General features: G+C 73.2%; 56 protein-coding genes (2 of these 56 running past the window's edge). 23 read left to right on the top strand and 33 right to left on the bottom strand.

The genetic code is table 11. The features are described from left to right. The 3 genes from AC0VX6_RS01810 to AC0VX6_RS01820 form a co-directional block, all read left to right on the top strand. A protein-coding gene (locus AC0VX6_RS01810; protein ID WP_475467267.1) for a glycosyl hydrolase family 95 catalytic domain-containing protein crosses the window boundary here: on the top strand, positions 1-384 show its end. 2,100 nt of this gene lie to the left of the window's left edge; the window shows 384 of its 2,484 coding nt (coding positions 2,101-2,484); the start codon falls outside the window, past its left edge; the stop codon is at positions 382-384. 92 nt (positions 385-476) lie between these two features. Then, on the top strand, positions 477-3,197 hold the full coding sequence (locus tag AC0VX6_RS01815) for a cellulose binding domain-containing protein (RefSeq protein WP_475467268.1): 2,721 nt from the start codon (positions 477-479) through the stop codon (positions 3,195-3,197). Positions 3,198-3,317: 120 nt separating this feature from the next. Then, positions 3,318-3,473, top strand: coding sequence for a hypothetical protein (locus tag AC0VX6_RS01820; RefSeq protein WP_274975933.1), 156 nt, complete (start codon positions 3,318-3,320; stop codon positions 3,471-3,473). Positions 3,474-3,558: 85 nt separating this feature from the next. Here the strand turns inward: AC0VX6_RS01820 and AC0VX6_RS01825 are convergent, their stop codons facing one another. The 3 genes from AC0VX6_RS01825 to AC0VX6_RS01835 are packed head-to-tail and all read right to left on the bottom strand — an operon-like array spanning position 3,559 to position 7,161. Continuing rightward, a complete protein-coding gene (locus tag AC0VX6_RS01825) occupies positions 3,559-4,473 on the bottom strand; it encodes a carbohydrate ABC transporter permease (protein ID WP_274975934.1) in 915 nt (304 codons plus the stop codon). Then, on the bottom strand, positions 4,470-5,510 hold the full coding sequence (locus tag AC0VX6_RS01830) for an ABC transporter permease (RefSeq protein ID WP_274975935.1): 1,041 nt from the start codon (positions 5,508-5,510) through the stop codon (positions 4,470-4,472). The genes AC0VX6_RS01825 and AC0VX6_RS01830 overlap by 4 nt, the downstream gene beginning before the upstream one ends. Continuing rightward, on the bottom strand, positions 5,503-7,161 hold the full coding sequence (locus AC0VX6_RS01835) for an extracellular solute-binding protein (RefSeq protein ID WP_475467269.1): 1,659 nt from the start codon (positions 7,159-7,161) through the stop codon (positions 5,503-5,505). Before AC0VX6_RS01835 ends, AC0VX6_RS01830 begins: the two co-directional genes overlap by 8 nt. A gap of 201 nt (positions 7,162-7,362) precedes the next feature. On the opposite strand from AC0VX6_RS01835, the gene AC0VX6_RS01840 reads away from it, so the two are divergent. Beyond that, positions 7,363-10,497 (top strand): glycoside hydrolase family 3 C-terminal domain-containing protein, encoded by a 3,135-nt coding sequence (locus AC0VX6_RS01840; RefSeq protein WP_475467270.1) that lies wholly within the window; start codon positions 7,363-7,365, stop codon positions 10,495-10,497. A 141-nt stretch (positions 10,498-10,638) separates the two neighbouring features. On the opposite strand, the gene AC0VX6_RS01845 is transcribed toward AC0VX6_RS01840, so the two are convergent. From AC0VX6_RS01845 to AC0VX6_RS01855, 3 genes are all read right to left on the bottom strand, one after another. Beyond that, a complete protein-coding gene (locus AC0VX6_RS01845; RefSeq protein WP_475467271.1) occupies positions 10,639-11,694 on the bottom strand; it encodes a serine hydrolase domain-containing protein in 1,056 nt (351 codons plus the stop codon). Then, positions 11,691-12,218 carry a PadR family transcriptional regulator gene (locus AC0VX6_RS01850; protein WP_274975939.1) on the bottom strand — a complete coding sequence of 176 codons (528 nt, stop codon included), beginning with the start codon at positions 12,216-12,218 and terminating at the stop codon, positions 11,691-11,693. Before AC0VX6_RS01850 ends, AC0VX6_RS01845 begins: the two co-directional genes overlap by 4 nt. Positions 12,219-12,504: 286 nt before the next feature. Next, positions 12,505-13,857: an ROK family transcriptional regulator gene (locus AC0VX6_RS01855; protein ID WP_274975940.1), complete on the bottom strand. Its 1,353-nt coding sequence runs from the start codon at positions 13,855-13,857 to the stop codon at positions 12,505-12,507. A gap of 293 nt (positions 13,858-14,150) precedes the next feature. Between AC0VX6_RS01855 and AC0VX6_RS01860 the strand changes: the two genes are divergently transcribed. Together AC0VX6_RS01860 and AC0VX6_RS01865 are read left to right on the top strand one after the other, a co-directional pair. After that, positions 14,151-14,738 (top strand): GNAT family N-acetyltransferase, encoded by a 588-nt coding sequence (locus tag AC0VX6_RS01860; protein WP_274975941.1) that lies wholly within the window; start codon positions 14,151-14,153, stop codon positions 14,736-14,738. A gap of 78 nt (positions 14,739-14,816) precedes the next feature. Beyond that, on the top strand, positions 14,817-15,287 hold the full coding sequence (locus AC0VX6_RS01865) for an NUDIX hydrolase (RefSeq protein ID WP_274975942.1): 471 nt from the start codon (positions 14,817-14,819) through the stop codon (positions 15,285-15,287). Positions 15,288-15,793: 506 nt separating this feature from the next. Here the strand turns inward: AC0VX6_RS01865 and AC0VX6_RS01870 are convergent. The 5 genes from AC0VX6_RS01870 to idi all read right to left on the bottom strand — a co-directional run bounded on the left by AC0VX6_RS01870 (position 15,794) and on the right by idi (position 18,895). After that, positions 15,794-15,907, bottom strand: coding sequence for a VapC50 family PIN domain-containing toxin (locus AC0VX6_RS01870; protein ID WP_475467272.1), 114 nt, complete (start codon positions 15,905-15,907; stop codon positions 15,794-15,796). A 1-nt stretch (position 15,908) separates the two neighbouring features. Beyond that, on the bottom strand, positions 15,909-16,358 hold the full coding sequence (locus AC0VX6_RS01875) for a helix-turn-helix domain-containing protein (protein WP_274975943.1): 450 nt from the start codon (positions 16,356-16,358) through the stop codon (positions 15,909-15,911). 319 nt (positions 16,359-16,677) lie between these two features. Next, entirely contained in the window at positions 16,678-17,259 is a 582-nt protein-coding gene (locus AC0VX6_RS01880) for a DUF3800 domain-containing protein (RefSeq protein ID WP_274975944.1), read from the bottom strand. A gap of 117 nt (positions 17,260-17,376) precedes the next feature. Further along, positions 17,377-18,129, bottom strand: coding sequence for an HAD family hydrolase (locus AC0VX6_RS01885; RefSeq protein WP_274975945.1), 753 nt, complete (start codon positions 18,127-18,129; stop codon positions 17,377-17,379). Between the two features lie 193 nt (positions 18,130-18,322). After that, positions 18,323-18,895, bottom strand: a complete 573-nt coding sequence (idi, locus tag AC0VX6_RS01890; RefSeq protein WP_274975946.1) for an isopentenyl-diphosphate Delta-isomerase — start codon at positions 18,893-18,895, stop codon at positions 18,323-18,325. Between the two features lie 282 nt (positions 18,896-19,177). Here idi and AC0VX6_RS01895 point away from each other — a divergent pair, with 282 nt between their 5' ends. Continuing rightward, the gene (locus tag AC0VX6_RS01895) at positions 19,178-20,665 is read left to right on the top strand and encodes an SDR family NAD(P)-dependent oxidoreductase (protein WP_475469240.1); all 1,488 of its coding nucleotides are present in this window, start codon (positions 19,178-19,180) and stop codon (positions 20,663-20,665) included. Positions 20,666-20,739: 74 nt separating this feature from the next. Here AC0VX6_RS01895 and AC0VX6_RS01900 read toward each other — a convergent pair whose 3' ends face one another. The 3 genes from AC0VX6_RS01900 to AC0VX6_RS01910 all read right to left on the bottom strand — a co-directional run bounded on the left by AC0VX6_RS01900 (position 20,740) and on the right by AC0VX6_RS01910 (position 23,032). Then, on the bottom strand, positions 20,740-20,877 hold the full coding sequence (locus tag AC0VX6_RS01900) for a type II toxin-antitoxin system TacA family antitoxin (protein ID WP_274975947.1): 138 nt from the start codon (positions 20,875-20,877) through the stop codon (positions 20,740-20,742). 132 nt (positions 20,878-21,009) lie between these two features. Continuing rightward, positions 21,010-21,672 (bottom strand): response regulator, encoded by a 663-nt coding sequence (locus AC0VX6_RS01905; RefSeq protein WP_302475396.1) that lies wholly within the window; start codon positions 21,670-21,672, stop codon positions 21,010-21,012. Positions 21,673-21,775: 103 nt separating this feature from the next. Next, positions 21,776-23,032 (bottom strand): sensor histidine kinase, encoded by a 1,257-nt coding sequence (locus AC0VX6_RS01910; RefSeq protein ID WP_274975948.1) that lies wholly within the window; start codon positions 23,030-23,032, stop codon positions 21,776-21,778. A 151-nt stretch (positions 23,033-23,183) separates the two neighbouring features. Here AC0VX6_RS01910 and AC0VX6_RS01915 point away from each other — a divergent pair, with 151 nt between their 5' ends. After that, positions 23,184-24,548: a DUF418 domain-containing protein gene (locus AC0VX6_RS01915; RefSeq protein ID WP_475467273.1), complete on the top strand. Its 1,365-nt coding sequence runs from the start codon at positions 23,184-23,186 to the stop codon at positions 24,546-24,548. 153 nt (positions 24,549-24,701) lie between these two features. Here AC0VX6_RS01915 and AC0VX6_RS01920 read toward each other — a convergent pair whose 3' ends face one another. Both AC0VX6_RS01920 and AC0VX6_RS01925 read right to left on the bottom strand, forming a co-directional pair. After that, positions 24,702-24,986: a MoaD/ThiS family protein gene (locus AC0VX6_RS01920; RefSeq protein ID WP_475467274.1), complete on the bottom strand. Its 285-nt coding sequence runs from the start codon at positions 24,984-24,986 to the stop codon at positions 24,702-24,704. Position 24,987: 1 nt separating this feature from the next. Beyond that, complete coding sequence (locus AC0VX6_RS01925) at positions 24,988-26,091, bottom strand: WD40/YVTN/BNR-like repeat-containing protein (protein ID WP_475467275.1); 1,104 nt, start codon at positions 26,089-26,091, stop codon at positions 24,988-24,990. 446 nt (positions 26,092-26,537) lie between these two features. Between AC0VX6_RS01925 and AC0VX6_RS01930 the strand changes: the two genes are divergently transcribed. After that, entirely contained in the window at positions 26,538-27,143 is a 606-nt protein-coding gene (locus AC0VX6_RS01930; RefSeq protein ID WP_274975951.1) for a TetR/AcrR family transcriptional regulator, read from the top strand. 109 nt (positions 27,144-27,252) lie between these two features. On the opposite strand, the gene AC0VX6_RS01935 is transcribed toward AC0VX6_RS01930, so the two are convergent. Further along, positions 27,253-27,645, bottom strand: coding sequence for a nuclear transport factor 2 family protein (locus AC0VX6_RS01935; protein ID WP_274975952.1), 393 nt, complete (start codon positions 27,643-27,645; stop codon positions 27,253-27,255). A 727-nt stretch (positions 27,646-28,372) separates the two neighbouring features. Next, entirely contained in the window at positions 28,373-28,861 is a 489-nt protein-coding gene (locus AC0VX6_RS01940; protein WP_094800571.1) for a GreA/GreB family elongation factor, read from the bottom strand. A 199-nt stretch (positions 28,862-29,060) separates the two neighbouring features. Here AC0VX6_RS01940 and AC0VX6_RS01945 point away from each other — a divergent pair, with 199 nt between their 5' ends. From AC0VX6_RS01945 to AC0VX6_RS01965, 5 genes are all read left to right on the top strand, one after another. Continuing rightward, positions 29,061-30,629: a PucR family transcriptional regulator gene (locus AC0VX6_RS01945; RefSeq protein WP_274975953.1), complete on the top strand. Its 1,569-nt coding sequence runs from the start codon at positions 29,061-29,063 to the stop codon at positions 30,627-30,629. Positions 30,630-30,805: 176 nt separating this feature from the next. Further along, the gene (locus AC0VX6_RS01950) at positions 30,806-31,135 is read left to right on the top strand and encodes a hypothetical protein (RefSeq protein ID WP_274975954.1); all 330 of its coding nucleotides are present in this window, start codon (positions 30,806-30,808) and stop codon (positions 31,133-31,135) included. Between the two features lie 169 nt (positions 31,136-31,304). After that, on the top strand, positions 31,305-32,642 hold the full coding sequence (locus tag AC0VX6_RS01955) for a GAF domain-containing protein (RefSeq protein ID WP_274975955.1): 1,338 nt from the start codon (positions 31,305-31,307) through the stop codon (positions 32,640-32,642). A 110-nt stretch (positions 32,643-32,752) separates the two neighbouring features. After that, a complete protein-coding gene (gene exaC / locus AC0VX6_RS01960; protein ID WP_274975956.1) occupies positions 32,753-34,276 on the top strand; it encodes an acetaldehyde dehydrogenase ExaC in 1,524 nt (507 codons plus the stop codon). Next, positions 34,276-34,665 (top strand): DUF779 domain-containing protein, encoded by a 390-nt coding sequence (locus AC0VX6_RS01965; RefSeq protein ID WP_212641770.1) that lies wholly within the window; start codon positions 34,276-34,278, stop codon positions 34,663-34,665. Before exaC ends, AC0VX6_RS01965 begins: the two co-directional genes overlap by 1 nt. A 69-nt stretch (positions 34,666-34,734) precedes the next feature. Here AC0VX6_RS01965 and AC0VX6_RS01970 read toward each other — a convergent pair whose 3' ends face one another. From AC0VX6_RS01970 to AC0VX6_RS01980, 3 genes are all read right to left on the bottom strand, one after another. Then, on the bottom strand, positions 34,735-35,088 hold the full coding sequence (locus AC0VX6_RS01970) for a MerR family transcriptional regulator (RefSeq protein WP_212641769.1): 354 nt from the start codon (positions 35,086-35,088) through the stop codon (positions 34,735-34,737). Between the two features lie 706 nt (positions 35,089-35,794). Beyond that, positions 35,795-36,118, bottom strand: a complete 324-nt coding sequence (locus AC0VX6_RS01975) for a hypothetical protein (protein ID WP_212641768.1) — start codon at positions 36,116-36,118, stop codon at positions 35,795-35,797. A gap of 77 nt (positions 36,119-36,195) precedes the next feature. After that, entirely contained in the window at positions 36,196-36,624 is a 429-nt protein-coding gene (locus AC0VX6_RS01980; RefSeq protein WP_274975958.1) for an Hsp20/alpha crystallin family protein, read from the bottom strand. 145 nt (positions 36,625-36,769) lie between these two features. On the opposite strand from AC0VX6_RS01980, the gene AC0VX6_RS01985 reads away from it, so the two are divergent. Next, on the top strand, positions 36,770-37,054 hold the full coding sequence (locus AC0VX6_RS01985) for a MerR family transcriptional regulator (RefSeq protein ID WP_212641767.1): 285 nt from the start codon (positions 36,770-36,772) through the stop codon (positions 37,052-37,054). Positions 37,055-37,159: 105 nt separating this feature from the next. On the opposite strand, the gene mnhG is transcribed toward AC0VX6_RS01985, so the two are convergent. Genes mnhG through AC0VX6_RS02015 form a run of 6 tightly spaced genes read right to left on the bottom strand, consistent with a single transcriptional unit; the run spans position 37,160 to position 43,982 of the window. Continuing rightward, the gene (gene mnhG, locus AC0VX6_RS01990) at positions 37,160-37,564 is read right to left on the bottom strand and encodes a monovalent cation/H(+) antiporter subunit G (protein ID WP_475467276.1); all 405 of its coding nucleotides are present in this window, start codon (positions 37,562-37,564) and stop codon (positions 37,160-37,162) included. Further along, complete coding sequence (locus tag AC0VX6_RS01995; RefSeq protein WP_274975961.1) at positions 37,561-37,926, bottom strand: monovalent cation/H+ antiporter complex subunit F; 366 nt, start codon at positions 37,924-37,926, stop codon at positions 37,561-37,563. The genes mnhG and AC0VX6_RS01995 overlap by 4 nt, the downstream gene beginning before the upstream one ends. Then, positions 37,923-38,540 (bottom strand): Na+/H+ antiporter subunit E, encoded by a 618-nt coding sequence (locus AC0VX6_RS02000; RefSeq protein WP_475467277.1) that lies wholly within the window; start codon positions 38,538-38,540, stop codon positions 37,923-37,925. Before AC0VX6_RS02000 ends, AC0VX6_RS01995 begins: the two co-directional genes overlap by 4 nt. Then, positions 38,537-40,195 (bottom strand): Na+/H+ antiporter subunit D, encoded by a 1,659-nt coding sequence (locus AC0VX6_RS02005; protein WP_274978024.1) that lies wholly within the window; start codon positions 40,193-40,195, stop codon positions 38,537-38,539. The genes AC0VX6_RS02000 and AC0VX6_RS02005 overlap by 4 nt, the downstream gene beginning before the upstream one ends. Positions 40,196-40,197: 2 nt before the next feature. Continuing rightward, positions 40,198-41,028, bottom strand: a complete 831-nt coding sequence (locus AC0VX6_RS02010) for a Na(+)/H(+) antiporter subunit C (protein ID WP_013155883.1) — start codon at positions 41,026-41,028, stop codon at positions 40,198-40,200. Continuing rightward, positions 41,025-43,982 (bottom strand): Na+/H+ antiporter subunit A, encoded by a 2,958-nt coding sequence (locus AC0VX6_RS02015; RefSeq protein WP_475469243.1) that lies wholly within the window; start codon positions 43,980-43,982, stop codon positions 41,025-41,027. The genes AC0VX6_RS02010 and AC0VX6_RS02015 overlap by 4 nt, the downstream gene beginning before the upstream one ends. A 239-nt stretch (positions 43,983-44,221) precedes the next feature. Between AC0VX6_RS02015 and AC0VX6_RS02020 the strand changes: the two genes are divergently transcribed. The 3 genes from AC0VX6_RS02020 (at position 44,222) to AC0VX6_RS02030 (ending at position 46,140) form a co-directional block, all read left to right on the top strand. Continuing rightward, positions 44,222-44,698 carry a MarR family winged helix-turn-helix transcriptional regulator gene (locus tag AC0VX6_RS02020; protein ID WP_274975963.1) on the top strand — a complete coding sequence of 159 codons (477 nt, stop codon included), beginning with the start codon at positions 44,222-44,224 and terminating at the stop codon, positions 44,696-44,698. 162 nt (positions 44,699-44,860) lie between these two features. Further along, positions 44,861-45,520 carry a ClpP family protease gene (locus AC0VX6_RS02025; RefSeq protein WP_274975964.1) on the top strand — a complete coding sequence of 220 codons (660 nt, stop codon included), beginning with the start codon at positions 44,861-44,863 and terminating at the stop codon, positions 45,518-45,520. Then, positions 45,517-46,140, top strand: coding sequence for an ATP-dependent Clp protease proteolytic subunit (locus AC0VX6_RS02030; protein ID WP_212641761.1), 624 nt, complete (start codon positions 45,517-45,519; stop codon positions 46,138-46,140). The genes AC0VX6_RS02025 and AC0VX6_RS02030 overlap by 4 nt, the downstream gene beginning before the upstream one ends. A 345-nt stretch (positions 46,141-46,485) precedes the next feature. Here the strand turns inward: AC0VX6_RS02030 and AC0VX6_RS02035 are convergent, their stop codons facing one another. After that, positions 46,486-46,869, bottom strand: coding sequence for a helix-turn-helix domain-containing protein (locus AC0VX6_RS02035; protein WP_274975965.1), 384 nt, complete (start codon positions 46,867-46,869; stop codon positions 46,486-46,488). Positions 46,870-47,198: 329 nt separating this feature from the next. Between AC0VX6_RS02035 and AC0VX6_RS02040 the strand changes: the two genes are divergently transcribed. Beyond that, positions 47,199-47,444 carry a hypothetical protein gene (locus AC0VX6_RS02040; protein WP_274975966.1) on the top strand — a complete coding sequence of 82 codons (246 nt, stop codon included), beginning with the start codon at positions 47,199-47,201 and terminating at the stop codon, positions 47,442-47,444. 120 nt (positions 47,445-47,564) lie between these two features. Then, a complete protein-coding gene (locus AC0VX6_RS02045) occupies positions 47,565-47,834 on the top strand; it encodes a GlsB/YeaQ/YmgE family stress response membrane protein (RefSeq protein WP_274975967.1) in 270 nt (89 codons plus the stop codon). A gap of 81 nt (positions 47,835-47,915) precedes the next feature. Here AC0VX6_RS02045 and AC0VX6_RS02050 read toward each other — a convergent pair whose 3' ends face one another. The 5 genes from AC0VX6_RS02050 to AC0VX6_RS02070 form a co-directional block, all read right to left on the bottom strand. Then, a complete protein-coding gene (locus AC0VX6_RS02050) occupies positions 47,916-48,830 on the bottom strand; it encodes a Gfo/Idh/MocA family protein (RefSeq protein WP_475467278.1) in 915 nt (304 codons plus the stop codon). Between the two features lie 103 nt (positions 48,831-48,933). Next, positions 48,934-50,073: a galactokinase gene (galK, locus tag AC0VX6_RS02055; RefSeq protein WP_475467279.1), complete on the bottom strand. Its 1,140-nt coding sequence runs from the start codon at positions 50,071-50,073 to the stop codon at positions 48,934-48,936. 31 nt (positions 50,074-50,104) lie between these two features. After that, positions 50,105-51,067, bottom strand: coding sequence for a UDP-glucose 4-epimerase GalE (galE, locus tag AC0VX6_RS02060; RefSeq protein ID WP_274975970.1), 963 nt, complete (start codon positions 51,065-51,067; stop codon positions 50,105-50,107). Continuing rightward, the gene (gene galT, locus AC0VX6_RS02065; RefSeq protein WP_475467280.1) at positions 51,064-52,146 is read right to left on the bottom strand and encodes a galactose-1-phosphate uridylyltransferase; all 1,083 of its coding nucleotides are present in this window, start codon (positions 52,144-52,146) and stop codon (positions 51,064-51,066) included. Before galT ends, galE begins: the two co-directional genes overlap by 4 nt. Next, positions 52,143-52,940, bottom strand: coding sequence for a DeoR/GlpR family DNA-binding transcription regulator (locus AC0VX6_RS02070; RefSeq protein WP_212641754.1), 798 nt, complete (start codon positions 52,938-52,940; stop codon positions 52,143-52,145). The genes galT and AC0VX6_RS02070 overlap by 4 nt, the downstream gene beginning before the upstream one ends. 210 nt (positions 52,941-53,150) lie before the next feature. On the opposite strand from AC0VX6_RS02070, the gene AC0VX6_RS02075 reads away from it, so the two are divergent. The 3 genes from AC0VX6_RS02075 to AC0VX6_RS02085 all read left to right on the top strand — a co-directional run. Then, positions 53,151-54,494, top strand: coding sequence for an ABC transporter substrate-binding protein (locus AC0VX6_RS02075; protein WP_475467281.1), 1,344 nt, complete (start codon positions 53,151-53,153; stop codon positions 54,492-54,494). Positions 54,495-54,604: 110 nt separating this feature from the next. Continuing rightward, positions 54,605-54,751 carry a hypothetical protein gene (locus AC0VX6_RS02080; protein WP_274975973.1) on the top strand — a complete coding sequence of 49 codons (147 nt, stop codon included), beginning with the start codon at positions 54,605-54,607 and terminating at the stop codon, positions 54,749-54,751. Positions 54,752-54,829: 78 nt separating this feature from the next. Then, positions 54,830-55,551, top strand: the 5' portion of a protein-coding gene (locus AC0VX6_RS02085) for an RNA-guided endonuclease InsQ/TnpB family protein (protein WP_475467282.1). 586 nt of this gene lie beyond the right edge of the window; 722 of the gene's 1,308 nt are visible here — the first part of the coding sequence; the start codon lies at positions 54,830-54,832; its stop codon lies beyond the right edge, outside the window.

The following is a 55,551-nucleotide window of genomic DNA, read 5'->3' on the forward strand; positions in this document are numbered from 1 at the left end:
CCCACGCACAACCGGGGCAGCCTGTTCAACGTGGACATCGGCGGCGGGTTCCCGGCCGTGGCGGCGGCGATGCTGGCCCGGTCCGCGGAGGGGCGCCTGGACCTGCTGCCCGCCCTGCCCCGGGAGTGGGCCTCGGGCCGCGTGGAGGGGCTGCGGGCCCGGGGCGGGGTCGTCGTGGAACTCCTGGAGTGGTCCGGCGGCCGGGCCCGCGCGCGGCTGCGGGCGGTCGAGCCCCGCCGGACGGTGGTCGCGCTGCCCGGCGGGGAGCGGCACGGGGTGGACCTGGTACCGGACCGGACGGTGTCCCTGCAATTCGCGGTGGTTGCCGAGAAGGAGTCGAATCGCTTCGAAAATTCCCGCGCAACACCCCTTGCCGGGGGTTAGTCGGCTATCCAGACTAATGGGGAATTCGCGCCTGCCCCGGGACCGGATTTCCGGGGAGGGCTCACCCCCCGATTCCCCCAAGGAGCCCGCACATGCCTCCCGAACAGCACCGGCCCCCCAGACGCGGGCGGGGCTTACCGGCGCTCGCCGTCGCGGCGGCCACCGCACTGGCCGCCTCCACCGTCGTCGCCACCACCGCGGCCGGGACCGCCCCCGCCGAACCGGCCGCGGCGCAGGCCGCCTACGAGTGGGACAACGTCGAGATCGTCGGGGGCGGCTTCGTCCCCGGCATCGTCTTCAGCGAGACCGAACCGGGCCTGGCCTACGCGCGCACCGACATCGGCGGCGCCTACCGCTGGAACCCCGACACCGAACGCTGGATCCCCCTGCTCGATTGGGTCGGCTGGGACGAGTGGGGCTACACGGGCGTCGTCAGCATCGCCACCGACCCCGTCGACCCCGACCGCGTGTACGCGGCCGTGGGCACCTACACCAACGACTGGGACCCCAACAACGGGGCCATCCTCAGCTCCGACGACCGCGGCGAGACCTGGGACGTCGCCGAACTGCCCTTCAAGCTCGGCGGCAACATGCCCGGTCGCGGCCTCGGCGAGCGCCTGGCCGTGGACCCCAACGACAACAGCGTCGTCTACTTCGGCGCGAGCGGCGGCAACGGCCTGTGGCGCAGCACCGACCACGGTGCCACCTGGGCCGAGGTCGAGGCCTTCCCCAACCCCGGCGACTACGTCCAGGACCCGGCCGACGAGTCCGGCATGATGTCCGACATCACCGGCGTGACCTGGGTGGACTTCGACCCCCGAACCGGGTCCGGGGGCTCGGTCACCCAGGACGTCTACGTCGGCGTCGCCGACCTCGACGACCCGGTCTACCGCAGTCAGGACGGCGGGCAGACCTGGGAGCCGGTCCCCGGCGCGCCCACGGGGCACCTGCCCGCGCACTCGGTCGTGGACCACGAGGGCGGCCAGCTCTACATGGCCACCACCAGCACCCCCGGCCCCTACGACGGCGACTCCGGCGACGTGTGGCGCATGGACCTGGCGACGGGGGAGTGGACCGACATCAGCCCCGTCCCCTCCGGCTCCGAGGACAACTACTTCGGCTACGGCGGCCTGACCATCGACCGGCAGGACCCGGACACGCTGATGGTCGCCACCCAGATCTCCTGGTGGCCCGACATCCAGATCTACCGCAGCACCGACCGCGGCCGGACCTGGACCCAGGCGTGGGACTGGGGCGCCTACCCCGAGCGCACCATGCGCTACGAGATGGACATCTCCGGAGCGCCCTGGCTGGACTTCGGCGGCACCGGGACGCCCCCGGAGACCCAGCCCAAACTCGGCTGGATGACGCAGGCGATGGCGATCGACCCGTTCGACTCCGACCGCTTCATGTACGGCACGGGCGCCACGGTCTACGGCAGCGACAACCTCACCAACTGGGACGCGGGCACCACCTTCGACATCGGGGTCAGGGCGCACGGCATCGAGGAGACGGCCGTCAACGACCTGATCAGCCCGCCCGAGGGGGCGCCGCTGCACTCGGCCCTGCTCGACATCGGCGGCTTCACCCACCACGACTTGGAGACCGTCCCCGACCAGATGTACCAGCAGCCCTACTGGGGCCACGGGACCAGCCTGGACTTCGCCGAACTCCAGCCCGCGACCATCGCGCGGGTCGGCGGCAGCGACGCCGAGGCCGCCATCGGCCTGTCCACCGACGGCGGCGAGAGCTGGTGGGCCGGACAGGAACCCGGCGGCGTGACCGGCGGCGGAACGGTCGCGGTGAACGCGGACGGCTCGTCCCTCGTGTGGAGCCCCGACGGCACCGGCGTCCACGCCTCCACCACCCTGGGCTCGTCGTGGACCGCCTCCACCGGTGTTCCGGCGGGCGCGAGGGTGGAGGCCGACAGGGTGGACCCGGACGTGTTCTACGCCGTCTCCGGCGGCACGTTCTACACCAGCACCGACGGCGGGGCCACCTTCACGGCGGGCTTCGAGGGGCTCCCGGCCGAGGGGAACATCCGCTTCGGCGCGGTGCCCGGCCACACCGGTGACGTGTGGGTCGCCGGAGGCACGGGGGACCACTACGGCATGTGGCGGACCACGGACGCCGGGGCCTCCTTCGAGCAGGTCGAGGCCGTGGACGAGGGCGACGCGGTCGGTTTCGGCGCGCCCGCGCCGGGCTCGGACTACCCGGCGGTGTACACCAGCTCCAGGATCGACGGCGTGCGCGGGATCTTCCGCTCCGACGACGCGGGCCGGAGCTGGGTGCGGATCAACGACGATCAGCACCAGTGGGCCTGGACGGGGGCGACCGTCACCGGCGACCCCGACGTCTACGGCCGGGTCTACGTCGGCACCAACGGCCGGGGGATCGTCTACGGCGACCTGGCGGGCGGGGGCGGCGACCCCGACCCCGAGCCCTCGCCGGACCCCGAACCCACCCCGGAGCCGTCCCCGGACCCCGAGCCCGAACCCGGGGACTGCGATGTCGAGTACACATTGATCAACACCTGGCCCGGCGGTTTCCAGGCCGGGGTGACGGTCACCAACACCGGCGACGAGGCCCTGGAGGGCTGGGAGGTCGGCTGGGAGTTCACGGCCGGTGAGGAGGTCACGAGCCTCTGGAACGGCGCGCACACGCAGGACGGCGCCTCCGTGCGGGTCACCGACGCCGGGTGGAACGCCCGGATCGCCCCGGGGAGTTCGGTGACGGTCGGCTTCAACGGGATCGTCGACGGCGAGCCCGCGCAGCCGACCGGGCTCACCCTCGACGGGGAGGCCTGCGGCTGACGCCCTGACACGGCGGGGCCGGGAACCGCGGGGGCGGTTCCCGGCCCCGCCGTGCCACGCCTTCGGGGCATTGAGCCGTTCCTGCCCAGGAGCAGACCCGCATCCGCTACACAGGGCCGTATGAACGAGCCGGTGACCGCCACCCTGTCCGAAGTGGAGCAGGCAGCGGAGGACGCGTGGCCCAGCCGTCTCGCGGCCGAAGCTGAGGAGGAGGGCCGGGAGGGGTCCGTCTCCCTGGAGGAGATGGAACGGGAGCTGACCCGGCAGGAGGGGTGAACCGGCCGGAACCCGGACACACCCGCGCCCCCGGGGTTCCAGGAGGAGGGAGAACCCCGGGGGCGCGGGCGGACCTGGGGCGGCGCTACCCCTTGACGGCGCCGATGATGACGCCCTTGGTGAAGTGCTTCTGGACCAGCGGGTAGACGAACGTGACCGGCACCAGGGCCACCACCACGATGGCCATCTGGATGGCCAGGTTGGGCGCCGAGGCGGTCCCTCCCTGCATCGCGTCGCCGATCACCGAACTCGAACTGAGCTGCTGGCCCTGCTGCACGTACTGGCGCAGCACGAGCTGGAGCGGCCACTTGGCGTTGTCGTTGATGTAGAGGATGGCGTTGAAGAAGGCGTTCCAGTAGCCCACCGCGTAGAACAGGCCGACGACCGCGGTGACCCCCTTGGACATGGGCAGGACCAGCCGGGTCATGATGGTCCACTCGCTCGCCCCGTCCACCCGGGCGCTGTCGCCGATCTCCTGGGGCAGGTTCATGAAGAACGCCCGCATCACCACCAGGTTGAACGCGTTCACCGCCGTCGGCAGGATCAGCGACCAGTAGCTGTCGATCAGGCCGACGTTGCTCACCAGCAGGTACAGCGGGATCATCCCGGGCGCGAACAGGAAGGTCAGCAGCACCGCGAACAGCAGCGGCCGGTGCCACAGCGACCCGGGCTGGGACAGCCCGTAGGCGGCCAGGACGGTCGCCACCAGGCTGACCAGCGTTCCCACGGCCGTGACGCCCAGGCTGACCAGCACGGCCCGGGTCACCACACCGCCGCTGAACAGGTCGGCGTAGGCCTGGAAGGAGATCCCCTGCGGGACCAGCACCAGGCCGCCCGCGCTGTTCACCGCCGAGGCGGGGGACAGGCTGGTCAGGATCACGACGTAGAGGGGGAAGACGATGACGACCGCGATGGCGGCCAGGGTGGTGTTCTTCGCGGCGCGCGCGGGGAGGCTGGGGCGCTCCGCCCACACGGGGCGGTCCTTGAACAGTGTGCTCATGCTCGTCGGTAGATTCCGTTTTCGCCCATCTTGTGGGCCAGCTTGTTGGCCAGAACGATGAGGACCAGTCCGACCACGCCCTTGACCAGGCCCGCGACCGCTCCCGCGCTGAAGTTCCCCGTCACCAGGGTCTGGTGGTAGATGAAGGTGTCCAGCACCTCCGACACGCCCGAACCGAACGCGTCGCGCTGGAGGTAGAACTGCTCGAAGCCGACGTTGAGGATGTCGCCGATCTTGAGGATGAGCAGCAGGACGATCACCGGGCGCAGGCCCGGCAGGGTGATGTGCCACATCCGCCGCCAGCGCCCGGCGCCGTCCACGGCCGCGGACTCGTAGAGGTTCTGGTTCACGGCCGCCAGCGCCGCCAGGAAGATGATCGTGCCCCACCCGGCGTCCTTCCAGACCATCTGGGAGGTGACCACGAACAGGAACGCGTCCGGGTCGGTCATGACCTCCAGCGGGGCGTACCCGTTCTGCCGCAGGATCTGCGAGAACAGCCCCGCGCCGCCCAGGATCTGCTGGAACAGGGTGACGACCAGGACCCACGAGAAGAAGTGCGGCATGTACACGATGCTCTGGAGCACCATCCGCAGCCTGGGGCTGAGCACGCTGTCCAGCAGGATGGCCAGGGCGATCGGGATGGGGAAGAAGAACACCAGCTGGACGGCGGCGATGACCAGCGTGTTGCCCGCCGCGGACCAGAAGCGGGGGTCGGTGAACAGCCGCTCGAAGTGCGCCAGCCCCACCCACGGGCTGCCCCACACCCCGTCCCAGGGGTTGTAGTCCTGGAAGGCGATGATGTTGCCGAGGGTCGGCGTGTAGTGGAACACCGCCAGCAGACCGATCGCCGGGACCGTCATCAGCAGGAGCTGCCAGTCGCGGCGCAGCCTCGCCCCGAACGGGACCCGCCTGCGCACCGGGGGCGCGGACCCGCCCCTGAGGTCCGGGACGGCCGGGGGCCGACCCCGGCCCCCGCGCCCTCGGGACGCGGCGGCCGGGGAGGGCGGTTCGCCCTTGGTCACGGTCCGCTCAGTCACGGCCGTGCTCCTGGAGGACCCCCATGTAGAACTCGCGGCCCTCGTCGCCGCCGTCGCGGCGCCAGTCCGCGACGGCCTGGTCCAGGGCGCTGAGGTCCTCGCGGCCCCGGATGATGTCGTTGACCCTGTCGGTCAGCGGGGTCTCGGCCCCGGAGAAGCGCTCCGGGCGTTGGATGCGGATGCCCGCGAACGGGTCGTCCTCGGTGAACTGGGCGGCGTGGTTGTACCAGTCGCACTTCCACGGCACGAAGTCCGGGTACTGGCTCTCGGTGATCGCCTGGGGGCGACCGCTGATGAAGTAGTAGCCGTCGTTGACCTCGCCGTTGCCGGTGTCGGTGAGCTGCGGGGCGCCGTCGTCGTTGAGCTCGTGGTGCACGCCCTCCTCGCCGTAGCGGTAGTCCATGTACTCCCGCGTCCCGAACGGCGCGGCGCAGTAGTTGACGATGCCCAGGATCTCCTCGACCTGCTCCGGTTCCATGCCCTTGCGCAGGAACACGGACTGGGCCGAGGGGTCGCTGCGGTGCATCACCGGGTCGGCGCCGCCGTTGCCGAAGACCGGCATCAGGTCCAGGCGGAAGTCGGGGTTGTCGCCGAGCATCTGCATGTAGGCCTCGTGCCAGGCGCCGATGCCGTCCTGGTTGAAGAGGATCTGCCCGGAGTTGAGGAGCTCCTTGGAGTTGTCACCCTGGGCGACGATGTCGGGGTGGACGAGCCCCGCGTCGAAGAGCCTGCGCATGTACTCGATGCTGGCCCTCCACTCCTCGGTCTCGAACATGTGGGTGAGCTCGCCGCCCGCGTAGCGCCACTGCTTGGGCGCGCCGAAGACCTGGCGCATGGTGAGGTTGAAGTCGCCGAAGGCCCAGCGGTTGTTGTCCGGGTCGTTGACCTCCTCGCCGATCGCGAACAGGTCGTCGGGGCTGGTCGGGGCCTCCAGGCCGTACTCCTCCAGGAGGTCGCGCCGGTACAGGACCCAGTTGCCGAAGGGCTCGGCGGGCCAGGGCACCCCGTGCAGCTGCTGGTTGAAGACGTTCCAGCGCCAGGCGTCGCTGTCCAGGTTGGCCAGCAGGGGGTAGGCCTGCGCCGCGTCGCCGGCCAGGTGCGGCGTCAGGTCCTCGAACAGTTCGCCGACGGCCCGGTTGAAGTGCGGGATCAGGTTGATGACCCAGTCGGGGATCATCGTGATGTCGGCGACGTCGCGTCCGGCGATCACCGCGTTCATCTTGTCGATGACCGAGTTGCCGTCCTGGAAGTTGAACTCCACCGTGGCGCCCAGGTGCCCGTTGACGTACTCGAAGAAGGAGTTGTCGCCCAGGCCGGGCGGGATCGGCCCCCACAGCGGGGTCATCGCGGTGTACTGCCCGCCCCGGCCGGGGGCCTCGGTCACGGCCTGGACGAACTCCGTCGGGTAGGCGGTGAACCCGTCCGGCGCGCCGTGCTGTCCCGGGATGTCGGGGGTGACCCCCTGGAACGGGATGTGCGTGGGGATCAGGTCGTCCAGCGAGCTGGCGGAGGAGGCGGACCCTCCGCCGCTGGACGACTCCGAGCCGCAGCCGGTGAGCGTTCCGGCGGTGAGCGCCGCGGCGGTGGAGGCGCCCACCAGGCCGAGGAAGCGGCGTCGGCTGGGGGGCAGGCGCAGGGGGGTGGTGCGCATAGCGTCGTTCCTTCGGTTGAGCAGGCCGGGGGAGCCCAAGGGGGGTAGGAAACGAAGGGCCATTTTGCTATGAATTAGTTGGCCGTTTAGACAAACAAATTACTCCACTGTGATGTGGCACACAAGGTCTTCAGGTATCGAAGTCGAAGCGGTTCGATTTCGAAGGACAATACCCTCGCGCACGAGAGGCGAACACCCCCCATGACCCTCCAGCCGCACCTGCCGCCGTACCGGGACCCCGCCCTGCCCGCGGAACGGCGCGTGGACGACCTGCTCGCCCGCCTCACCCCGGAGGAGCGGATCGGCCTGCTCCACCAGCACCAGGCCCCCGTGGAGCGCCTGGGTGTCGGCCCCTTCCGGACCGGGACCGAGGCGCTGCACGGACTGGCCTGGCTCGGACCGGCCACCGTCTACCCGCAGGCCGTCGGCCTGGCCAGCACCTGGGACCCCGGCCTGCTCCGCCTCGTCGGCCGGGCCGTCGGCGACGAGGTGCTCGCCCGCAGGGGTGCGGGCGCGTCACCCAACGTCTGGGCGCCCGTGGTCAACCCGCTGCGCGACCCCCGCTGGGGCCGCAACGAGGAGGGCTACTCCGAGGACGCGTGGCTGACCGGGCTCCTGGCCGCCGCCTACGCCCGGGGGCTGGCCGGTGACGGCGACACGCTGCGCCTCGCGCCCACCCTCAAGCACTTCCTCGCCTACAACAACGAGGAGGGCCGCTGCGAGACCTCCAGCGACCTGCCGCCCAGGGTCCTGCACGAGTACGAGCTCCAGGCCTTCCTGCCCGCGCTGGCCGAGGGGGCGGCCGTGTCCGTCATGCCCTCCTACAACCTGGTCAACGGGCGGCCCGCGCACCTGAGCCCGCTGATCGGCGACGTGCTGCGCCCGGCCGCGCCCGACCGCCTGCTGGTGGTCAGCGACGCCTACGCGCCCGCCAACCTCGTGGAGGCGCAGCACTTCCACCCCGACCTGCCCACGGCCTACGCGCACGCGATCCGGGCCGGTCTGGACAGCTTCACCCAGGACGACGACCGGGCCGGGGCCACCCTCGGGCACGTGCGCGAGGCGCTGCGCCGGGGGCTGCTCACCGGGGCCGACATCGACCGCGCCGCGCGCAACGTGCTCTCGGTCCGGATACGGCTGGGCGAGTTCGACCCCGTGATGGGCGGGGTTGACGGGCTCGCCGGGGTGGGCGGGGACCTGTTGGCCGGGGACGGTCCGGACGGTGAGGTATGGGACGTGGGCACGGAGGACACCGGGGTCGGTGACGCCGTGGGGAAGCGCGGGTACGGGGACACAGGAGAGGGCGGGGATGGTACCGGGGCTGCGGGGACTGCTGGTACCCCGGGGGAACCCGGGGGCGGGACCGCAGGTGGGGCCGGGGACAGCGTTGGGGCTGCCGGGGCCTTCGACACCCCCGAGCACCGGGCGCTGGCCAGGGAGGCGGCCACCCGCTCGATCGTGCTGCTCCGCGACGAGGGCGCGCTGCTCCCGCTGCGCGACGTGCGCCGGGTCGCCGTCGTCGGCCAGCTCGGAGACACCGTGCTGGAGGACTGGTACAGCGGGACGCTGCCCTACGCCGTCACCGCGCGCGCCGGGATCGCCGAACGGGTGGAGACGGTGTTCTGCGAGGGCGTGGACCGGATCCGGCTGGGGGCCGCAGGGGGCGCGACCGTCGCGGACCCCGGCGACGGGGGGCCGCTCCGGACGGTCCTCCCCGACGAGCACGGGGCGCTGCGCGGCGCTGACGGAAACCTGCGCAGGCGCGCGCCCGAGGCGGAGCGCGCGCGGACGGAGGGCGCGCGGACGGAGGGCGCCCCGGTCGGGGGCGCGGACTTCGACCTCCTGGACTGGGGCGGCGGCGCCTGCGCCCTGCGCTCGGTGCGCACCGGCAGGTACGTCGACGCGGGGGCCGACGGAGTCCTGGCCTGTACCGCGCCCGGCCCCGGCACCTGGGAGGTCACCCAGACCTTCCGCCTGGCGGAGGAGGACGGCCTCCTGCGGCTCACGCACGTCCACAGCGGTCGCGGCGTCACCGTGCGGGACGGCCTCCTCGTCCTGGCGGAGGACGGGGACCGGGCCGCCCCGTTCACCGTGGACGGGCTCGGCACGGGCGCCGAGGAGGCCGCGCGGACGGCCTCCGCCGCCGACGTCGCGGTCGTCGTCCTGGGCGACCACCCCATGGTCAACGGGCGCGAGACCGAGGACCGGACCGACCTGGACCTGCCCGCCGCCCAGGAGCGGGTGCTGCGCGCCGTGCGCGCGGCCAACCCCGCCACGGTCCTGGTGCTCAGCAGCGGCTGCCCGTTCGGGATCACCTGGGCCGACGAGCACGTCCCGGCCGTCCTGTGGTCGGCGCACGGCGGCCAGGAGTACGGCCACGGGCTCGCCGACGTGCTCTTCGGCGACGCCGAGCCCTCCGGGCGGCTTCCGCAGACCTGGTACCGCTCCGCCGACGACCTGCCGGGGATGCTCGACTACGACATCGTCGGCGCGCGCGGCACCTACCTGTACTTCGAGGGCGAGCCGCTCTACCCCTTCGGGCACGGACTCGGCTACACGTCGGTGGAGTACGCGGACCCGGTGGTCCGCGTGGACGGCGGCCGGGTCACCGTCACCGTCGTGGTCGCCAACACGGGCACGCGGCCCGCCGACGAGCTGGTGCAGGTCTACAGCCGCCAGCTGGCCTCGCGGGTGCGGACCCCGCTGCGCGCGCTGCGCGGGTTCGCCCGGGTGCGCGTGGAGCCGGGCCGCAGCGCGATGGCCGCGGTCTCCTTCGACGTGGACCGGCTCGCGCTGTGGGACACCACCCGCGACCGCTTCGTGGTGGAGGAAGCGCCGCGCCAGGTGCTGGTCGGGCGCTCGGCGACCGACATCCGCGCCATCGCGGCCCTGGACGTGCCGGGGGAGGCCGTCCCGCCCCGCGACGCGCGCACGCCGTGGTCGGCCGCGGGCTACGACGACGCCCGGGGCACGTCCCTGTGCCCGCTCACCCCCGAGCGGGGCGACGCGGTGCGCTCCCGGGAGGGCGGCGCGTGGGCGGCCTTCCACGGCGTGGACCTCGGGGACGGGGCCACCGGGTGCCGCCTCACGGTGAACGCCGAGCACGCCTGCACGGTCCGCATCCGCCTGGACGACCCCGAGGACGGGCCGACCGCCGCGGTGGCCGACGTCCCGGCGGGCAAGGACGGCTACGACTTCACCGAGGTCGGCGCGGCCTTCGGGGACGCGGATGGAGCCGGGGGTATCCGTGACCTGTACCTGGTCTTCGACCGGCCGGGCACGGCGGTGGCCGACCTGGTCCTGACCGGCGGTGCCCCGGAACCGGAGGCGGACTGAGCGGCAGCGGGCAGGACACGGGTCGACCGGCCCGTCCGGACACCCGACCGGCCCGTCCGGACACCCGGGCGGGCCGTCCCGGCCGCCCGGGTCCCCGTGGCGGCCGCCGTACGCTCCCGGACCGGCGGGGCCCGGAGGGGCTCACCGGAACTGGGCCACCAGCTGGACCAGGATGTTGTGCGGCAGGCTGCGGGGGAGCATCTGGTTGACGGTGCCGGAGACGTGGAGGCCGTGTTCCGGCACGTGGTAGAGCACGTTCCCGAAGGCCCCGGAGTGGCCGATCATCTCCGGGGCGGGTGTGAACGGCGTCATCCAGCGCGGGAGCCTGAACCGCATGACGCCGATCCCGTAGTCGATGGGGACCAGGCGCGAGAACACCGGGTTCCAGCGCGCGGTCATCTCCGCCAGGTACCGCGCGGGGAACAGCTCGCCCCCGACGAAGGCGCGCAGGAGCCGGAGCTGGTCGGCCGAGGTCGAGACCACCGCTCCGTCGGGCGGGAACGAGGCGATCGTTTTCGGCACGCGCAGCCGGGTGCGGCCGTGCAGGAGCGCGGCGACCTCGTCGTAGCGGTCCAGCGTGTGCGGGGTGAACAGCCAGGTGTCGCGCAGCCCGAGCGGTTCGAGGACCCGGGCGCGCAGGGCCCGGTCGTAGCCGCCGGACGTGGCCACCTCGACCACGCGCCCGAGCAGCTGGTAGTTGGTGTCGCAGTAGTGCGCCCTGCCCGGGGCCGAGGGGGCGAACCGGCTCGGCATGGCCCTGGCCATGTCGAGGAAGTCCTCGAAGGACCAGGCGGCGTCCTCGCGGAGCATGTCGCCCAGGAACGTGGTGCCGTCGGGGCGCTTCTGCTCGAAGTAGTCGGGGATCCCGGAGGTCTGCGTCAGCAGTTCGCGCACCGTGATCGCCGGGCCGTGGTCGCGGCCCCCGTACGTGTTCAGTCCGCGCATCGTGTCCGCGCCGAGCAGGTCCGCGACGGGTGTGTCGAGGGTCAGGGCCCCCTCGTCGCGCAGCTGCATGACCATCGTGACGGTGTACAGCTTGGTGATGCTGGCGACGAAGTACGGCCGCCCGGTGTCGCCGTGGCTCCAGGCGAACCCGGTGGAGGGCTGCTCCACGGCCAGGCTCATCAGCGACACCCCCGGCTCGGCGGCGTAGCGCGCCGCGATCCTGTCGAGCCGGGCCGGTATCCGCTCGCTCACGGGGTGTCCTCCAGCAGTCGTCCGGTGGCGTCGAGCCAGTCCAGCTCCGCCCTGGCCAGGGTGATGCCGTAGGAGAGCGTGGCCAGGCGGAGCGCCTGCCCGAGCCCGGCGGCCTGCGCCGGGACGGCGATCGCCTCCAGCGCGGCCAGCTCCCCGCCCACCTCCCGCCTGCGGGCGTCCAGCAGTTCCCGGACGTCCTCCGTGCGCATCCGGTCCGCGAAGAACAGCCGCGCCAGGAAGGGGTCCCGGGTCGGCGGGGTGCGCAGGGGGGAGGCGAGCCAGCGGTCCAGCTCGGCCAGCCCGGGGGCGGTCACGCTGTGCAGGTGCAGGTTGGGGCGCTCCTCCTGCACCACGGTGCGGCGGGAGGCCAGGCCCTCCTCCACCAGGCCGGTGAGCGTCCGGTAGATCTGCGACTGGTCCGCCGTCCAGAAGTGCCCGACGCTCTCGTCGATCACCTTCTTCAGGTCGTAGCCGCTCATCGGCTTGATGGACAGGAGCCCGAGGATGGCGTGGCGCAGGGACATGGGTAGAGGATAGCGCCGATATGTGTGTTGTCCACTATGGGAGAGTGCAAGTAGAGCGGGGCCCGGTGCGGGCTCCGGAGCCGGAACGCCGGAACGATGGTGAGTCCCCTGCTCAGGGCAGGTTGAACGCCGCCCAGCACGGCCCTCCGGCAGCGGTCCGGAAAGGTCGCCGGTGTGACGCGGGGGGCTCCGACCCGCCTCTGGGCGAGGTCGGGCGGTCGAGGTGCGCTACGGGTACGGGATCCCGTCGGACGGGCGGGCCCGGCGAACCCTCCCGGTCACGGCACTACGCGGTGTCCGCGGTGCTTCCGTCCGGCTGTGCCGTGTCCGCCGCCGGATGCTCGACGGGCTCCGAGGCGGGGTCCGAGGCGGATTTTTCGCCGGACTCCCGGGCCGGTGCGACGGGCTCGGGCAGGGGCAGCAGCCCGGCGTCGAGCGAGTGGATCATCGCGGTGGCCCCGCCCCTGGCCGCCGCGCTCAGCCCCAGCGACGACAGCTCCACCCGGCAGCCGCCCGCGTCCGGCGCGAACGCGCTCGCGGCCGCCTCCGCCCGGCAGTTCGGCAGCAGCCACGGGCCCAGGGGCACGAAGTAGCCGCCCAGCACCACCAGGCTCGGGTTGGTGACGTTGATCAGCACGGCCAGGCCCCGGCCCAGCCACGTGCCGGCCCGCTCCAGCGCGCCGACGGCGGCGGCGTCACCCGATTCGGCGCGTTCCACGGCCGTCCCCACCAGCTCGGCGACGTCGCTGCCCGACAACGGGTGGTCAGGGAACCGGTCGGGGACGGCCCCGCGCAGGATGGCCCCGATCCCCGCCAGCGCCTCCAGGCAGCCGCGGCGCCCGCACGCGCACTCGGGTCCGTCCGGGGACAGCGACAGGTGGCCCACCTCGCCCGCGAACCCGCTGGCGCCGCGCAGCAGCCCGCCCCCCGTCAGGATGCCCGCGCCGATCCCGACCTCGCCGGTCAGGTACGCGAGGTCGGCCGTCCCCGCGGACGACCCCACCCGGTACTCGGCCACCGCGCCCAGGTTCGCGTCGTTGTCCACCCGCACCGGGACGTCCCCCGCCCCGGCCTCGCGCAGCAGCTCCGTCAGCCGGTCGCGCAGCGGCACGTCGCGCCAGCCCAGGTTGGGCGCGTGCGTGACCGTTCCGGAGGGGGCGTCGATCAGAGCCGGGACCGCCACGCTCACCCCCACCACGGTGCGCCCGCGCAGCGCGGGGTCGGCCGCCGTCGCGCCGAGGGTGCGCGCGATGTGCCGCGCGCACGCCTCCGCCCCGGCCGACCGGGCGTCGAAGGGGACGTGGCGGCTGACCAGTTCGCGCTGGAGCAGGTCCACGGCGACCACCGAGAGGTAGTCCACGTTGACCTCCAGGCCGATCGCCGCGATCGAGGAGTCGTCCAGGTCCAGCAGCACCCCGGGGCGCCCCACCCGCTGCCGGGAGGAGCGCCCGGTCTCGCGGACCAGCCCGCGCGCCATGAGGTCGGCGACCAGGCTGGACACCGTGGTCTTGTTCAGCCCGGTGGCCGCGGCCACCGCCGCCCGCGAGCAGGGGGCCAGCTCGCGGACCGTGCGCAGCACGACGCCCAGGTTGGTCTCCCGGACCGTCTGGAAGCTCACCGTTCCCGAACCGACCGACACCTGGTCCCCCTCGTCCCGTCCGACACGGCACACCGTGCCCGGATCGTACAGGGAGCCGACGGCGTGGGCGGGGGCGCTGCCCCGGCAGGGCGTGGCTGCGGGGGCGGACGCGGCGGGGGAGACGGCTGTGACCGGGGGGGCGATCCTGGAACCGGGGGCGACGCCGGGAGCGGGAGTCCGGAGCCGGGACCGGAACCGGGAGGCCGGACCGGAACCGTGAAACTGGGGGCGCGGCCGGGGCCGGACCGGAAAAGCCCTTGCGCGCGGCCGAACCCTCTGGTGGGATCCCGGGCATGGTGCCTCCCGACGTCTTCCGCGACCAGCCCGTCCTCACCGGGGAGAGGGTCCGCCTCGAACCGCTCGACGCCGGGACCGGTGAGCACTTCGTCGAACCGCTGCTGCGCATGGACCCCGAGGTGCGCCGCCTCACCGGCACCCACCGGGAGTTCACCAGGGAGGAGCTGGTGCGCTGGGCCGCGACGCGGCCCGACCACCACGACCGCGCCGACTGGGTGGTCTTCGAGAGGGAGGGCGGCGCGCCCGTGGGCGAGTGCGCGCTGATCGACCTCGACCCGGACAACGCCAGCGTCGGCTACCGGATCGCGCTCAACGGCATGTCCGTCACCGGGAGGGGCTACGGCACCGAGGCCACGGACCTGGTGCTGGAGTACGCCTTCACCGTGGCCGGGCTGCACCGGGTCGCCCTGGAGGTGTTCGCGTTCAACACCCGCGCGCAGAGGTCCTACGCCCGGTCGGGGTTCGTCCGGGAGGGCGTCTGGCGCGGGTCCCTGCGCTGGGACGGCGAGTGGCACGACGCCGTGCTGATGTCGATCCTGGCCGAGGAGCACGCCGGGCTCCGCGCCGCCCGGAAGAAGGGCTGAGGCGGGTTCCGCGGGAGTCGCCCGCCGCTCAGCAGGGTGTGTACCCGCGCAACGCGTCCCGGGGCTACCCTCGGGCCCATGCCCGTTCCTGACTTCCTCATCGCGCTCCGCAGCCACGTCGGCCACGGCCTCCTGCCCCTCGTCGGGGTGACGGCGGTGGTGGTCAACGAGGAGGGTGAGGTCCTCCTGCACCGGCGCGCGGACGACGGCCGCTGGTCCACGCCCGGCGGCATCCTGGAACCGGAGGAGGAGCCCGCCCGGGCCGTGGTCCGCGAGGTGCGCGAGGAGACCGGCGTGGAGGTCGAGGTGGAGCGGCTCAGCAGCGTGGTCGCCCAGGAGCCCTTCACCTACCCCAACGGCGACCGCGTGCAGTTCCTCGACCTGGCCTTCCGCTGCCGCCCCGTGGGCGGGGCGCCCGACGCCAGCGGAGACGAGAGCCTGGACGTGCGCTGGTTCCCGACCAGGGCCCTGCCGGACATGCCCCAGCGCATCCTCGACCGGATCGGCTACGCCCACGAGGACCGCCCGGGGCCGTTCTACCTCACCTGAGCCCCGGCCCCCGGATCCCGGCCTGTACGGGCAACCCGGCCCCGGACCGAGCCAGGTGCCGCCACCGGGCTGGCCGTCAGCGGTCCGGCGGGCGCGGGGAGCGCCCCGGGAGCCTCCGGCGACCGTCGCACCGGCCGGACGGGCCGAGGTGAACTTCGCGGAAACACCGCCGCTGCGGGGCGCGAACCCGGAACCCCCGCCGATTCCCCGTCCCCGGCGCGAGCGCACACCCCCGCCGCCGCTGCCGCGCAGGTCGGACCGTCCCCGCTGCCCGGTGAGCCACCGCAGGCCCCGCCGCCGCTTCTGCCGGACGGTCGCGGGCTACGCCCTGGCCACCGCCGCCGGGGCCCTGGCCCACCACCTCACACAGTTACTGGTCTGACTCTCCAGGCCACTCACAGGCCGCTCCGACCATTCGGGAGGCCGCACCGGCGCGGGGGCCCGGTGCGGCCATGGTCCTCGGAGCCCCGTCGGTGACGGTTGTCGAGCAGGGCAGCCGTCGCCTATCACTCGGATTGCAGTTCCGCCACCGAGCTGTGAAGGCCGTTGCGCTGAAGGCTGGCGAGCACGTCAGTAACCGTTCCCGGCGGTCTGCGCCAGGAGTCGGCGATGAAGGGCATCTCAGTCCAGGCCCAGTTCCCGGGTCATCGCGGACAGTTCGTCGGCGGCCTCACGGCGGCGCTGATCGTCTCTGCCGATGTACTCCAGCAGGGAGTCCGCACGAACCCGGCGGTGGGTACCGACCTTGCGGTAGGCGATCTCTCCGGCCTGGAGAAGGCCGATCAGATGCGGGCGCGAGACGTTGAGCATGTCCGCGGCCTGCTGGGTCGTCAGTTCGGCGTGGTCCGGAACGATCGAGACCCCGCGTCCGGCCGCCATGTGCGCGAGCACGCTGGCCAGCAGTTCGACGGCCGATCGCGGGAGTAGGAGTTCTTCCTGGCTGTTCTCGACGGTGACGGGGACGGGCGTCAGTGTTTCGTGGTGCTCGTCCAGGTAGCGGCGAATCCGGGGTAGGGCGCTTGCGGCCGCCTGGATCTGCTTGGTGTTCGGGTGCGAAGACAACACGGCCATGCTTCCTCCTCGCTTTGAAGCCAAGACCAGAACGTCAGTCCTATAACCGCATTATCCGAAACAAACGAAGCAAACGAAAGGAGGATGACTGTCAGGGCCAGCCGTTCCGGGGCGACCCCAGGGACCACACGCCGGACTCGCGCGGGAATGGCGCCGGTGAGAGCGGGCACCTGCGCGGTACGGGGCCAGGCGGCGTCCGTTGCGGAAGTATCAGTCAACGTATAAACTTGCCTCTGTCGGACTTCGCGGAGGTCCGGAAGTAGAGCCAGGCGACCTGGGGCAGACCGGGAACCTGGCTCGGCGCATGTCTGGGCCCTTTTCAGCAACCGGTGGCGACGTCGATCTCGTAGATACGTTCACCCAGGATGGACCGGTAGGTCTCGTCTCCCTCACGGCCGGCCCGGACCGCTCCTGCCAGGACATCGGCCACCCACAGCAGCGGCTCCTCAGCACCCTTGGTGTGCTCGATGGTGAACTGTGCGCCCTTGGGGAGGGCGTAGCGGGCTCCGATGATGGTGCGGATGTCGCGCTTGTTCAGAGCCGGGCTGCGGGCTTCCATGATCATGGTCTCCACGCCGTAGTCGTGGAGTTCGGGGACCAACTGCTCCAGGCAGCGGGCGCGGGCACGTTCCTGACGTCGGGGAGGAACCGGGGTGCCGACCGCGATGATGTGGACGCCCTCGATGGCGGCAACGGCGTCGGAGGCCTGCTTGCGCTGGGGGACGTCCATCTCTGTCCAGTGGGTCTTGCCGATGCGGCGGCCGCCGCGCAGGGCGTCCATGGCCTGGCGGGCCTCCTCCGAGTGCTGCGGATCGACGATGGCGTTGGCCACGACGTAGTACCCGCGGTGGTCGTGTTCGAGGAACGACTCATCGGCGTAGGCGATCAAGGGGGACTGCATGCTTCCAGGATCGCACCCGGTGGGGACGGCAGGGGCCTAACAGCAGATCACAGCCCTCAATGGCCCCGCACCCTGCCCGCAGGCCGACCGGTCCGAGCCCCGGTTCGGCCACGTGCATCACTCATGACGGTTGTCAAGCCGCCGTTTCGTCACTTGGACTGCGGGGTGCTCGGCGGGCAGGGCGAGCAGCCCGTCCACCGTCTCGGCCAGGTCCCGGCCCGAGACGTCCGGAGGGGCGAAGACCGACGGGAAGCGCCCCTCCAGGTGGGAGGACCAGCCGGTCACCAGCCCCGCGTTCCGCGCCCCCGCCACGTCCCATCCGTGCGCGGTGACCAGGGCCAGCCGTTCCGGGGCGACCCCCAGGGCCCCCGCGGCGGCCCGGTAGGCGCCCGGCGCGGGCCGCCACTCCCCGGCGGGGCGGGCGGCCAGCACGCCCTCCACCAGGTCGAGCAGACCGGCGCGCTCCAGCAGCCCCCGGGCCAGCGCGTCGTCGTGGTCGCCCAGGACCGCGACGGGCACCCCGGCCCCGCGCGCGGCGCGCAGCGCGGCGGCCGCCTCGGGGCGGGGGTCGAGTCCGGCCATGCCCTCGACGATGACGTCCTCGGCGGAGGGGGCGATCTGGTGGCCGGTGATGTCGCGCAGCGCGCCCCGGACCACGTCCTCGAAGGAGCGGTCGGCGCCGTCGCCGCCCACCAGGGCCAGGGCGAACGAGTCGCGCAGCAGGTGGTCCGACCAGCGGGTCATGAGCACCCGGGGGATTCCGGCCTCCCGGAACCGCCACTCCAGGGGCGCGAGGGGGAAGAGGGTGTCGAGGACGTCGAGGACGAGGGCGGCCGGGCGGAGCGGTCGCCCGGCGGGGCGTTCGGACATGGGAGCGGCTCCAGGGAGGGGGTAGGGGACGGCCACCCCGTTCCTACCCGGGCGCGGGGCCCTTCGCGCCTCCCGGCCGCCCGGTCGCCGCCCTCGCGCCCACCGTCCCCGCGACCGGTACCCGGCGCGCCCCCTCCCGCCTCCGCCGCACGGCACCCCGGACCCGCCTTCGTTCCCGGGGCCGCCGCACGGCTCAGAGCGCGTTTTGGTGGGGGATCCGCAGACGGGGGATCTGCTCCACCGCCCACGGGCTCAGCAACCACGGTGTCCGTTCGGCGACCGCCACCAGGTCCGCCCACTCCGCCCACGCGTACTCGGCCACCTCCGACGGGTCGGGGTCCGGACCCTCCTCCGCGCGCGCCCAGAAGACAGGGCAGAACTCGTTCTCCACGATCCCCTCGGCCGACACCGCCCGGTACCGGAAGTCGGGCAGCGCGGGCCGCACCCCGCTGACGCGCATCCCCAGCTCCTGGCCGACCCGGCGGCGCACGGCCGCGTCGAGGTCCTCGTCCGGGCCGGGGTGGCCGCAGCAGCTGTTCGTCCACACCCCCGGCCAGGTGGTCTTGCCCAGGGCCCGGCGGGTGATCAGCACCCGCCCGTCCGCGTCCAGGACGTAACAGGAGAACGCCAGGTGCAGCGGTGTCTCCCGGGTGTGCACGGTGGCCTTGTCGGCGACTCCCACGCGCCGGTGCTCCTCGTCGAGCAGGACCACGAGTTCGCGCTCGGCCCCGCCCTCCGCGCTCGCGGCGGCCTTGTCCTGGGTCACGGCTCCTACCCCCCGGTTCCGGGACCGCCGCGCTCCGCCCGGCCGTCCCTCGTTCCTACGTCACACCCGTACGGTCCGTACTTCCCACGCGGCGACGTTCTCCCCTCCCATACTCACCCGTCACTCCCACCCGATGCGCACCGGCTCCACCGGACCGTGCTCCGCGCGGTCCCGGGGTGCGCATACAGTTCCTGATGGCCCCGAGTCGGGAGCCACCGGACACAGGGAACGGGAGGCCGGCCGCGACGACCGCGGCGCGGCGGTGGAGCGGTGACAGAGACGATGACGGACACGGGTACCCGGACGCTGCCGGAGGAGACGGAGCACCCGGCGGAGCGGATCGACCCCGACCGGCTGGCCGCGTGCCTGGACGTGATCGCCCGCGTCGGCGAGCTGCCCAGCGACCACCCGGACTCGGTCGCCCTCCAGCGCGCGACCGCCCGCCTGTTCAAGAACGTCAAGGAGCAGCGCCGCAGGGAGCGCCAGGCCGCCCGCCGGGCCCACGACAGCGCCGTGTTCGCGGCCACCGCCACCGCCGCGCCGGACCGGATCGACGACGAGACCAACGGCCGCGCCCTCACCAGCGGCAGCGGCGGCGCCCTCGCGGGCGTGCTGAGCAGGCCCCGGCCCTGCTACATCTGCAAGGAGAGGTACCGGGAGGTCGACTCCTTCTACCACCAGCTGTGCCCCGCGTGCGCCGCGTTCAACAGGGAGCGGCGGGCCGCCCGCACCGACCTGACCGGGCGCCGGGCCCTGCTCACCGGCGGCCGGGCCAAGATCGGCATGTACATCGCCCTGCGACTGCTGAGGGACGGCGCGCACACCACCGTCACCACGCGGTTCCCCAACGACGCGGTGCGCCGGTTCGCCGCGATGCCCGACAGCGGCGAGTGGCTGCACCGGCTGCGGGTGGTGGGCATCGACCTGCGCGACCCCGCCCAGGTGCTGCGGCTGGCCGACTCGGTGGCCGAACAGGGGCCGCTGGACGTCCTCATCAACAACGCGGCCCAGACGGTGCGCCGATCGCCCGGCTCCTACGGGCCGCTGGCCGAGGCCGAGGCCGAACCGCTCACGGGCGAGGGCCTGCCCGAGCCGCTGGTGCTGGGCGGCGTGCGCCCGCGCGCCCTGGAGGGTCCCACCGGCCCGGAGCGGGACGCCCCGGCGACCCACGCGCTCACCCCGGCCATGCTCACGTCCCTGGCGCTGACCACGGGCTCCGCGTCGATGGAGCGGGTGCGCACCGGAACGGCGATCGACGCCGGAGGGCTGGTGCCCGACCTGGCCCCGGTGAACAGCTGGACGCGGCGGATCGGCGAGGTCGACCCCGTCGAGATGCTGGAGGTGCAGCTGTGCAACGTGAGCGCGCCGTTCCTGCTGGTGGACCGGTTGCGCCCGGCCCTGGCCGCGTCCTCAGCGCGCCGCACCTACATCGTGAACGTGTCGGCGATGGAGGGGGTGTTCGGCCGCGGCTACAAGGGGCCGGGGCACCCCCACACCAACATGGCCAAGGCCGCGCTCAACATGCTCACCCGCACCAGCGCCCAGGAGATGCTGGAGTCCGACGGCATCCTGATGACCAGCGTGGACACCGGGTGGATCACGGACGAGCGCCCGCACCCGGAGAAGGAGCGGCTGGCCGAGGCCGGGTTCCACGCGCCCCTCGACCTGGAGGACGGGGCCGCGCGCGTGTACGACCCCATCGTGCGGGGCGAGCTGGGCGAGGACCTGCACGGGTGCTTCCTGAAGGACTACGCCCCCGCCAACTGGTAGGGAGCGCGCGGGAACGGCAGTCCGGAAGCCGGGCCGCCCCGTGGTCCAGGCGAGTGCCCGGCGGAGGTCCTCCATCAGCAGCACGAGGTGCGTCGGATCGCTCGGGCTCTGCTCGAACCGGGCCAGACCGTGTCTCCCGAGGCGCTGCTCGCCGCCTCCAGCAGCGCCTTCTGCTGGTCATCGACTCTCAGGTGGATTCTCTCTGCCTTCATGGCGGTAGTCGTACCCCAGGTCGTACGCACAACGTGTGTACGCATGGGCCTGTTCCCGTCGAACAGCGGTGCACTCCCTGAGCCTCCAGGACTCGGGGTGTGCCGGTAGGGGCGGCGGGAACCGGGCCCCGCCTACTCCGCGTGCCCGTTGCGGTAGGCCCAGGCCGCCACCTCCACGCGGTTGCGCGCCCCCAGCTTGGCCTGCACGCTCGCCAGGTGCGTCTTGACCGTGCTCACGGTGACGAACAGCTCCCCGGCCACCTCGGTGTTGGTCAGCCCCCGCGCCACCGCGCGCACGATGTCCAGCTCCCGCACGGTCAGCCCGCCGTCCCCCGGCGCGGACCGGGGCGCCGACGCGAAGTGCCGCAGCAGCCGAACGGTGACCCTCGGGGAGACCAGGGCGTCGCCCCTGGCGGCGGCCCGCACCGCCTCCACCAGCAGGGCCGGTCCGGCGTCCTTGAGCAGGAACCCGACCGCCCCTCCGGTGATCGCCGCGTGCACGTACTCGTCCAGGTCGAACGTGGTCACCACGACCACCCGGAGCGGGTCGGCCACCCCCGGACCGGCCAGCCGCCGGGTGGCCTCCAGACCGTCCACCCCCGGCATCCGGATGTCCATGAGCACCACGTCCGGGCGCAGCTCGCGCGCCATCCGGACCGCCTCCAGGCCGTCACCGGCCTCGCCCACCACCTCGACGCCGTCCTCGGCCGCCAGCATGTACCGGAACCCGGTCCGCACCATGGCCTGGTCGTCCGCCAGCAGCACCCGGATCGGCGCCTCGCCGTCACCGGGCACCGCCCGCTCCCCTTCGGTCCCCGCCGTCACCCCTGCTCCCTCCCTCTCTCCGGCCACCGTCACCACTCCCGCTCCTTCTCGGCCTCAGAACCCACGGTCACCGTCACCCCTGCTCCCCGACCGTCGAACGCTGCTCCGGGCCGCCGCCCACCCGGTCCAGCGGCAGCCGCGCCGCCACCTCCCAGCCCCGGTCCCGGTCCCGGGGGCCCGCGGAGAACACGCCGCCGAGCAGGCGCACCCGCTCCGCCATGCCGACCAGGCCGAATCCGCCCCCGGACGGGCCCGCGGCCCCCTGGCCGTCGTCGACCACCCGCACCGCGACCTCCTCCGCTCCGGCCTCCACCGACACCGCCACCCGGGTGGCGCCCCGGGCGTGCCGCAGCGCGTTGGTGACCGACTCCTGGGCGATCCGCAGCACCGCCGTTCCGGCGGTCGGCGGCAGGGCGTCCACGGGGCCTTCGCACCGCACCGCCACCTCCGGGCGGCTTCCGGCCGCCGGTGTCGCCAGCCGGGCCAGACCCGCGGCGGCGTCCGGGGCCAGCGGCACGTCACCCGGGTCCCGCAGCCGCGAGACCATCCCGCGCATGGACTCCAGGGCACGCGCCCCCGCGGCCTCGATCTCGGGCAGCGCGTTGCGCACCGCGCCGGGGTCGCGGTCGGCGATGTGGCGCAGCGCCTGGGCCTGGACGACGATGCCGGTCACCTCGTGCGCCACGACGTCGTGCAGATCGCGGGCGAGCGCCAAACGCTCCTGGGACCGGGCGTTTTCCATGTGGGAGCGCCGCTGCGCCTCCCGCCACCGCAGGTACAGCCCCGGGGCCAGTCCCACGGCCACGAACGTCAGCGACTGGTTGACCAGGTCCCAGTAGGCGGGGAGGGGCTCTCGCAGGTAGTCCGAGAGGGGGACCACGAAGACGCACAGGGACACCGCGCAGATCTGCCAGGGGCGGCACCGCAGCCCGGCCAGCGCGAGCAGTACCAGCAACGGGCTGAGCTCCGAGCCCACCAGGGCGTACCCGAACGCCTCCCCCATGGGCAGCGGCCACAGCACCGCCGAGGCCGCCACCACCGTGGCCGATGCCGCCGCGCCGGCCACCGCGGTCAGCGCCGGTCCAGACGACGGGCGCAGGGCGAGCAAGGCGAGCACGCAGGCCACCCCGCCGGAGACCACCGGCACGTAGTCCATGGCCGAGTGCGGGGGGCCCATCCAGTACGGCACGGAGAAGTCGCCGTGAACGCGCACCAGGTCCAGCACCCATATCGCCGCGAGCACGCACGCCACGGCCCACGACACGAGCTGGTGCGGCGCGAAGCCGAATCTCTGGCCGCTGAGTATCGCGGACATCCTGTTCCTGGCCATGGCGACCAGCGTAGGCGGCGCGGACGCGGCGGACCTCGGTCGAAGGTACGAGGCGGGCGGGGCCGGGGGTCGACCGTTCGGTCGATGCGCGCGCACGGGCCCGGAGGCGAGGCTGGTAGCCGTTCACCTTCGGAAGGGGAGAGGGCACCGCATGAGCGAGGCGGGGGACAACACGACAGAGCCGCGGCGGCACGGGGCCGGGCCGCAGCGTGGGGCCGGAGCGCGCCACACGGCCGGGGAACGGTACGAGGGCGGAACGCTCCACACGGCGGAGGCCGAGACGCGGCGCGGGGCCGGGGCCGCGTCCGACGGCGGTGTCCCCGGCCTTCCGCCGCCCGCGCGGCGCGTGGTCTTCCTGGACGTCGCCCGGGCGATCGCGATGATCGGCGTGGTCATGATGAACGCGTCCTCGGTGGTCTATCCCGTCGAGATGTCGGGCCAACGGGCCCCGAGCCTGCTGACCGACCTCGTGGACGGCGGCCTCAACCTGCTCATGTCGGGCAGGGCCAGGACGATGCTCATGGTGCTGCTGGGCGCGGGCGTGGTCCTTGCGTGGCGGTCCGCCGCCCGGCGCGGCGGGCGTCCGGCGGCGGTGATGCTGCGCCGCTACGCCGTCCTGGGGCTGCTGTTCGGGCTTCCGCACCTGGCGGTCTTCGACGGGGACATCCTCACCCAGTACTCGGTCGCGGCGCTGCTGCTGACCCCGCTGGTGCCGCTGCTGCTCGGCGGGTCCCGCCGCCGACCGCTGGTCGCGGCCGCCGTGCTGTTCGCCGCCGTGCCGGTGTCGGACCTCCTGCTCTCCCCCGTCTTCGACGGCTACACCTGGGGGGCCTCGGCGGTGCTCGTCCCGCAGACCCTCGGGTACTTCTGCGTGGGCGTGTGGCTGGCCCGCCGCCCGGAGCTCACCGCCGCGCCCGGGGCCGACGGTGAGGGGATCTCCCGCCTGCCGCTGCGCATGCTCGTGTTCGGCGTGGTGGTCCAGGGCCTCAGCGTGGTCCTCATGCTCGTCGGCAGCGTGCTGTTCCCGACCGAGTTCGGCGCCGACGGCGCGCCGGTGCGGTCGGTGGGCGAGACCGTGGTCGTCCTCCTGGGGCACACGCTCCTGAACCTGGGCGGAGCCCTGCTCTATCTGGGACTGGTGTGGTGGCTGGTGCTCAGAGGCCGCAGGGCGTCGCGCGTGCTGGGCGCCCTGGCCCCGCTCGGGCGGATGACCCTCACGGTGTACCTGGGCAGCACAGCGGTGTTCCTGGCGGTCATGGGCCCGTTCGAGGGGACGATCCCCACCCTGGCCCAGTACGCTCTGGCCGCCGCCTACTTCGTCGCGACCGCCGTCCTCGCCCACCTGTGGGCGCGCCGGTTCCGGCTCGGCCCGCTGGAGTGGGTGTGGCGGAGCCTGACCTACCTGCGCCCGGCGCCGCTGCGCGCCGAGCGCTCCGGCCCCCCGGCCGCTTCCGACGGCGGTGGAGCCCACCCGCCGACCGCCGCGGAACCGGGCCCCACCCGGACAACCCCGTGAGGCGGCCAGGGCCCCGCGGCGCCCCGTGCACCGGGACCGGGGTGTCTTGCCGCGCGGGCCCCTCAGCCCCGCGGCCGGGAACCGCGCCCGCCCGGCCGGTCGGGCACCCCTGCCTCCCCTGCCGCCCGGATCGCCCGGCCTGCGCGGACGGCCTCAGCCCCCGGCGACCGAGGGCAGCACGCGCACGTCCGCTCCGTCGCGGACCGGCGCCGCCAGCCCGCCGACCCCGCGGCACTCGTCCTCGTCCACGAACACGTTGACGTAGCGGCGCAGCCGCCCCTGCTCGTCGCGGATACGCCGGTCCAGCCCCGGATACCGGGCGGCGAGCGCGTCCAGCACCCCGCCCAGCGCGGTCCCGTCCCCGACCTCCACCGGGACGTGGGCCGCGCCGTCGGTGTCGGCCCTCAGCAGCCCCGGCAGGTGTACCGTCACCCGCATCTCACACCTCCACGGCGCGTACGCACAGGACGTCGGGCAGGTGCCGGACCACCGGGTGCCAGCCGTCGCCGTCGTCGGTGGCGGCGTAGACGTCGCCCGACCGGGTGCCGAAGTAGAACCCGGGCACGTCCGCCCCGTCGGTGCAGGCGCCGTCGCGCAGCACGATCCCGAAGTAGGGCTCCCGGGGCAGGCCCTCCGTGAACGGCCGCCAGCTGCCGCCCCCGTCGTCGGTCCGGTACACGCCCAGCCGGTGGTCGGGCGGCAGGTGCACCTCCTGGCTCACCACCGGGAAGTTGAACGCGGTCTCCGGCCGGTGCGGGTGGGCGACCACCGCGAACCCGAAGTCGGTGGGCAGGCCGGTCTCCACGGCCGTCCACCCCTTGCCCGCGGGGTCCGAGCTGCGGTACACCCCGTGGTGGTTCTGCGCGTAGAGCACGCCGCCCGGCCCGGCGGCCACCTTGTGCACGCACTGGCCGTACTCGGGCTCCTCGTCGGGCAGGAACACCGCCGAGATCCCCCGGTTGGCCGGAGCCCAGCTGGCACCGTCGTCGCGGGTCTGGTAGACACCACCGGTGGACATGGCCACCGTCACGGCTCCGGGCACGCGCTCGCCCGCGCCGAGGACGCCGGGCAGGATCGTGTGGACCGCGCCGCCGCCCGCCCCGGGGAACCAGTCGGCGCGGTGGGGGTGGTTCCACAGGGCGCGGACGAGCTCGAAGCGCAGCCCGCCGTCGGATGACCGGAACAGGGCGTGCGGCTCCACCCCCGCGTACACGGTGTCGGCGTCGTCGCCGAAGGCGAACTGCCAGGCCCGGACGAGGGAGGCGTCGGTGTCCTCGGGGAAGGCGATGGGCGCCGCCCCGGGCTCGTGCCAGGTGGCGCCCCCGTCGTCGCTGTACCAGACGCTCGGTCCGAAGTGCGAGCTCTCCGCTCCGGCGAGGACGCGGCCGCTGTGCGGGTTGACGCCGACCGCGTACACCGCGCTCATGCTGGCGTAGTCCGCGGAGTCGAGCCGGTGCGGGCCGCTCACCTCCCATGCCCGCCGATCCTCGCTGCGGGCGGTGAAGAGCCCCTTGCGTGTGCCGATGACCAGGAGATATGCCATGACCAGCTCCAGAATGGGATCGAGGTCTCCACTGTGGCACAGGTCACTGACAGTCGGCGGTCGCACGCTGCGGCGGTCCGTGTTCCCAGGCCGGGAAACAGTAAGGAAACCGAACGTTTTCCCGGAAGATGTTCAATGGGGACCGATCCGGAATGGCTCCCGCTCCGGCCGCGCGGAAGGCGAAATCCGGTGAGAGGGGAACCGCTTTCCGGGTAGATGTTCCGCACGGCCCGGAAGGCGGTTGTCAGAGGAACCCCGCTCTGCAATAAAATTCCGGGCCAACCAGTGCGCTCGCGTGGGTTTCGGCCTGTGCCCACCGGATGCGTTCCCGCTACAACAGGACAGACGACTTCCCGCTCCCCGATCTCGCGGTGCGTTTCAGGACTACCGTCCCAATGGTCCCGCGTACCAAAGAGAACCGGGTTCCCACTCGATAGGGTCGCCTCATGCACCACCCCCCCGACACGCTCCACGCCCGCAAACGGCGCAAGGCCCGGGCCATGATCGTGTCAGCAGCCTTCCAGCTCTTCGCGGAGCACGGATTCGACAACGTCACGGTCGCCGCGATCGCCGAACGCGCGGAAGTCGGCCGGACCACCTTCTTCAGGTACTTCGGCGACAAACAACAGGTGCTGTTCGCCGACGACGGCGCCGAGGCCGACCGCATGTGCGCCTACGTGCTGGAGAAGGCTACCCGGCCGTTGGGCGAGGACCTCGGCGCCGCCGTCGAACTGCTCAGGGAGGCCGACGCCGCCGTCAGACCGCACACCGCGCTCTCCCCGGCCCACTCCGCCGTCCTGGCGCGCCTGCTCCGGGAGAGCGGTGAACTGCGCTCGCGCTATCTGCTCACCCGCCAGCAGCGCGCCCACCGGTTCGCCGGCGCCCTGGCGGAGGCGGGCGCGACCGAGGAGGTCGCCGTGCTCGCCGCCCACACCGCCATGGCCTGCGAGCTGACCGCCATGCGGCTGGCGGAGAACCCGGAGGCCTTCCCCGACCGCCTCGACGAGGCGCACGTCCTCCTCCGCACCATCGGCAGACCGGCGGCCCCCTGACCCGGGCCCCCACCCCACACCGACCCGGGGCGCACCGATACCGGTACCGGCCGCCCCGGGCCGTGTCGCGAGGCCGGCGTGCCTGCGGCGCCCCGGCACGTACGCGGAGTCAGGAGGTGCGCCGGGCCGCGTCGAGGGCCGCCTCCACGCCCTCGTCGTAGCGGAGCGCGGCGGTGATCAGGCCGTGGCGCACCTCGAACAGGGTCGCGGTGCGCACCGGGGCCGCCTCGGGGCCCGAGTCGGCGCGACCGGGCCAGGCGGCGTCCTGCTCGACCACGACGCGGTGCTCGTCCACGGTGTGCCAGCCGACCGGTTCGACGCGGATGCCCGAGTCGCGGACCCAGTCCAGGAAGGCCTCCACCCCCTGTGCGGAGCCCTGGGGGCCGCCGACCCTGATGTCGGGGTCCACGACCGCCTTCGCCGCCGTCAGGTCCCGTGCGCTCACCGCCGCGTGCCAGTCCCTGACCGGCGCCCAGCGCGCTTCGTCGGTGTCCGCGCTCATGTGCATCGTCCTCCGCTTCGGGTGTCCGTTCCTTCTGCCCGCGTGCTCCCGCGGGGTCCCCCACCCCGCTACCCGGAACCGTGCGGTCGTGACCGTCCCCCTCCGGGAACGGTGCGCGCGGGTCGCGGGGGAGACCCCTCGGGCCTTCGGAACGGTCCGCTTTCCCCGCCGGAGGGAAACGGCGTTTCCCGGGGGAAAGGAAGCCGGGTCTCTTTTCGTTTTCTCCGGTATGACCGTTCCGCCGGTGTCCGGATACGCCGGGAACGCCGTTCGGAAGCCGTTCGCGACGGGTGGCGCCCCGGGAGGGCGCGCGCCCCGGCCGCGCACGGGCGGCCGGGACGTGCGCGCCGACGGGGGAGGGAACCCCACAGGCCTGGTGTTCCGCGTGCCCGTGGCGTCCCCGGAGAAGGACCGGAACGGAATCTCCCCCCTGTCATCCGCCGACGGCCCCGCCCCGGCGCGGAAACGGACACGGGGAGGACGCGCGGGAAAGCGCGTCCAAAGGAGCGCGGGAAGCCGGGGGAAAGCCCGGGAACACGCTGCGGGGAAATCCCGCGGTGAATTCCCGGGCCGAAAACGAAAGGCGCACGGCGGCCCTCCGGCCCCCGCCCTCCCCGCGCCTCTCCGCCCCCCGCGGCCCGCCCCGGCCGGGGCCCGCCCCCACGGCGGGCCCCGCTCCGTCCCCGGCGGGTCCCGCTCCGTCCCCGGCGGGTCCCCGGGACCGGGGTCAGTGCACGACGGCGGCCCGGTAGGGCTCGGCCCTGAGCAGGGTGACCCCGATGACCGTGCCCCGGGGCGCGGTGAACGTGCGCCGCTCGCCCTGGCGGGCGCCCACCAGCGCCGCGCCCAGCGGGGACTCCGGGGAGTACACCGTCATCCGGTCCGCCACGGACGCGTCCCGGACGCCGAGGAGGAACACCTCGTCCTCCTCCTCGCCGTCGTAGCGGATGGTGAGCACCTTGCCGGGCGCGGCGATCCCGTCGTCGGGCGCGGCCTCGTCCACGACGGCCTCGCTGAGCAGCCGCTCGATGGTGTGCACGCGCGCCTGCCGCACGGCGGGGTCGTGAATGTAGCGGGGCGCGGGGAGTACGTCCCCCGCGCCCCGGTCCGCCCCGGTGCCGGGGTCGTCGTCGGGGAGCGCGCGCAGCGTCCGGAGCTCCTCCCGGAGCCGCTCGTAGGCCTCCCGGGTCATCCATCGGTCGGTGGTCCTGGCCATGAACGTTCCTTGTCTTCAGGGCCCGCGCCGCGGAAGCGGGTCCGCGGACGGGGCGAGCACAGCGGCGGCCGACACGGGGGGCCGCCGCCTACCACGAGTGTGTCCACGGGGACGGGACCGGGCGTTATCCTCGGGCGACAATCAGGTGAGGCCCCTTTGTGGCCGCGGAACAACTCCGCCGCCGGGGAAAGGAGCGGGCGTGATCCACCTCGACCGTCTCGTCAACGTCCTGGGCGGCTACGGCGCCCGGCTCGTCGGCCCCGAGCCGCTGCGCCGCAGGGAGCTGCGCAGCGTCGCCATGCACGACCCCACCGACGACGTGCCGCAGCTGGGCGACGCCTTCCTCGCCGTCGGCGTGGACTCCGCCGCCGAGGCGGTGCGCCTGGCGGAGCAGGCCCGCGCGACCGTCGTCATCATCCGGTCCGCGACCGGACCCGGCGACGACGTGCGCGCACGCCTGGGCGAGGGCGGCCCCGCCCTCCTGGTCGTGGAGCCCGCCGTGTCGTGGAGCCAGGTCTCCGGGGTCGTCTACGGGCTGGTCCTGGAGGGGCGCGAGACCGAGGCCGGGCGCGGCCCCAGCGACCTGTTCACCCTGGCCGACACCGTCGCCGCCGAGGTCGGCGGACCCGTCACCATCGAGGACCGCGCCTCGCGCGTGGTGGCCTACTCGGCCTCCCAGGGCGGCACCGACCGGGTGCGGCGCGACACCCTCGTCGACCGGCGGGTCCCCGAGCGGGTCCGCGAACGCCTCGACGCCGACGGGGTGCTCACCCGGCTGGCCGCCGCGACCGGACCCCGGTTCGTGCCGGGGATACCCGGACTCGGCATGCGCGGACGCACCGCCGCGCCGATCCGGGTGGGCCGCGAACTCCTGGGCACGCTGTGGGTGGCGTGCGACGCCCCGCTGGACGCGGACCGCTCCCGGGCGCTGAGCGAGGGGGCGCACACGGTCGGACTGCACATGCTGCGCGCCAGGGTCAGCAGCGACCTGGAGCGGCAGGTGGAGTCGGAGTCGGTGATCGACCTGCTGGAGGGCTCCGCCGACCCGGCGCAGACGGCCGGGCGGATCGGCCTGCTCGGGGCGGGGCTGCGTGTGATCGCCTTCCAGGCGCGCGCCCGCACCGAGCCCGAGGCCGCGATCCTGCACCTGTTCGAGCAGGTCACCACCGGCTTCGGCTGGTCGCGTCCGGGGCGCAGTACCCTGCTCGGAACCACCGTGTACACCGTGCTGCCGTGCGGGGACGACCCCGCCCCGGCGGTGGAGTGGGTCCGCTCCACGCTGCGCGGCCTGCCCGACCGGCTGGGCGTGGTGGCCGGTGTGGGCGGCACCGCCGACGCCGCGGGCCTGCCCGCCAGCAGGCAGGAGGCGGACGAGTGCCTGACGCTGCACGTGCAGGCGCCCGAGGGCGCCGACGCGGTCGTCTACGACGACGCCTGGGACTCCGTGCTGCTGCGCCGCCTGCGCCTGGTGGCCGAGGCCGGGCGCATGCCCGTCCGCAACCCGGTGGCGGACCTGGTCCGGTACGACGCCGAGCACGGCACCGACCACGCGCGCACGCTCCGCGCCTGGCTGTACGTGCACGGGGACCTGGGGCGGGCGGCGGAGCTGCTGGGCCTGCACCCCAACACGGTGCGGTACCGGCTGCGCCGGATGGGCCGGGTCGCGGACCTGCCGCTGAACGACCCGCGTGCCCGGGTGGCGATGACGGTCGCGCTCGCCGCGCTCGTGGCGGACCCGCCCGGCGGGGAGGGGTGGCGGCCGGTCTGAGCCGGCCCCCGGGCCCGCCCGCGTCCGCGTGCCGCGCGGATCGACCCGGTGGCGCGGCCGGTCGGGACCCCCGGCCGCGCACCCGCTCCGAACCGGCGCTCGTGTGTGTTCCGGCGCACTCTGCCGAGTTCGGCAATGCCCGGGTGCGCGGGTCCGCGGATCGCTACCGTTTGCGCATGAGCACACTGATCAAGGACCTGACAGCGTTGTTGGGGACCGCGGCGGCGACCACCCGGTGGGACGGGCGGGTGGAGGAGGAGCTGGCCCAGCCCCTGGTGGAGGCGGGCCTGGCCCGCAGGACCCCGGCCGGGACCTACCTGACCCCCGCCGGGCGCGACGCCCTCCCCGACGGAGCCACCGCGCGCGAGCTGCGCCCGCGCTTCGACTGGGGCAGCGACCCCTACCCGGCCGCGCCCCCGGCCGCGCCGACCGTGGAGGACGTGCGGGCCTACCCCGCCTACTGGCTCTGCGGCCCCGGCAGGGAGCGCGTCCGCGACGAGTTCTGAGGCGGGCGCCGCGGAGGACCCGTCCGTCCGGGGCGGGTCCGCGCGCACGGGACGGGGCGCGTCCGGTTCGTCCCGGCCCCTTGTCAGAAGGGGCGGACGCGGCTTCAATCGGGGGTGTCGGGCGGTCCGTCGGCACGGCCCGCCGTTGCCTCGGCGGAGGGAAGCGCGCATGCCGGGACCGTGGAACGCGTGGCCGTGGGAGGCCGACCCCGAGGCCGTGCGGCGGGACGTGGCGGTCGCGCACACGCGCTTCACCGACTCCGGCCGGGTCAGCGGCCCGGTCCGCCCCGTCGTCGGCGCATCCTGGCGGCGCAGCGCCCACCACGGCGTGGACCCCGACACCGCCCTGCCCCGGGTCGAGCTCACCGGCCCCGACCTGCGCGACCACCGCGACGCGCACCCGCTGGCCGCCGTCATGCCGCTGCTGCGGCACCTGCTCGTCGACACCGCGCCCGGCCCCCAGATCCTCGCGGTGGGCGACGCCTCGGGCCGCCTGCTGTGGGTGGAGGGCGACCACAGGCTCCGCCGCCGCGCCGAGGACATGTACTTCGTCGAGGGTGCCAACTGGCACGAGCACGCGGTCGGCACCAACGCGCCCGGCGTCGCCCTCGCCCTCGACCACGAGGTCCAGGTCTTCGCCAGCGAGCACTTCGCCCGGGGCGTGCAGCACTGGAGCTGCTCCGCGGCGCCCCTGCACGACCCCGGCACCGGCGCCCTCCTGGGCGTCCTCGACCTCACCGGGGACAGCCACCTCGCCTCGCCGCAGGCCCTGGCCCTGGTCCGCGCCGCCGCCACCGCGGCGGAGGCGGAGCTGCGCGCCCTGCGCGCCGGGGCCCGGGGTCCCGCGCCGGGACGGCGGCGGGCGGTCCGGACGGGCCCCGCGCCCACCGGCCCGCGCGCGGGCGCCGCCACGGACGGGGACCGCGGGCCCGACGGGGACGACCGGCTCCGCGTCCTGGGCCGTGACGGCGCCCGGCTCACCCTGGACGGCCGCGACCTGGCACTGAGCGCCCGCCACTCCGAGATCCTGCTCCTGCTCGCCCGCAACCCGCGCGGGCTGACCGGCGACGAGCTCGGCGCCCGGCTGCACGAGCGGGACGCCTCCCCGGTCACCGCCCGCGCCGAGGTGTCGCGCCTGCGCCGCCTCCTCGGCCCCGGCCTGCTCGCCTCCCGCCCCTACCGGCTGTGCCGTCCGATGGCCACCGACGTGGACGAGGTGCGCCGCCACCTGGCCGGGGGCGCCTACCGGCGGGCCCTGGACGCCTACACCGGGCCGGTCCTGCCCCGCTCCGAGGCGCCCGGCGTGGCCGAGGTCCGCGACGGCCTCCAGGCCGAGGTGTGCGAGGCCCTGGGCGCCAACGCCGCACCGGACGTGCTCCTGGACTGGGCCGAGCACCCCGAGTGGCGCGACGACCCCCGCGTCCTGACCGCCGTGCTGCGCGCCCTCGACCCCGCCTCCCCGCGCCACGCCGCCCTGCGCGGCCGACTGCGCTGGCTCGGCGGCTGACCCGACCGCAACGTGGTCGCAACGTGGTGGTGACTAGCGTCACCCTCCCGACCTCCCCGGAAGCGGCTGCCGGTCCCACGGCAGGAGCCCGGCGAAGCAAGGAGACCTCCATGGCGATCTACACACCCCCGGGCCAGCCCGGAAGCGTCGTCGAGTACGCCGCCCGCTACGACAACTGGATCGGGGGCGAGTGGGTCCGGCCGGTCCGGGGCCGCTACTTCGAGAACCCCAGCCCCGTCAACGGCCGCGTCTTCACCGAGGTCGCCCGCAGCGGCGCGGAGGACGTGGAACTGGCCCTGGCCGCGGCCCACGGCGCCGCCCCCGCCTGGGGCCGCACCTCCGCCGCCGAGCGGGCCCTGGTCCTCAACCGGATCGCCGACCGCGTCGAGGAGAACCTGGAGCGGCTCGCCGTCGCCGAGTCCTGGGAGAACGGCAAGCCCGTCCGCGAGTGCCTGGCCGCCGACCTGCCGCTGGCCGTCGACCACTTCCGCTACTTCGCCGGGGCGATCCGCGCGCAGGAGGGGCACACCTCCCAGATCGACGGCGACACCGTCGCCTACCACTTCCAGGAGCCCCTGGGCGTGGTCGGCCAGATCATCCCGTGGAACTTCCCTCTGCTCATGGCCACCTGGAAGCTCGCGCCCGCGCTGGCCGCCGGGAACGCGGTCGTGCTCAAGCCGGCCGAGCAGACCCCCGCCTCGATCCTGCTGCTCATGGAGCTCGTCGCCGACCTGCTGCCGCCCGGCGTGGTCAACGTCGTCAACGGCTTCGGCGCGGAGGCGGGCAAGCCGCTGGCCAGCAGCCCCCGCGTCAGCAAGGTCGCCTTCACCGGCGAGACCACCACCGGCCGCCTCATCATGCAGTACGCGTCGGAGAACCTCATCCCGGTCACCCTGGAGCTGGGCGGCAAGAGCCCCAACATCTTCTTCGCCGACGTGGCCGCGGCCGACGACGCCTTCTACGACAAGGCCCTGGAGGGCTTCGCGCTCTTCGCCCTCAACCAGGGCGAGGTGTGCACCTGCCCCTCGCGGGCCCTGGTACAGGACGCCGTCTACGACCGCTTCATGGGCGACGCCCTGGCCCGCGTCGGCCGGATCCGGCAGGGGAACCCGCTGGACACCGGGACCATGGTCGGCGCGCAGGCCAGCAACGACCAGCTGGAGAAGATCCTGTCCTACATCGACATCGGCCGCAGGGAGGGGGCCGCGGTGCTCGCCGGAGGGGAGCGGGTGGACCCCGGCGGCGACCTGTCCGGCGGCTACTACGTCGCGCCGACCGTCTTCGAGGGCCACAACGGCATGCGGATCTTCCAGGAGGAGATCTTCGGCCCGGTGGTGTCGGTGGCCCGCTTCGACGACTACGACGACGCCCTCAAGACCGCCAACGACACCCTCTACGGGCTGGGGGCGGGGGTGTGGTCGCGCGACGGCAACACCGCCTACCGGGCGGGCCGCGACATCCAGGCGGGCCGCGTGTGGGTGAACAACTACCACGCCTACCCGGCGCACGCGGCGTTCGGCGGGTACAAGCAGTCCGGCATCGGCCGCGAGAACCACAAGATGATGCTCGACCACTACCAGCAGACCAAGAACCTGCTGGTCAGCTACTCCGACAAGGCGATGGGGCTGTTCTGATGGACCCCCGCGCCGACGGCGCGGCCGTGGAGAGGGTGGCCGTCACCGACGCGGCGGCCGCCCTGCTCCGCGAGCTGCGCGACGAACACGGGCCGCTCATGTTCCACCAGTCCGGCGGGTGCTGCGACGGAAGCTCCCCGATGTGCTATCCGGCGGGGGAGTTCCGCACCGGGGCCTCCGACGTGCGCCTGGGCGACCTCGACGTGGGCGCGCCCGAGCCGGTGCCGGTGTGGATGTCGCGGGCGCAGTTCGAGCTGTGGAGCCACACCCACCTGACCATCGACGTCGTCCGGGGCAGGGGAGCGGGCTTCTCCCTGGAGGCGCCGACGGGCAACCGGTTCCTCATCCGCTCCCGGCTGATGACCGACGACGAGGCCGACCGCCTCTGAGCCCGCGCGGACGCGGCGGGGCGGAGGACGCGGCGGGACCGCCGTCAGTCCACGCCGCCCCGTCCTCCGTCAGGCGTTTCCGGGGTCCGGGCGCCCGGCGGCCCGCGCGTCGGCCTCGGAGGCGCGCAGCGCCTCGTTGATCCGCTGGGCCTCCTCCAGTTGGTCCTCCAGGATGATGATCCTGCACGCGGCCTCGACCGGAGTGCCCTCGTCCACGAGTTCGCGGGCGCGGGAGGCGATTCTGAGCTGGTAACGGGAGTAGCGGCGGTGCCCGCCCGCCGAGCGCAGGGGCTCGATCAGCCGGGCTTCGCCCAGAGCGCGCAGGAAGGCCGGTGTGGCACCGATCATCTCCGCCGCGCGGCCCATGGTGTAGGCGGGGTAGTCGTCATCGTCGAACCGGTCTTCGGTTTCGGGACGGGACAAGCGTTTCTCTTTCTCTCCTCATCGCACGCCGAGGGCCCCAGCGCCGAACAGCGCTGGGGCCCGAGAGTTCAACACCATCTACCGGCTGCTACCGGTCTTCCGCTTCCCGAGGTCGAACTGGGACGGGATCGCGGGGATCGCGGTTGTGTGACCGTGGACCACCTCTTCCGAACCGGGGCCTGCGGTACCCGAGCGGGACGTCCCCACACCCGGGCGATCCTCGATGGCATCTACTCCTCTCGATCTCACTGCGTACACTTCACACCTGCCGCGGCGTCCCCCGTGCCGGCGGGGCGCCGGTCCTGCGGTACTGCTCTACCTCTGTACTGCGGTCCTACCGGCTCCCGGCGTCTTGAAGCACGTGCACACCGGTCGAGCCGACCTGCTCTTTCACTGCGCGGCCCTTCCCGTGCGGGCGAAGAACCGGTCCTGCGGTACTGCTCTACCTCTGTACTGCGGTCCTACCGGCTCCCGACGCCGTATGAAAACCTCCGCGTCGGTCGAGCCCTACCGCGTTCTCCCTGTTGCCGCGGCGTCCCCCGTGCGGGCGGAACGCCGATCCTGCTCCCCACCGGCGTATCCGGTGGTCCACCTCGTGGATCTCTGTGGCTACGACAGGAAATGTATCAGCGCTTCAGGCGGATGTCTACTCTGGCCGATGTAGATTTCGGCGAGTCCCGCGTGCAGGTCCTCTGAGAGCGCCGCCTCAGCCCGCTCCGGCGGGCACGGGAGCCTCCAGGGAGGCCCGCAGTTGCTCGGCCAGCGGTTCGTCGAGGCTGTGCGGCAGGCCCCCGTGGCGGGGGTCCCGGCACGCCCGGCGGAAGGCGTCCGGGTCGCCGGTCAGCTCCGCGGTGGCGCTCCGGAGGTCCTCCAGCGCCCGGCGGAGGCGGTCGGGGGCGCTTCCCCACGCGGTCTCGTAGGCCCGGAGGGCGCGGAAGAAGCGGACGCACGCGAAATGGGTCGTCTCCCGGTGGTCGTGGCGCTGGATGTGCTCGGCCACCGCGCGGGTCCTGCGGAGTGTTGAAGGCATCGGATCACTGCTTCCTGAGGGGAGGGGCACGGACACTGCTCGGGAGTGGCGGCCCGGCCTGAGCCGGGCCGCCGGGCTCAGGCCCGGATGCTGCGGGGCCGGCCCTCGCCCGTGCCGACGCTGATCTTGCGCGGCTTGGCCTGCTCGGCGACCGGGATGCGCAGGGTCAGGACGCCGTCGGCGTAGTCGGCCCGGATGGCGTCGGTCTCCAGCGTCTCGCCGAGGAACAGCTGCCGCGAGAAGGTGCCGGTGGGCCGCTCGGCGACCACCACCGACTCGCGGTCGCGCACGGTGTCGGGGCGCTCAGCGGTCACCGTGAGCACGTTGCGCTCCACCTCCAGGTCGATGGAGTCGGCGCGCACGCCGGGCAGATCGAAGCAGACGACGAAGACATCGCCGTCGCGGTAGGCGTCGATCGGCATCGCGGCCGGTCGGGACGCCTCGCCCAGGATCCGCTGTGTCAGGCGGTCGACGTCCCGGAAGGGGTCGGTACGCATCAGCATCATGGAAACCTCCCTTGGCTCTGCTAGAAAACCTGATGCGAGCTGACGCAAGTTTTATACCTCAGTCTAGAGAGCTAAACAACTATGCCGGACAAAGATTTTCTCAAGCCGTGGGTAAGATGACGCTCCCGAAGGGAAGGACGCGCTGATGAGGGAACCGCGGCCGGATCCCGTCCGGGGCCTGTACACGATCTCCGTGGCCGCGGAGCTGTCGGGCGTCGCGCCGCGGAGCATGCGCGCCTACGAGGAGCGGGGCCTGGTCGCCCCGGCGCGCACCGAGGGCGGCACGCGGCTGTACAGCGACGACGACATCACCCGCCTGCGGCGGGTGGCCGAGCTGGCCGCCCAGGGGGTGAACCTCGCGGGGATCGGCCGGATCCTGGAACTGGAGGAGGAGAACACCCGGCTGCGCGGCGGCCCCGGGGGCGGGTGAGGCGGACGGGGACCGGCTCCGCCCGGACCCGGCCCGGACGCGGCGAGGGCCCCGGGAGCGGCTTAACCCGCTCCCGGGGCCCTCGCGCGGACTCCCGCCCGCCGTCTACCGGGAGGCGCCGTCCGGGCCGCCGTCGCCGTTCCCGCGCCTGGCCTCCAAGCGCTCGGCCAGCTCGTCACGGGCGATGAGCTCCTCGTCGATGCGCCCGGTCCGGTAGCCCACGCGGGCGGCGATGTGGCCCGCCACCGGGACGGTCACGATCTGGAACAGCGCCACCAGCAGCAGCGTTCCGGCGCTGAAGATGTTGGTCTCCACGGGGATCAGCCGGATGCCGATCCCCACCAGCACCAGCAGCAGCCCCAGGATCTGCGGCTTGGCGGCGGTGTGCATGCGCGAGAGCAGGTCGGGGAAGCGCAGCAGGCCCACGCCCGCCACGAGGGAGAGCATGGCCCCGGCCAGGATGCACAGGACCGCCACCCAGTCCAGGACGGTGATGAGCTGGTCGCTCACGAGGTCTCCCCCTTCTCCGGCCGCTCCGAGCCGGGGACAGCGTCGGTGGGCGTCGCGGAGGTCGGGTGGGCCTCGGTCGGCGTGGCGATGTGCTCCTGGTCCTCGTGCGCCCGCCGCGCGACGAACTTGGCGATGCTGACCGAGCCGACGAAGCCCAGCAGGGACAGGACCAGCAGCGTCGGCAGCACCGTGGGGTCGCGGGTGAAGGCCGCGTAGGCGCCCACGCCGACCAGCGCCGAGGCGAGCAGCACGTCTACGGAGATGGCCCGGTCCAGGATGCCCGGGCCGATGAGCATCCGGGTCACGCTCAGCAGCGCGGCCAGGCCGAGCAGGACGCCGATGACGATCCACAGGACGTTCACGGCCTCCCCCTCTCCCCGCCCGGCACGGACTCCCCGGCCCGCAGCGCGGCGATGTCCTCACGGGTGCCCAGTGCCATCACGATCCGCTCCTCCAGGTGCAGGACGTCCTCGCGCCCCTGCTCGATCGAGCCGTCGTCGTCCGCGCCCAGCACGTGCACGTACAGGGTCCGGTCGGGCTGGCCCACCTCCACGATCACCGAACCCGGGATGATCGAGCTGGCGATCGACACGCACACCTGCATCAGGTCGGAGTCGGTGCGCAGCCGCACCTCCACCACCGAGCTGTGCACGCGTCCGGGCGTGAAGGTCTGCACGGTCACCCGGAAGCTGGCCCAGACCATCCGGGCGAGCATGTACACCAGCAGCCGGAGCAGGTACAGCGGCCGGCACCGGAACCCCGGGGAGATCGGCGGCAGCGGGAACACCAGCATGATCACCACGGACACCAGGAAACCCAGGACCAGCAGGCCCAGCGACTCCGGGCGGAGCTGGAAGGCGTCGAAGAGCAGCATCCACACCAGCGTCATGCCGAGCGCCACCGGGATCTGCACCTTGCCCAGGCGCCTGCGCAGCGCGGTCAGGCCGATCCGCTTCTTCTCCTGCAGGCCGTTCACCGGTCGCCTCCCAGTACCGCCTCGATGTAGGGGCCGCGCGCCTGGAGCTCGACCGCCGCGTCCGAGGAGTACTCGATCAGCGGCCCGGCCAGCACCGTCAGGGCGATGCTGAACACCACCAGCGCCACCGTGGCGCCGACCATACTCCTGGGCAGGACGACGGACGTGACCACCGGCGTGGCCGCGGTCGAGGTGTCGCCCAGGCGGGAGGACGGGCCGACCGCCTCGCCGGGGCCCAGGGCCGCGGTGGAGGGGTCGTCGGCCTCGGTGTCCTCCAGCACGGTGCCGGGCTCGGCCACCATGCCCTCGGAGGGCGTGCGCCAGAACGCGTAGTTCCACACCCGGGCGATGACGTACAGGGTCAGCAGGCTCGTCAGCACCGACGCGCCCACCAGGGCGTAGGCCAGCGGCGTGCCCGCCTCCACCCCGGCCTGGATCAGGCCGAGCTTGCCGAGGAAGCCCGACAGCGGCGGGATGCCGCCCAGGTTCATCGCCGGGATGAAGAACAGGACCGCGAGTATCGGCGCGATCCGCACCAGCCCGCCCAGGTGGTCCAGCGAGGTGGAGCCGCCCCGGCGCTCGATCAGACCCGTGATGAGGAACAGCGTGGTCTGCACCGTGATGTGGTGCGCGACGTAGAACACCGCGCCCGCCATGCCCTGCTCACTGCCCAGGGCCACGCCGAACACCATGTACCCGATGTGGCTGATCAGCGTGAACGACAGCAGACGCTTGATGTCGGTCTGCGCGACCGCGCCCAGGATGCCCATGATCATCGTCGCCAGGGCCACGACCATCAGCAGGTCGTTGAGCTGCTCGCCCGGGAACAGCAGGGTCTGGGTGCGGATGATCGCGTACACGCCCACCTTGGTGAGCAGGCCCGCGAACACCGCCGTGACCGGCGCGGGCGCGGTCGGATAGGAGTCGGGCAGCCACGCGGCCAGCGGGAAGACCGCCGCCTTGATGCCGAAGGCGAACAGCAGCACGACCTGGAGGACCGCCCGCAGGTCCGAGGACAGCTCGGGCAGCCGCTCGCCGAGCTGGGCCATGTTCACCGTGCCGGTCGCGCCGAAGACCAGCGCGATGGCGATGAGGAACAGCACCGACGACACCAGGGACACCACGACGTAGATGGCGCCCGCCCGCATCCGGGACTGCGTGCCGCCCAGGGTCAGCAGCACGTAGCTGGCGGTCAGCAGGATCTCGAACCCGACGTACAGGTTGAACAGGTCACCGGCCAGGAAGGCGTTGGAGACGCCCGCCACCAGGATCAGGTAGGTCGGCTGGTACACCGACAGCGGCGCCACCTCGGCCTTGCCCGCCATGCCCTGGCCGATGGAGTACACCAGCACGGCCAGCGTGATCGCCGCCGACACCGTGACCATCAGCGCGGAGAGCCGGTCGGCGACCAGGGTGATGCCGATCGGCGCCTCCCAGCCGCCCACCTGCACGACCTGCGGGCCGTAGGCGTGGGAGCCGAGCATCAGCACGAGGCCGATGACCAGCACCAGGGCCAGCGAGATGACGCTGAGCGCCTGCTGGAGCCGGGGCCAGCGGATGCCGAGCGCCAGCTTCACCCCGGCCGCGAACAGCGGGAGCACCACCGGCAGCGGGATGAAGTAGTGCAGCAGACCGACGAAGTAGTCCGTCCCCATGGTCACTCGCTCCCTTGCAGGTCGCTGTCCTCGGCGCGGGCCAGGCGCTCGCGTTCGGCCCGCATGGTCTGGCGCGCCTGCCTGCGCTGCGAGCGGATGCGGCGGCGCAGCTCGCGCCACAGCTCGCGCTCGGCGGCGCGGTCGGCCCGCCTGTGCTCGCGCAGGCGCCTGCGCCCCTGGCGGATGCGCCCGCGCAGCTCCTGGACCTGCGCGGTCATCGACTCCGCGCGGTCGCTCAGGCGGCGCATGGTCTCGCGGGACTGCTCGTCCGGATCGTTCTCCTCCGCCTCCAGCTCGTAGCGGGCCAGTTCGGCCTGCGCCCGCGCGATCTCGGCCTTGATGCGGGCCTGTTCGGCCAGCTCCCGGGCGTCGGCGGTGGCGATGGTCGCCTGGAGTTCGGCCCGCTGGCGGCGGATGTCGGCCTGGAGCCTGCGGCGCTCCTTGAGGAAGCGCTGGCGCACCGCGCGGCGGCCCTCGCCCTGGACGATGCGCAGGTCCTCCGCGTCGTCCTGGACCTCGTCGTTGCCCTCCAACTGCCAGTTCCGGTAGGCCATGGCCAGCAGGAACGCGGTGATGCCGAGGGTGATGACGATCGCCGTCAGGATCATCGCCTGCGGCAGCGGGTCGGTCATCTCCTCCGGTTCGGTGAACCACAGGACCGGCGGCCCGCCGGGCTCGCCCGCCATGGACAGGATCATCAGGTTGACCCCGTTGCTCATGACGATGAAGCCGAGCAGCACGCGGGTGAGGCTGCGCTCCAGCAGGAGCACGACGCCCACCGCGACGAGGACGCCGACGATGACGACCAGGAGCAGGCTGGGGGACTCGTTCACGAGATGACCTCCTCTGGGCGTTCGGTGCCCCCGGTCCCGGTCCCGGTCTCGGTCCCCGAGTGCGCGGCGTCCCGCTCGATCTGCTCGTCGATGCGGGCGCCGAGGCTGCGCAGGATGTCCAGGATGAGCCCGATCACCAGCAGGTACACGCCGATGTCGAAGAGCATGGACACCGTGACGTGGGCCTCGCCCAGGATCCAGAAGTCGATGTAGGCGTCGCCCCCCGCCAGGACGTCGGTGCCGAAGATGGCACCACCCAGCGCGGTGCCGGTGGCCACGGCCAGGCCCGCGCCGATCAGCGCGCCCGGCTGCACCCACGCGGTGGCGTACAGCTCGAAGCGGCCTCCGGCCAGGTAGCGGACGATGAACGCCAGGCCCGCGACGATGCCGCCCGCGAAGCCGCCGCCGATGGCGGTGTGGCCGGTGAGCAGCAGGTACACCGAGATCACCATGATCACGGGGAACAGGAACCGCGAGACCACCTCGAAGATGACCGACCGGCGCTCGGTGGGCAGGGCGTCGGCGCCCGGCAGCCAGGTGCGCGCCCACCGGGGCTCGATGTGCATCCTGCGCGGGGCGAACCGCAGGCCGCCGAGGTCGAGGCCGCGCTGGCCGTCCGCGGGCGGCGGCGGTTCGGTGACCGACAGGGCCATCACCCCGCCCGGCGTCTTGCGCGGCTGGGCGCGGCGGCGCACGAACATCAGGCTGGCCACACCGGCGGCCGCGGCGGCGAGCACCGAGATCTCGCCCATGGTGTCCCAGGCGCGGACGTCGACCAGCAGGACCGAGATGATGTTGTAGCCGCCGGCCTCCTCGGCCGCGGCCGGGTAGCCCGCCGAGATGGAGGGCTCCTGGCGGCCCGCGAGGGCGAACCAGGTCATCGCGGCCACCAGGACTCCGGTGGCGGCGCCCAGGGCCAGGTTCCACACCCTGCGCCCGCGCAGCGCGGGCGCCGAGAAGCGGGCCGGGAAGCGGCGCAGCACCAGTACGAAGACCACCAGGCTGACGGTCTCCACGAGGAACTGGGTGAGCGCGATGTCGGGGGCGCCCATCAGGTAGAACAGGGCGGCGACGCCGTAGCCGCCGGTGCCCACGAGGATCACCGCGAACAGGCGGCGGCGCACGAACAGCGTCAGCAGGGCGGACGCGCCGATGATCACGACCGGGATGATCTGGACCGGATTGTCCCACAGGCGCACCGCGGGGTAGTCGCCCTCCCAGATCCGGCCGCTGACCATCCACCATCCGGCGGCGATGACCAGGGCGACCAGGATCGTGCCGAGGTAGACCGGCAGCGAACCGCGCTGGGTGCCGCCGGTGACCTGGAGGGCCAGGTTCTCCAGCGCGGCCAGCATCCGGCGGTAGACCCGGTCGGCGTCGGGCAGCGCGGTCCGCGTTCCCGCCCACACGATCTCGTGGCGGAACCGGAACAGCGCCAGGCCGCCCGCGACGCACACCGCCGACAGCAGCAGGGGCAGTCCCAGGCCGTGCCACAGGGCCAGGTGCTTGACGTAGTCGCCCTCGGCGACGGGGACGGTGTCGGCGTACACGGCCAGGAAGGGGTCCACGAGGGTGGAGAGCAGGCCGCCGAGCAGGCTGAGCCCGGCCAGGACCGCGGCGGGCGCCTGGAGGAGCGGGCCGGGGGCGTGGAGCGGCGTGGGCGGGACGTTCTCCTTGTCCCAGAAGGCGCCCCACAGGAAGCGCAGGCTGTAGGCGACGGTGAAGGTGGAGCCGATCACGATGCCCGCCAGGACGGCGATGTCGGCGGCTCCGCCGTGCTCGAAGGCGCCGAAGGCCAGTTCCTTGGCGGCGAACCCGAGGGTGGGCGGCAGGCCCGCCATGGAGGCCAGCGCCACGACCGAGGTCCAGAAGGTCACGGGCATGGAGGAGCGCAGGCCGGACAGCTCGCGCAGGTCGCGGGTGCCGGTGCTGTGGTCGATGACGCCGACCACCAGGAACAGCGGCGCCTTGAACAGCGAGTGCGCGATGAGCATCGAGATCCCGGCCAGGGCGCCGGCCTGCGTTCCGGCGCCCAGCAGGGTGATGAGGAAGCCCAGCTGGCTGATGGTGCCGTAGGCCAGGACGAGCTTGAGGTCGTACTGGCGCAGCGCCTTCCAGCCCGCGAGGACCATGGTGAGCGTGCCGAAGAACAGGGCCGTGTACTTCCACACGGCGACGTCGTGGAAGGCGGGGGTGAGGCGGGCCACCAGGTAGACGCCCGCCTTGACCATCGCCGCGGCGTGCAGGTAGCCGGAGACCGGCGTGGGGGCGCGCATGGCTGCGGGCAGCCACAGGCTGAACGGCAGCAGGGCCGACTTGGACATCGCGCCGACCATGATGAGCACGAGCGCGACGTTGACCAGGGCGCCGCCCGGCGGCGAGGCGACGATCTCGGAGATCACGTAGGTCCCGGCGATCTCACCGAGCATGATCATGCCCACGAGCATCGCCAGCCCGCCGAAGGTGGTGACGGTCAGGGCCGTCATCGCCGCCCGGCGGCTCTCCTTCAGCTCCGTGCTGTGCCCGATGAGCAGGTAGGAGAAGACCGTGGTCAGCTCCCAGTAGACGAAGAGCTGGATGAGGTCGTCGGCCAGCACCAGGCCCAGCATGGCCCCGGCGAAGGCGACGAACACCCCGGCGAAGCGCGCCAGACCGGGCTCGGAGTCGTCGAAGTAGCGGGCGCAGTAGACCAGGATCAGCGCGCCCACGCCAGCGGCGATGAGCGTCATGACCAGGCCCAGGGCGTCCATGTACAGGCCGAGCCGGAGGGAGAACTCCGGCGCCCAGGGGACGGAGACGGCGAGGGTCTCGCCCCGCATGATCGCGGGGATCTGGAAGAGGGCCCAGAGGGTGGACACACCCGGGACGACGGCGAGCGCGAGGAAGGCGTTACGGCCCCACTGGCGCACCAGTAACGGCGCGATCGCAGCTGCGATGAAATGCGCGATCAGCACTGTTGTCAATGCGCCCCTCCCGGACCTGTCCGGGCCCGCCCTGGTGTCGGACGGACGTCCACTGCCCCGCACCGTGTCCACAACCGGTCAGTGGACGAGAGGTGTCGCTACGGTTTGTGGGGGCATGGATGTATGTGAACTTGCGTGCTTTAGCTATTTAATAGCTAGACTACACAAACGTCAAACCACCGCGCGGATTGTGGACCCGCGGTGCCCGCCCAGCATGCGAGGACCGTTTCGTGCCCGACGAGACCCACGAACCCCGTGCCGAGCAGCACGGTTCCGAGCTTGAGGAGTTCCAGCGCGCCTGGACCGAACTCATCAACGCGGCGCTCCACGCCCGCTCGCGCAGCGGCCACGGCCACCGGGGTGCCGAAGATCTCACTCTGACGCAGGCGCTCCTGATGGAGGCGGTGCGCGGCATGGACACCCCCAGCGTCGGCGCCGTCGCGCACATCGTCGGTGTCTCGTCCCCCTCCGCCACCCGCATGATCCAACAGCTGGAGCGCAAGGGCATGATGGCGCGCCGCCGCTCCGAGCGCGACGAGCGCAGCACCGTGGTGACCCTCACCGAGGAGGGCGAGCGGGTGCTCGCGATCCGCCGCAGGGACATGGAGCGCAAGCAGCGCCAGGTGTTCGACGCCATAAGGCCGTCGCTGCGCCCGATGGTGCTCACCCTGCTGCGCGACCTGCGCGAGACCCTCGACGAGACCTGAGGCGCCCGGGGCCCGCGGGGCCCCCGGTACGGGTCCGGAGCCCCTGTCCGCGGGGCGTCTGCCGTCGGCAGATCTGCCCCGGGCCGAAACGGTGGAAGTCTCCCTCCCCGCCGCCGCAGGCTGGGATCACCGGCCCACGGGGGCCGGGGAAGGGAGAGTGCCATGCCGACCCATACCGCCGTCTCGGTCGAGACCTCCGGCGGTGCCTTCGACGACCAGCTGGCCGCGCGCCTGCTGCACAGCCGCGTCGTGCTGCTGGGCACGCAGGTGGACGAGGCCAGCGCCAACCGCGTGTGCGCGCAGATCCTGCTGCTCGCCGACGAGGACCCCCGCAGGGACATCACGCTGGCCGTCAACAGCCCCGGGGGCTCGGTGTCCGCCGGGCTGGCCATCTACGACGTGATGAACTTCGTGCCCAACGACGTGTCCACCCTGGTCATGGGGTTCGCGGCCAGCATGGGCCAGTTCCTGGCCTGCGTCGGCACGCCGGGCAAGCGCTACAGCCTGCCGCACGCGCGGATCATGATGCACCAGCCCTCCGGGGGCCTGGGCGGGACGGCCGCCGACATCGCCATCCAGGCCGAGAACCTCGCGCACACCAAGCAGACCATGGTGCGGCTCATCGCCGAGCACACCGGCCAGACCGAGGAGACCATCTCCCGGGACCAGCACCGCGACGCCTGGTTCACCGCCCAGGAGGCCAGGGAGTACGGGTTCGTCGACCACGTGGTCGCGTCGGTCGCGGAGATGGACGGCGGCGGTCTCCGGCTGGGCGCCGGGGCGCCCGGGTTCGCCACGTACGCGAAGGGGGAGGACCGGTGAGCGGTCGTTACACGGTGCCGATGGTGGTGGAGCGCACGCCCCACGGCGAGAGGTCCTTCGACGTGTTCAGCCGACTGCTGTCGGAGCGGATCGTCTTCCTGGGCACGCCGATCGACGACGACGTCGCCAACGTGGTGATGGCGCAGATGCTCCACCTCGACTACGAGTCGAGCGAGACCGACATCCAGCTCTACATCAACTCGCCGGGCGGCTCGAACACCGCGCTGACCGCCATCTACGACACCATGCGGTTCGTGCGCGCGGACGTGGCCACGGTGTGCATGGGCCAGGCGGCCTCCGCCGCGGCGGTGCTGCTGGCGGCGGGCACGGCGGGCAAGCGCACGGCCCTGGAACACGCGCGGGTGCTGCTGCACCAGCCCTCCGGGGAGGGCCAGGGCGTGGCCGCCGACCTGGAGATCCAGGCCGAGGAGATCCTGCGGGTCCGCTCGCAGGTGGAGGAGATCCTGGCCCGGCACACCGGGCAGACGCAGGAGCGGCTGCGCGCCGACACCGACCGGGACAAGATCTTCACCGCGCAGCAGGCGAAGGAGTACGGCCTGGTGGACGGGATCATCACCACCCGCCAGGCGCACCCGGCGGCGGGGAGGGCCGCCGCCTAGGGAACCGTCCGGAGTCGGGGGTGGTACCTCCTCGGGCCTCCGCTTCGCTTCGTCCCGTGTTCGGGCGCCCGAAGCGCGGGAACCTTCGGTGTCTTCGGCGGGTTGGCTCGTTCCTCGCCAACCCGCCTCCGCCACCTCCAGAACCCCGCGGGCGCCCGAACGGTACCCCTTTGGGCCTCCGCTTCGCTTCGGCCCGTGTTCGGGCGCCCGAAGAGCGGGAACCTTCGGTACCTCTCGTGCGATGGCTCGTTCCTCGCGATCGCACGTCCGGTACCTCCAGAACCCCGCGGGCGCCCGAACGGTACCTTCTTGGGCCTGTGCTTCCTACGCTCCGCCTTGCCGCCCTCAGGCGGCCAGCGACAGGACCCGGGCCTGTTGGGCGGGCGCGGCGGCGGGCCGGTAGTCGCCCAGACCGGTGCCGGTCCGGGTCAGCCGGGCTGGCACGGTGCGCTCGTACAGCTCGCCCAGCACGTCGGACAGGCTCAGCCCCAGGGAGCGGTAGACGGCGGCGAGCACCTCGGAGGAGGCCTCCTTGCGCCCGCGCTCGATCTCGGACAGGTAGGGCAGCGAGACCTGGGCGTCCTCGGCCACATCGCGCAGCGTGCGGCCCTGTTCGGTCCGGACGCGCCGCAGCAGGTCGCCGATGAGGTCGCGCATGAGGGGTTCCGGCGGCTCCTCGGCGCGCCTGCCCGCACGGGCCTCGTCCAGGGAACTCAGGACGTCGGTCATCGGGCCTCCACGGTTGTCGTGCGCGACGGTCTCACCCGACGAGCCTACGCCGCGGCGGTCCCGCGGGGGAGTGCGTCCGCGGGCGTTCTGCGAAGGGCAGAACCGTCCGGGCCGCGCGCGTCGCATCCGCTGTCGGGCACCCCCGCCCCCGCGCCGCGGGGCCGGAGCCGCGGCCGAGGAGAGCCGGTGCCCCCGAGGAGAGAGGCCGGGGTTGTGGACGCGACCGCCAGGACAGCCGGAACAGGGAGCCCGTCCCGGGAGGGGTTCTCGGCCGCGCGCTGACCCGCCGACTCGGCGGCCACCGGGCGCTCTGGACGACGGCGCTGGTCGTGGCGTCCCCGGCCCTCGGGATCACCGCCCTGACCGCGCTCACGGCCGACCCCGCGCTCGGCGTGATCGCCGCGGGGGACCTCGTCGCGCCGCTGGCCGAGGGCGTGGCGCTCCTGTCCCTCGCCGCCCTGCCGGCTCTGCCGATGACCGTCCTCTACGCCGCCCTGCGCGTGGACCGGCCGATGCCCGAGTCCATCACGCGCGGCCTCCTAGCCCTGGCCCTCCAGGCGGTCACGACCTGGTAGCCGACCAGGCCATGGCCGGGCACGGAACGCGCAAAACCTTGGTCCCGGGGGTGTGTCCGGCGTTTCCTCACCGTCATCGAGCGGGCAGGGGGTGAGGGCGTCAACATCCGGGAGGAACAGATGGAGATCACCGGAATCATCAGTGCGATCATCGTCGGCCTGATCGTCGGCGCACTGGGACGCCTCATCGTCCCCGGCAAACAGCACCTGCCGATCTGGCTGACCCTGGTCCTGGGCATCGTGGCCGCCTTCATCGGCGGTTGGATCGCCGCGGGGCTCTTCGGCGCCGGATGGATCATCACGCTGATCATCCAGGTGCTGGTGGCCGCGGCGATCGTCTACCTCGCCGACGGCTTCTACTCCAGGGGAGCCAGGGGCCGCACCGCCTGACAGTGAAGACGTAGACGGCACCGCCGCCGCACCGGAGGCCGACCCGTGGGGTCCGCCTCCGGGCGGCGCCGTCCCGTGCCGCTAACCGAGGGCCTCGTCCACGCCCACGGCCCGGCCCAGGCGCACGGAGGCCTCGGCGGCCTCCAGCACGGCCACCACCTCCCGGCCGAAGCGCACGTCGCAGGGGTCGCCGACCTCCCCCTCGACCTGCGCCAGCAGCCGGTCGACCGCCGTGCCGAAGGCCTGCACCGGGCTCCGGTCGCCGCCGGGCACCGGCACCCAGCCCCGCTCGCCGTGCAGCACGACCTCGAAGGCCTTGGCCTCGGGCGCGGCGTCCACGGTCACCGCGAACGAGCCGACCGCGCCGTTCTCGTGCCGCGTGAGCATGTGCACGGTGTCGCGCGGACCGGCCATCGCCATCACCTGCGTGACCGGGCCGAGCACGGGCAGCACCAGCGACAGCACGTGCGGGCCCACGTCCCACAGGCCGCCCTTCCGGCGACGCCAGCGCGAGCCGCCGTAGGGGTTGCCGGGCTCGAAGATCGAGGCGAACAGCGTCGCCCGCACGCCGTGCCAGCCGCCCTCCGCCGCGGCCGACTCCACGAACTCCACCACGTTGTCCGAGAAGCGGCTGGTGAAGAAGACCACGGACGCCAGCCCGCGCGCCTCGGCCTCGGCGACCACCGCGTCCGCCGCCAGGCTCGACAGCGCCAGCGGCTTGTCCAGCAGCAGGTGCTTCCCCGCCCGGGCGGCCCGCAGGGCCAGGTCGCCCTGGATGTGGGGCGGCAGCGCGATCGCCACGGCGTCCACGTCGTCCAGCAGCGCCTCGAAGTCCTCGTACGCCCGGGTCCCGTAGCGCTCGGCGAGGGCCGCCGCCTTGGCCGCGTCGCGCCCCCACACCCCAGCCAGGGTGGCGCCGGGGTGGGCGTCCAGCGCCGCGGCGTGCGTCTCCGCGGCCCAGTAGCCGGTGCCCAGCAGACCGAACCTGAGTCCCATGCGTGCTCCCTCGTCCCTTGTGTCCACCGTCTCACCATTGTCCATGGAAGCGCTCCCACAATCCCGGGCGGGGCCGACCGTCCGCGGCTCCCCGACCGGCGCCTCAGGGGTGCAGGCGGCGCGCCCCCGCGGACGGCAGGGCACCGAACGCGCTCGGCTCCTCGAAGCCCCGTTCCCGGTAGGCCTCCAGCACCGCCTTCCCGCAGGCCTCCACGCGCTCGGTCTCCACCAGGGCGACCACACACCCGCCGAAGCCGCCGCCGGTGATCCTGGCACCCAGCGCGCCCGCGGCCAGCAGCGCGTCCACCGCGGTGTCCACCTCGGGCACGCTCACCTCGTAGTCGTCGCGCAGCGAGGCGTGGGAGGCGGTGAGCAGAGGCCCCACCTCCCGGACGCGACCGGACCGGAGCAGGTCCACTGCCCGCAGCACCCGCTCGTTCTCGGTCACCACGTGGCGCACCCGGCGGCGGGACACGTCGTCGGGCAGCGCGGCCAGGGCGCCCGACAGGTCGGTGACGTCGCGCAGGGCCGCCACCCCCAGGACGCGCGCGGCCTCCTCGCACGAGCGGCGGCGCTCGGCGTAGGCGCCGTCCACGTGCCGGTGCGGGGCGCGGGTGTCCACCACCAGCACGGTCAGCCCGTCCGCGGAGGGGTCGAAGGGCACCTGCTCGGTCTCCAGGGTGCGCGTGTCCATGAACAGGGCGTGCCCCTCGGTGGAGAGCATGGACGCGGACTGGTCCAGGATGCCGCAGGGCATGCCCACGAAGTCGTTCTCCACCCGCTGGGCCAGCCGGGCCACCTCGCCCGGCGCGAGGTCGGCCCCGTACAGGGAGGCCGCGGCCATGACGGCCGCGCACGACAGCGCGGCCGACGAGGACAGGCCCGCCCCGCTCGGGACCGTGCTGTCCACCAGCAGGTCCAGCCCGCCCACCGCGCGGCCCTCGTCCCGCAGGACCCACAGCGCACCGGCGGGGTAGGCGGCCCACCCCTCCACCGCGCCGGGGACCAGGTCCTCCACCGGGGCCGCGTACTCCTGCGGCGACTGCCGGGAGACCAGCCGCACCCGCCCGTCCGTCCGCCGCGCGGCCGAGGCCGTCAGCGCGTGGGGCAGGGCGAAGGGCAGCACGAACCCGTCGTTGTAGTCGGTGTGCTCGCCGATGAGGTTGATCCGCCCCGGCGCGGTCCACACACCCTCGGGCCCGTACCCGAACGCCGAATGGAACGCGGTCGTCACGTCGTCCACGAGGTCCTGCCTTCCTGCTGTGCGATGGGGGTCAGGCCGTGCCGCGCCGCGCCAGGACGAACTCCCAGGCGTCGGCGACGGTCTCGTCCAGCGTGCGCCCCGGCGTCCAGCCCAGCTCCCGGCGGGCCCGGTCGTTGGCCGCGACCAGGACGGCCGGGTCGCCCGCCCGGCGCGGGCCGTCCACCACGGGCACCGGGCGGCCGGTCACCCGCCGGACCGCCTCGATCACCTCGCGCACGCTGTGCCCGCCGCCGGTGCCCAGGTTGTGCACGCGGAAGACGCCCGGGCGCACGCTCTCCAGGGCGCGCAGGTGCGCGTCGGCCAGGTCGGCGACGTGGAGGTAGTCGCGCACCGCCGTCCCGTCCCGGGTCGGGTAGTCGGTGCCGAACACGCTGGCGTGCCCGTCCCCCTCGGCGGCCACCCGCAGCAGGTTCGGCACCAGGTGCGTCTCGGTCTCGTGCCGCTCCCCGAAGCCCAGGTGCGCCCCGGCCACGTTGAAGTAGCGCAGGCTCACCGCGCCGACACCGTGCGCCGCGGCCCACGACTCCAGCATGTGGTCGACGGCGAGCTTGCTCGCGCCGTAGGGGCTGGTGGGCGCCGCCGGGTCGGTCTCGCGGATCGGCGCGTCGCCCGCGGGGTCGCCGTAGACGGCGGCGCTGGAGGAGAAGACCACGCGCCCCGCGCCGTGGCGCCGCACGGCCTCCAGCAGCGCCAGCGTTCCCGACACGTTGGTGTGCCAGTACTTGCCCGGGTCCGCCACCGACTCGCCCACCAGGGACTTGGCGGCGAAGTGCAGTACGGCGTCCACGGACGGGTCCAGCACGTCGGCGGCCTCGCGCACGTCGGCCACCACCAGCCGGGCCCCCTCGGGTACGGCGTCCGCGTGCCCGGTGGACAGGTCGTCCAGGACGGTCACCGCGTGACCCGCCCGCAGCAGCAGGGCGGTCACCACGCTTCCGACGTACCCGGCGCCCCCGGTGACGAGCAGTTTCACGGCGCGACCTCCCGCAGCCGCTCGGCGACGGTCTCGGGCGCGACGTCGCTGATGAACGCGCCCATGCCGGACTCGGTTCCGGCCAGGTACTTGAGCTTGCCCGGCGCGCGCCGCACCGAGAACAGCTCCAGGTGCAGGTGGGCCAGGTCGCGCCGGTCGCGCACGGGCGCCTGGTGCCAGGCGGAGATGTAGGGCAGGGGCGCGTCGTAGAGCGCGTCGAAGCGGCGCAGAACGTCCAGGTAGAGGAGGCCGAAGTCCTCGCGCTCCTCCTCCGACAGCGCGGGCAGGTCGGGCACCTGCCGGTGCGGGTACAGGTGCACCTCCACGGGCCAGCGGGCCGCGGCCGGGACGAAGGCCGTCCAGTGCTCGGTCCTGGCCACCACCCGGACACCGGCCTCCTGCTCGGCGCGCAGCACGTCGGCGAACAGCGAACCGCCGGTGCGCCCGCGGTACTCCTCGGCGGAGTCGAGCATCCGCCGGGTGCGCGGGGTGACGAAGGGGAACGCGTAGATCTGCCCGTGCGGGTGGTGCAGTGTCACCCCGATCTCGGGCCCCCGGTTCTCGAAGCAGTACACCTGCTCCACGCCCGGCAGCGCCGACAGCGCCTCGGTCCGGTCGATCCAGGCGGCCATGACCGTGCGGGCCCGCTCAGGGCCCAGGTCGGCGAAGGACGCGTCGTGGTCGGAGCCGAAGACGAGGACCTCGCAGCGGCCCGCGGCCACGCGCCGGGACGGCTCCAGCTCCCCGACCCCCTCCAGGACGCGGCCGTCGTCGCGCACCAGCGAGGGGAAGCGGTTCTCGAAGGCGACCACGTCGTAGGAGGCGGCCGGGACCTCGGTCAGGCGCCCCTCCGCCGAGGGGCACAGCGGGCAGTCGCGGCTGGACGGCAGGTGGGTGCGGCCCTGCCGGTGGGAGGCCACCACCACCCACTCGCGCAGCAGCGGATCGAAGCGCATCTCCGCGCCCGTCGCGGACGGGGGCAGCTCGCGCAGGTCGGGCGCGGGTTCACGGGCGGTGTCGCCCTCGTCGAAGTAGACGATCTCGCGGCCGTCGGCCAGCCTGGCCGAGGTCCTCCTCATCCGTCCTCCCTCTTCCTCGGTCGCACGTCGGCGACCACCAGGCGGCCCACGTGCTCGGTCAGCGCGGCCCGGACGGCCGGGTCGGTTCCGGAGTCGGTGACCAGCACGTCGCAGCGGTCCAGCGGCGCGATGGTGCTGATCCCGACCGTGCCCCACTTGCTGTGGTCGGCGGCGACCACGAGGGAGGCGGCGGCCTCCACCAGGGCGCGGTTGGTCTCGGACTCCATGAGGTTGGGCGTGGTGAACCCGGCGCGCTCCTGCATGCCGTGCACGCCCAGGACGAGGACGTCCAGGTTGAGGCCGCGCACGGAGGCGAGTGCGAGCGGGCCCACGAGCGCGTCGGAGGGCGTGCGGAAGCCGCCGGTGAGCGCCACTGTCTGGTCGGGCCGCGCGGCCCGGTGGAACACCTCGGCCACCCGCAGCGAGTTGGTGACGACCGTCAGCCCCGGCGTGTCGGCGAGGTACTCGGCGACGGTGGCGGTCGTGGTGCCCGCGGACAGGCCCACGGCGCTGTGCGGCTCGACCAGCTCGGCCACGGCCCGCGCGATGGCGTGCTTCTCGTCCTCCTGGCGGGTGGACTTGGCCTCGAAGCCGGGCTCCTCGGTGCGCGCGCCCTCGGGCGCGACGGCACCGCCGTGCACCTTGCGCACCTCGCCCCGGCTCTCCAGGGCGTCGAGGTCGCGGCGCACGGTCATGTCCGACACGGAGAGGCTCTCGACCAGGTCGGCCACCCGCACCGCCCCGCTGCGCCGCACCTGTTCGAGGATCAGCTCCTGCCGTTGCGCGGCCAGCATCCGCCCCCCAGGGATGATCGAAAATGTAGGAATCTGTTGGATCCAGTGTTCCAGGTTCCCCTCCGGTGTCAATGGTACCCGTCCTGCCGCCGGAAAACTGTTGGAAAACGTTGGGACCTGTTGACAGGGCAGGGGGTGCGTGTCGAACATATTAAAACGTTCGTGTGACCGCCTTCACATCATTTCACCCCCCGTTCGAAGGAGGCCCCCATGCACCACGGACCACCGGGAACGCCCGGCCCGCCAGGGCCGCAGGCGCCGCCGGGAACACCGGACCCGCCGGGCCCGAGGCGCCGCACCCTGCTGCGCGGCCTGGCCGGAGCCGGAACGCTGCTGGCCCTGCCCGCCCTGGCCGGCTGCGGCGCGGGCCGGCGCGGCGACCCGAACCTGGTCACCCTCGCCTCCAACCGCGCCAACCCCGCCCAGCGCGAGGCCGTCGCGGAGAGCGTCGGGCTCTTCGAGGCGGACTCCGGGCTGACCGTGGAGGTCAACACCTTCCAGTCCACCGCCTTCCAGGAGAGCATCAACAACTACCTCCAGGGCACCCCGGACGACGTCATCGGCTGGTTCGCGGGCTACCGGACGCGCTTCTTCGCCGAACGCGGCCTCATCAGCGACGTCTCCGAGGTCTGGGACCGCCACTTCGGGGACGTCTTCACCGACCAGGTGCGCAGGCTGTGCACGGCCGACGACGGCAGGCAGTACATCGTCCCCGACTCCACCGCGCCCTGGGCGGTCTTCCACCGCAGGAGCGTGTTCGAGGAGCACGGCTACGAGGTCCCCGCCAACCGCGCGGAGTTCGAGGAGCTATGCGCGCGCATGCGCGCGGACGGGCTCGAACCACTCGCCTCGGGCATCCGCGAGGGCTGGCCCGCGATGGGCATGTTCGACCACCTCAACCTGCGGCTGAACGGCCCCGAGTTCCACCTGGAGCTGCTCAACGGCGACCACTCCTGGGACTCCGCCGAGGTCAGGAGCGTCTTCGGCACCTGGGCCGAGCTGCTGCCCCACCACCAGCCCGACCCCCTGGGCCGGGGGATCAACGAGGCGCAGACCGCCCTGGTCCGGCGCGAGGCCGGGATGATGCTCTGCGGCATGTTCATCACCCACGTCTTCCCCGAGGGGGAGGACCTGGACGACCTGGACTGCTTCGCCTTCCCCGAGTTCGACCCCGCGATCGGCGCCGACGCCGTGGAGGCGCCCATCGACGGGTTCATGCTCTCCGGCGACCCGCGCGACCCCGACGGGGCCCGCGAACTCGTGGGGCACCTGGGCACCCTCCGGGCCCAGGAGATCTACACCGCCATCGACCCGCAGGCGCTCCCCACCCACCTGGACGCCGACACCAGCGGGTTCAGCGCCCTCGACGCCAAGGTCAACGACATGGTCGCCAACGCGGGAGCGCTCACCCAGTACATGGACCGGGACACCCGCCCCGACTTCGCGTCCGTCGTCATGATCCCCGCGCTCCAGCGCTTCCTCGAACAGCCGGACGACATCGCCGACCTGACCGCCAGCATCCAGCGCCAGAAGGTCTCCATCTTCGGTGGCTGAACCCAGAAGGGAGAGCAGGTGTGGTGTCGAACGCCCCCTCACCGCCTCGAAACCCGACCCCGGGGTCCGCACAGGCCTCGCCCGGCCGGTCCCCGCGCGCACGCGGGAGCATGCGCCACAGCCAAGGGGACCGGATCGCCCTCGGCCTGATGCTGGGTGTGCCCGCCCTGCTCGTGGTGGGCCTGGTCTGGCTGCCCGCGATGGCCACGGTCATCCTGTCCTTCACCCTCTTCTTTTCTCATTCGGCCACGTGGTGACGTTGTGTGGTGCTACGTTCACATCGACACCGCGCTCGTATGGATGTTCGATCCAAGCCATGGCAAGGGGGTGAAGGCGTGGTCGAGGTCCACCGTGGCCACACAGCCCGCCTCGCCCTGTCACCCGAGCAGGCGTGGAAGCTCGATGCTCAGGCCCATGCCGCCCGTGCTCTGTGGAACTTATTGCACGACTGGTGGACCATGGTGGGTGAGAATCGGTATGTGTTCCCCAAGGACGCCGACGCGGTCATTCGACAGGCTCGCAAGGACCTCGATTGGCTGGCGCTGCTGCCCGCTCAGGCCGCACAGGCAGTACTGAAGACCTACGTTCAGGCGTGGAGGAACTGCTGGGAGGGTCGAGCCGACGCGCCGATCTTCAAAGCACGTCTCCGGTCGCCGATGACAGTGGACATTCCCCAGGGCCAACATCTGAACACCGTCCGCGTGCACCGCCGCTGGGGCATGGTCAACGTTCCCAAGGTCGGCCGGATCCGGTTCCGTTGGACCAAGGGCCTGCCCGTGGGCAAGCACGCCGATGCCGACAACCGCATCACCGGAGCACGGCTGGTCAAAGACGCCCTGGGCTGGCATATCGCCTTCCGTGTCCGCGCTCTGGGGGAGGACCCCCAGCCCCACCCCGGCGGTGAGGTCGGTATCGACGTGGGCGTGACCGTGCCTCTTGCCCTGTCTGATGGTAACCACCATGACCACGGTCGTCCGCCCAGGACCGAAGACGGGGAAGCCGACCGCGACAAGTGGCTGACCAACGAGGAGAAGTCGGAACTTCGCCGACTTGAGCA

Source organism: Nocardiopsis sp. iso_25 (assembly GCF_056173305.1).

Coding starts and splice junctions, on each gene's coding strand:
- AC0VX6_RS01920 (WP_475467274.1), bottom strand. CDS start 24,986: ATGCGGGTGACGGTACACCTGCCGGGGCTGCTGAGGGCCGACACCGAC.
- AC0VX6_RS01895 (WP_475469240.1), top strand. CDS start 19,178: ATGACGGACACGGGTACCCGGACGCTGCCGGAGGAGACGGAGCACCCG.
- AC0VX6_RS01835 (WP_475467269.1), bottom strand. CDS start 7,161: ATGCGCACCACCCCCCTGCGCCTGCCCCCCAGCCGACGCCGCTTCCTC.
- AC0VX6_RS01965 (WP_212641770.1), top strand. CDS start 34,276: ATGGACCCCCGCGCCGACGGCGCGGCCGTGGAGAGGGTGGCCGTCACC.
- galT (WP_475467280.1), bottom strand. CDS start 52,146: ATGAGGAGGACCTCGGCCAGGCTGGCCGACGGCCGCGAGATCGTCTAC.
- AC0VX6_RS02005 (WP_274978024.1), bottom strand. CDS start 40,195: ATGGGGACGGACTACTTCGTCGGTCTGCTGCACTACTTCATCCCGCTG.
- AC0VX6_RS01930 (WP_274975951.1), top strand. CDS start 26,538: ATGCACCACCCCCCCGACACGCTCCACGCCCGCAAACGGCGCAAGGCC.
- AC0VX6_RS01955 (WP_274975955.1), top strand. CDS start 31,305: ATGCCGGGACCGTGGAACGCGTGGCCGTGGGAGGCCGACCCCGAGGCC.
- AC0VX6_RS02075 (WP_475467281.1), top strand. CDS start 53,151: ATGCACCACGGACCACCGGGAACGCCCGGCCCGCCAGGGCCGCAGGCG.
- AC0VX6_RS01860 (WP_274975941.1), top strand. CDS start 14,151: ATGGTGCCTCCCGACGTCTTCCGCGACCAGCCCGTCCTCACCGGGGAG.
- AC0VX6_RS01915 (WP_475467273.1), top strand. CDS start 23,184: ATGAGCGAGGCGGGGGACAACACGACAGAGCCGCGGCGGCACGGGGCC.
- AC0VX6_RS01820 (WP_274975933.1), top strand. CDS start 3,318: ATGAACGAGCCGGTGACCGCCACCCTGTCCGAAGTGGAGCAGGCAGCG.
- AC0VX6_RS02045 (WP_274975967.1), top strand. CDS start 47,565: ATGGAGATCACCGGAATCATCAGTGCGATCATCGTCGGCCTGATCGTC.
- AC0VX6_RS01865 (WP_274975942.1), top strand. CDS start 14,817: ATGCCCGTTCCTGACTTCCTCATCGCGCTCCGCAGCCACGTCGGCCAC.
- AC0VX6_RS01950 (WP_274975954.1), top strand. CDS start 30,806: ATGAGCACACTGATCAAGGACCTGACAGCGTTGTTGGGGACCGCGGCG.
- AC0VX6_RS01870 (WP_475467272.1), bottom strand. CDS start 15,907: ATGCCCTTCATCGCCGACTCCTGGCGCAGACCGCCGGGAACGGTTACT.
- AC0VX6_RS01910 (WP_274975948.1), bottom strand. CDS start 23,032: ATGGCCAGGAACAGGATGTCCGCGATACTCAGCGGCCAGAGATTCGGC.
- AC0VX6_RS02070 (WP_212641754.1), bottom strand. CDS start 52,940: ATGCTGGCCGCGCAACGGCAGGAGCTGATCCTCGAACAGGTGCGGCGC.
- AC0VX6_RS02035 (WP_274975965.1), bottom strand. CDS start 46,869: ATGACCGACGTCCTGAGTTCCCTGGACGAGGCCCGTGCGGGCAGGCGC.
- AC0VX6_RS01940 (WP_094800571.1), bottom strand. CDS start 28,861: ATGGCCAGGACCACCGACCGATGGATGACCCGGGAGGCCTACGAGCGG.
- AC0VX6_RS01825 (WP_274975934.1), bottom strand. CDS start 4,473: ATGAGCACACTGTTCAAGGACCGCCCCGTGTGGGCGGAGCGCCCCAGC.
- AC0VX6_RS01880 (WP_274975944.1), bottom strand. CDS start 17,259: ATGCAGTCCCCCTTGATCGCCTACGCCGATGAGTCGTTCCTCGAACAC.
- AC0VX6_RS02080 (WP_274975973.1), top strand. CDS start 54,605: ATGCGCCACAGCCAAGGGGACCGGATCGCCCTCGGCCTGATGCTGGGT.
- AC0VX6_RS01900 (WP_274975947.1), bottom strand. CDS start 20,877: ATGAAGGCAGAGAGAATCCACCTGAGAGTCGATGACCAGCAGAAGGCG.
- exaC (WP_274975956.1), top strand. CDS start 32,753: ATGGCGATCTACACACCCCCGGGCCAGCCCGGAAGCGTCGTCGAGTAC.
- AC0VX6_RS02050 (WP_475467278.1), bottom strand. CDS start 48,830: ATGGGACTCAGGTTCGGTCTGCTGGGCACCGGCTACTGGGCCGCGGAG.
- AC0VX6_RS01815 (WP_475467268.1), top strand. CDS start 477: ATGCCTCCCGAACAGCACCGGCCCCCCAGACGCGGGCGGGGCTTACCG.
- AC0VX6_RS01875 (WP_274975943.1), bottom strand. CDS start 16,358: ATGGCCGTGTTGTCTTCGCACCCGAACACCAAGCAGATCCAGGCGGCC.
- AC0VX6_RS01925 (WP_475467275.1), bottom strand. CDS start 26,091: ATGGCATATCTCCTGGTCATCGGCACACGCAAGGGGCTCTTCACCGCC.
- AC0VX6_RS01850 (WP_274975939.1), bottom strand. CDS start 12,218: ATGTCCCTGCGCCACGCCATCCTCGGGCTCCTGTCCATCAAGCCGATG.
- AC0VX6_RS01975 (WP_212641768.1), bottom strand. CDS start 36,118: ATGCCTTCAACACTCCGCAGGACCCGCGCGGTGGCCGAGCACATCCAG.
- AC0VX6_RS02025 (WP_274975964.1), top strand. CDS start 44,861: ATGCCGACCCATACCGCCGTCTCGGTCGAGACCTCCGGCGGTGCCTTC.
- AC0VX6_RS01885 (WP_274975945.1), bottom strand. CDS start 18,129: ATGTCCGAACGCCCCGCCGGGCGACCGCTCCGCCCGGCCGCCCTCGTC.
- AC0VX6_RS01985 (WP_212641767.1), top strand. CDS start 36,770: ATGAGGGAACCGCGGCCGGATCCCGTCCGGGGCCTGTACACGATCTCC.
- AC0VX6_RS01935 (WP_274975952.1), bottom strand. CDS start 27,645: ATGAGCGCGGACACCGACGAAGCGCGCTGGGCGCCGGTCAGGGACTGG.
- AC0VX6_RS01980 (WP_274975958.1), bottom strand. CDS start 36,624: ATGATGCTGATGCGTACCGACCCCTTCCGGGACGTCGACCGCCTGACA.
- AC0VX6_RS01840 (WP_475467270.1), top strand. CDS start 7,363: ATGACCCTCCAGCCGCACCTGCCGCCGTACCGGGACCCCGCCCTGCCC.